The following is a 57671-nucleotide window of genomic DNA, read 5'->3' on the forward strand; positions in this document are numbered from 1 at the left end:
GTTTGACAGTCCGGAACACCGGCGAAAGGAGTTGTGCCGCTTTGTTAATTTCTATAACACTGTGAAGCCGCACCGCAGTTTGAACGGCGATACGCCGTTTGAGGTCTTGCAGGCTTATTTTTCTCAATCTGTGGTGTAAACAACGCAACGTTTTCCTACATCTCAATCTTGCCTGTTTTCACCACGATGCAGCTCCCAGTCTGCCCGAAAAGCTATCCGCCTCTGTGGACAGCAATTTGGATTTTATTCCCTTAGTTACCCGAGAAATGCTTGAACGATGAGACAAGCGGATCAGGATTGGCAATAGCTTTGATTCGCCTCATTCAAAAAGGTCGTCTGAAACCACAAGTTTCAGACGACCTTTTACATTTCCAACCTATTTCACAAACTTCAGCACCTTGCCGGATTTTGCCGGCGCATCGGTTTCTTGTTTGCTTTCAGTTTCCTGTTCCAGTTGTTCTTTATCGGAAGGCTCATAGGGTTCGACTTCAAATCCCATGCCTTCGCCGCTTTCTCGGGCAAACAGGCTGACAACGTGTCCGACCGGAATCCAAATATCGTGCGCCACGCCGCCAAAGCGGGCTGAAAAGCTGATCCAATCGTTGTCGATGTTCAGATTATGGCTGGCAGTCGGTCCGATATTGAGGACAATCTCGTTTTCGCGAACATACTGCATGGGGACGCGGGTATGTTCGTTTACCCATGCGACAATATGCGGCGTTTGATTGTTGTCCGTACACCATTCGTACAAAGCGCGAATCAGATAAGGCTTGGTAGATGTCGTCATGATCAATCCTTTCGGCCTTTAACGGCGCATGGCCTTCTCAGCGGGAGTCATTGCCTCAATGAAGGCTTCGCGTTGGAAGATACGTTCGGCGTATTTCAGCAATGGCGCGGCAGATTTGCCGAGTTTGATGTCGTAATGGTCGAGGCGCCACAACAACGGAGACAGCGCCACGTCAATCATTGAGAAATCATCGCCGAGAATGTATTTGTTTTTGGTGAACGCAGGCGCAAGCATGGTCAGACCGTTGCCGATGGCTTCGCGCGCTTTCGCCATTTCTTTATTGGTGGAATTCGGGTTTTCCAATACATGCACCAAGCTGAACAGCTCTTTCTCCATGCGGAACAAAACCAATCGTCCACGGCCGCGCATGACGGGGTCGCCGGGCATCAGTTGCGGATGGGGGAAGCGTTCGTCTATGTATTCATTGATGATATTGGATTCATAGAGGATCAAATCACGTTCAACCAAAACGGGGACTTGGTTATACGGATTCATTACGGCAAGATCTTCGGGCTTATTGAAAATATCAACGTCTTTGATTTCAAAATCCATGCCTTTTTCGTACAGGACGAAGCGACAGCGTTGGCTGAACGGGCATGTAATGCCTGAATATAATATCATCATGGTATTGGGCTCCTATAAGCATCCCAGACAATCCACTGCCTGAAATTGCAGAATAAAACAATCGCAAAATTATACGCGATTGCATCCAACAATTCCACAAAAAGCAGATATCCTTTTGTTTATCAAGCTATTTTCAATAAAATTCAAATTTCTAAAAAACGATATCCAAACTCAAATTTTTTGCTTTTCCGAGGCGTTTCGATTTTTACAGCAAATTTAAACCGCAGCGGGACATTACCGACGTCTTTACTGCACAAACGAAAAAATCGGCGGTTTGTTTCCGACAAGCCGCCAAAAAGGTCGTCTGAAAACCGTTTTTTTTTTCAGTTTTCAGACGATCTCTTGAGCCGACCGCCCTACTTCGGCGTATAACGACCCGCCATCGCTTTATACACCATATTTTCGTATTTCAACGTTTCGTACCGCTGGTTCAATACGTTTTGGGCGGAGCCGTATTCTGTACTCAACGCTTCCAGCCAGTATTTCAGCTCGTTTTTGCCGTGTTGGTAGCGCACTTGGTAGTAGCGGCTGTTTTTCTTGTCCAAGGCATAACGCTGCTCTTGGTTGTTGAGCGCGGCTTGGGCGTTTTGGTAGGCGAGGTAGTTGGTGTTGACTTCGTTCAGCGCAGTGGTCAGGGCTTTTTCAAAATCGAGTTTGGCGCTGTCGAAATTGGCTTGGGCGGTTTTGTCTTTCCACTTCATGGTCTGCCAGTTGAGGAACGGCAGGTTGATGGTGGCGGAGCCGCCCAAGAGCGGGATATTGAACGCGCTTTTGGCTTTTTCAGACGACGTGCTCAAGCTCGCGCCCAATGTAATCGAGGGATACCAACTGCGTTTTTGCGCTTCGACGGATTGGAGCGAGGATTGCAGGCGGTATTCGGCGGCGCGCAGGTCGGGGCGGTTCACCAACACGGTAATCGGTACGTCGAGGTTCACGCCTTTGACGGACGGCAGTCGGTATTGCGCGGGGTCGGCGGCGATGGCTTCGTTCGGCTTGAGGTTGAGCAGGTTGCGTAAAACCTGTTTTTGCGTGTCGAGGCTGCTTTTCAGGGAAATCAGGTTGTTTTGCGCACTCAACAGCGATTGTTTCGCCTGCGTCGGCTGGCTGGAATCGGCTCTGCCGTAGCGGAACTTGGCTTCGGCAATGCGGTTGATTTCCTGATATTGCTTGAGTGATTTTTGCGCCAATTCAATGGCTTCGTTGAGATAGGCGATGTTGAAATAGGCGTCGGCGACATTGTTGATCAAAGTCAGGCGCGTGTTCGCCATATCCTGCCGCGTGGCTTGGTATTCCCACACTTGCGCGTTGGCGGTGGCACTGAGTTTGCGCCACAAATCCAATTCATAGCTCAAGCCGAGCTGGCTGCTGAAGGTGTTGCCGTGGCTGCCGGTTTTCAGATTTTTGGATGTGGACGCGCCCACAGAACCGCTGAACGACGGCACCAAATCCGCGCCCAAAATATTTGCCTGATACAGGGCTTTATTGACGCTGATGGCAGCCTGTTTCAAATCGATATTGTTTTCCAAAGCCTGCGCCATCAGGGCGTTGAGCTGCGGGCTTTGGTAGATTTCCCACCAGTTGCCGTTCACGTCGTAGCGTTCGGCGGCCTCCGCCGCGCTCATCACCTGTCCCGTCGATTCAAGCGTGAGGTTTTGGTCGGCGCTGTGGACGGCGCACGCGCTTAAGGCAAGGGCGAGCGACAGGGATAATGCCGTCTGAAAAAAAGGTTTTGTCTGCATGTTGTGTCTTTCGGTTTAAGGTTTCAGACGACCTAAATGTTTGGGAGGTCGTCTGAACAATCTCATCGGCTGCGTTTATTTATCGGCTAAAAACGCTTTTCGCTGTTCCGTAAAATGCCACCACGGCTTCGGTTCGTTCCCCTGCATAAAATCAACCAGCGACAGAAAAATATCGATCATGCAGGGATCGTGTCGGGTTGCGGTCAGACTGCACAGGCGGTCGTACATTTCGTAAGCGTCCTGCCCCGCCAAATCCTGCGGCTGCGTGATGCCGAGCAAAGCCAAATCCTCCGCCACGGCTTTGCCGACATTGGGCAGGTCGGTCAATGTATTCAGCTTGCTTCGTCGTACTTTGTCGGGACTCATGTTTTAGCCTTTGGTTTGGAGGTCGTCTGAAAACCTGCAACCGGATGTATGAACTGGTTTTCGCGGGCGAAGCCCACGCTACTTCACGCTCTTCCGCCTTAAATGCGCCATTGCCGTCGAACGTATTTCATACAAAGCCGAAGTGGTCTTTTCAAATTCATCAGACAAGCCGTGTTCGTGGGCGGAGAACGGCGGGGAATCATTCCAAGAACCCATGCCGCCGAAAACGTGGCTTTGTTCGCAGGCAAGCCGCAACCGTTCTTCAAAAGGCATGGATTCGTTTTCGAGCGTTCGCGCCGCCTTGTCGAAAAAAGTCCTTTTCCAATGCAGTTCGCCAATGGCTTCCGCAAGGGAGGAAATATCGGTTAAAGCCTGATGAAAACGGCACACCAGTTCTTGCTCGGTCATTTGACTTGTTCTAAGTTCTTCAAACAATTTTTCAGAAGACGTTTTAACTGCTTGGCAGTTTGCGGATGCATCGGCTCTTGCAGTTTACGCTCCAACCGATCGGCTTCGTGTTCGAGTTCATGCTTATATCTGACTCTGGAGCGTTGCTGCATCTCCAATATTTGTAACTGTTGTCGCCACAAATCCTGCTGCAATTTCTGCCATTCTTTGGTTTTATGTTTCGACGGAAGCGGAATTCTATCCGACAGCTCCACACATGGTTTGGAACACTGCGAACAACGGGGCGAACTGCTGTCTTGGGGGCGGAAATAACGTTTCGGACGGCGCACGGCGGTGCGGCAGGAAAAACAAACGTAATTCGTATTACTCATTTCAATAAAATTCAATTAAATCCATTATTCATGTGACTTTCGCCGTTGAATCCGTTTTTCAGACGACCCCTTCCCATTCAAAAAGGTCGTCTGAAATCATGAAATCTTGACCACGACGCCGCAATGCTGTTCGGCGGCGGCTTGGTAGAACGCGACGAGTTCTTTAAACCGCTGCGCCAATTCTGCGCGGGTTTCGGCGAAGGCTTTTTCGTCGCCCCAAATATCGGGGTAGATTTGGTTGTTTTGAAAATCTGCTGCGGTTTTGCCGTCGAGCAGCGCGGCGAAGTCGGTTTGCTTCAGGACTTGGGCTATTTCGGCGGTTTCGGTATCGCCAATCCAGCCGATGTGTTCGCCCGCTTCTTCGTCCTGCCGCAGGATGTTACCAATTATGGCTTTGCTCAACGGGTTTGCCGCGTCGGCATCGTCCGAGCCTTTGCCGGTTAGGACGAAATGCAGCGCGTCCCAGAGTTTGCCTGCGCTGCATTCGGATACGGCGGCAGGCGTGCCGGCGGAGGCTTTGATTTGTTCGATGCCGCTTTGCGGGTAGGCTGTGTATGTTGCGTAAACGTCCATAGGTTTCCTTGCATTGAAGGCTTGAGATGCCTGTTTCGGGAGGGGTCGTCTGAAATATAGTGGATTAACTTTAAACCAGTACGGCGTTGCCTCGCCTTAGCTCAAAGAGAACAATTCTCTAAGGTGCTGAAGCACCAAGTGAATCGGTTCCGTACTATCTGTACTGTCTATGGCTTCGTCGCCTTGTCCTGATTTAGTTAATCCATTATATGTTGTGGATTCGGACGACCTTCGGGCTGTTTTCGCAATGTATTGTGTGAACTGTGTGTTCGGTATCTCGTCGGACTGCCGGACCCGACTTTTGCTTTTTCAGACGACCTTTATTTATCCAAACGCAACAGCGGGCCGCCTGCTTTCTGTACCGCCGTTTGATAGGCGGGGTCGTTTTCGATGCGCTGCAAATAGGCGCGGATGTTGGGATAGTCCGCCAATCCGAAGCGGTCGGCGGCGGCTTGCAGCGGGTAACTCATCATGATGTCCGCGCCGCTGAGCCGGTTGTTGACCAGCCAGTCTTTGCCGTTTAATTCATTTTCGACATAGGCTAGATGCAGGGCGGCTTGCGGCTCGATAAAGCTGTTTTTGACGTTGCCGCTGATTTTGCGTGCGACGGGTTTGATGAAAAACGGCATGGGGGCGTTTTCTATTTTGCGGAACACCAGCCCGAGCAAAAGCAAGGGCATCAGCGAACCTTCGGCATAGTGCAGCCAGCGTTGGTAATGCCAGTAATCTTGGCTGCTGCGTTCGGGCATGAAGCGTCCGCCGCCGTAAGTTTGAATCAGGTAGTCGGTAATCGCGCCGCTTTCGTTGAGTACGAATCCGTCGTCGTCGATAACGGGGGACTTGCCCAGCGGGTGTACGGCTTTGAGTTCGTCGGGCGCGAGCAGGGTTTCGGGATGGCGCGCGTAGGTTTTAATTTGATACGGCGCGCCGATGAGTTCGAGCAGCCAGACGATGCGCAGGGCGCGGGACTGTGCCAATACATGCAGGGTAATCATTCGGTTTTCCTCGGTGTGTGTATAGTGGATTAACTTTAAACCGGTACGGTGTTGCCTCGCCCTAGCTCAAAGAGAACGATTCTCTAAGGTGCTGAAGCACCAAGTGAATCGGTTCCGTACTATCTGTACTGTCTGCGGCTTCGTCGCCTTGTCCTGATTTAAAGTTAATCCACTATATATTCATTGTGATGACAATAGCCAAACGGGGTTTTCAGACGACCTTTTGGGTTTGGAGGTCGTCTGAAACTTTAATCCTTAGACAAGGCGTCAATCGGGTTGAGTTTGGAGGCTTTGTTGGCGGGCATAAAACCGAACGCCACGCCGATAGCCGTCGAGCAGACAACCGCGCCGATGACGGAGCCGATGGAAATTTCCATCGGAAATTCGGTGACGAAATGGTTGAACACAAGGCTGATGAGCGTGGACAGCCCTACTCCGACCAAGCCGCCGATGATACAGATTAAGACCGCTTCAATCAGGAATTGTTGCAGAATGTTGTTGCGCCGCGCGCCGATCGCCATGCGCACGCCGATTTCTTTGGTGCGCTCGGTTACGGACACCAGCATGATGTTCATCACGCCGATACCTCCGACCACCAACGAAATCAAGGCGATGGAGGAAATCAGCAGCTTCATCGTGCCGGTGGTGCTTTCAACCATTTGCTTGATGCTGTCGCTGTTGTTCATGAAAAAGTCTTCCGTGCCGTGCCGCGTTTTCAGCAGCTCGGTCAGTCCTTTTTCGGCGACTTGGGTGTTGGCGTCGTCTTTGATTTTGACGGTAATCGAGTTGGTGTGGCTCTCGCCGGTAATTTGGTGCATCACGGTCGTATAGGGCGACCAGAGCATCAATACGTCGGCGTTACCGAAGGAGTTTTCTTCTTTTTGCATCACGCCGATGACGGTCAGCGGGCGTTTGTTGAAGAGAACGGTTTTACCCAACGGATTGACGTCCGCGCCGAAGAGTTTTTCTTTGGTGTTTTGGTCGATCACGACGACTTGCGCGTCTTCTTTCACATCGCTCTCGTCAAACAAACGGCCTGATTCCAGCTTCAGCCCGCGCACGTCGAAATATTGTTCGCCCACGCCATACAGCGAGGCGGTCAGGTCGGTGTTGCGGTAGGTCAGCGTGCCGCCGGAGGTCGTTTGCGGCGTGGCGGAAGCGACGTAGCTTTGTTTGGCGATGACTTTGGCGTCGTCAATGGTCAGGGTTTTAATCCTGCCGCTGCGCCTGTCGCCGAAGCCGCGTCCGGGGAAGATGCTGATGGTGTTCGTCCCCATCGCGCTGATGTCTGCGAGAATTTTTTTCTCAGAGCCGTTGCCCAAAGCGACGACGGACACGACCGAGGCGATGCCGATGATGATGCCGAGCATGGTCAGGAGCGAACGCATTTTGTGCGCCATAATCGCCTGCACCGACATTTTGAAGGCTTCGATAAATTGGTCGTAATAAAACAGCCACGAAGATTTTTCTTTGATGCGTTCTATTTTGCTTTCTGGGATTTCGGGATTTTTTGAACTGTCGGAGATGATTTCGCCGTCGCGGATTTCGATGATGCGGTTGGCGATGGCGGCGATACCGGGATCGTGTGTCACCATAATCACGGTATGTCCTTCTTTATGCAGCTTTTGGATGATTTCAATCACATTTTTGCCGCTGGCTGTATCGAGCGCGCCGGTCGGTTCGTCGGCGAAGATGATTTCGCCTCCGTTCATCAGGGCGCGGGCGATGGAGACGCGCTGCTGCTGACCGCCGGAAAGCTCGCTGGGTTTATTGCCCTCTTTGCCTTCCAAACCCAAATCCTGCAACAGTTTTTCCGCACGCGTGGAACGCTCTTTGCCGCCCATGCCCATATACACGGCAGGCAGGGCAACGTTGTCCCGCGCCGTCAGCGAGCCCAACAAGTTGTAGCGTTGGAAAATAAAGCCGAAGCGTTCGCGCCGCAATGCCGCCAATTCGTCCGGCTCCATTTTGGCGGTTTCGATGCCGTCGATTTGATACGAACCCGAAGTCGCGCTATCCAAACAGCCGAGGATGTTCATCAGCGTGGATTTGCCCGAACCGGACTGCCCGATGATGGCGACGAAATCGCCCTTCTCTATCGACAGGCTGACATCTTTCAAAACATGAACGCGGTTCGCGCCGCTGCCGAAGTAGCGGTTGATGTTTTTACATTCGATTAAGCTCATAAGTGTTTCCGACCGATAATGATGTATGGAGTGAAAAGGTCGTCTGAAAGCGGGATTTTGCCAAGAAACAAAACTTTCAGACGACCTATTGCCTATTTATCTCGGCGGACCGCCCTGCATGGCGCGTTGCGCCGCTTCAGCCTGCTCCGCCGCGCTCATTTCCGACATCACTACCTTGTCGCCTTCTTTCAAACCGCTTTTCACTTCGGTATTCATGCTGTCTTTCAGACCGACCGTAATCTCGCGTTCCGAAGCTTTACCGTCCGCGCCCAAAACGCTGACAAACGATTTGCCGTCGTGTTTTTTAATCGTCAGCGTCGGCACGAGCAAAACGTTTTTCACGCCGTTGATTTCAATCGTATTCTGCGTCGTCATACCGATAGAAAGTTTGCCGTCGGGATTAGGCACCAAAGCGCGGGCGTAGTAGTAAATCGCATTGGAAGTCGTGTCCGTGCTGGTGGTGTAGCTGCCCAGCGACATCGTGGTCAAGCCCGGATCGACGCTGTCGAGCTTCGCCTTAATCGGCGTATCCGGTTCGGACAAAATCGTAAACGAAATATCCTGCCCCGCTTTCACCTTCGTAATATCGCCTTCGGCAATCTGCATTTTGTTCAACATCGTATCCAGATTCGCCAACTGGATAATCGTCGGCGTGGACTGCACCGCGTTCACGGTCTGCCCTTCTTCCACCGGAATCGCCACCACCGTACCGTCCATCGTCGCAACGATGCGGGTATAGCCCAATTCCGACTCGGCAGTATTGATGGAAATTTTGGTTTGCTTGATGGAAGCCTTCAGCTCGGCAACATTCGCCTTAGCCGCTGCCAACGCGTCCTGCGCACTTTCCAAATCCTCTTTGGAAGTCGCGTTTTCCTTCCACAAAGCCGCCTCGCGCTTATATTTCTTCTCCGCGCTGTTCATCGCGATTTCGGCAGAAACCAACTTAGCCTGATACGTTTCCAGCTTGGATTTTTCCGTATTCAGCGTGTTCACCTGAGTAGTCGAATTGATTTCCGCAATCAAATCGCCCTTTTTAACCTGCTGTCCGAGCTTGACGTACAACTTCTTAATCTGCCCCGAAGCCTGCGCGCCCACCGACACCAAGTTCGACGGCGAAATCTCGCCCGTAGCGGATACCGTCTGGCTGATGTCGCCGCGTTTGACCGTTTCCGTGATGTAAGAGGTTTGAGGTTCGGGCTGGAAATAAGACCACGCGGCAAACCCGAGCACCGCCGCAACCGTTATTCCGACCGTCCATTTATTAATAATTTTTGCCATAACTGACTTTCTGATTCATCCATTTCATCTGTTCAATCCGGCACCCGATTCATGTCGCATAATCCCAACACTTATCCACCGAAAACACTGAAAACGGACAAATTTTACTGTAAACATCCACTCCAGCCAAGACAATAACCAAGCAAACTAAAATTTAACTTATTGTTTTACATAAAGATAATCAAAACCCTTTTCCAGAATATTTCAACGTATTTACATATTTTCCCAATCTCAATATTTATCCAAACATTCAAAACAAGAGAAAAGAACTATAATTCAACATGTATCGAATACCACAACAGCCGCTTCCCTGAACCTTTCAGACGACCCGGCATGATAAATATAACAACACAATGACACTTACTATGAAAAACAAATCACAAGGTTTTACTCTCCCCGAGCTACTCGTTGTCGTCCTGATCATCGCGATTTTAGCGACGATCGGCTATCCCTCTTACCAACGCTACGTCCGCAAAACACGCTTGGAAAGCGTCCGTTCCGAGCTGCTGATCAACGCCCAAAACCTCGAGCGTTACTACGCCCAGCATGCGACCGTAAAAGCCGAAGCAGGCAATCCCGCGTTGCCCCCCTTGGTTCAAAACCAATATTTCAATATCTCCATCTTCAACTTCGAAGGCCCGGACGACAACGATAAAAAAATCGTAAACTCCGCCTCCTCAAGATACATCCTCGAAGCCAAACCCACAGACGAATACAAGTCCACCGAGACCTGCTCCGTTTACCTCAACAGCGACGGCATCTTCTGGGCAAGCAATTCAAAAAACAATGAAGACTGCCCGGGCTTTGACCCCATCAGCCAAGAATAATTTGAACCTGTCGCCGCGATTCATCATAAAGGTCGTCTGAAAATTTTCAGACGACCTTTTGTCTTATAATGACCCACCTTCATCTTTACTACGGCATTGTTGTTTCCAAATTCATCAGAAATTAACTGAAGCCAGATAGAAATAACACAAGGAAAAATCATGGACAAAGGGAATAAACCCAATCGCTTATTATGGATATTAGGCGGAGCCGCCGTCGCTGCATTTCTTATCATTTTGGGATTGTATATCGCCTATTTCAAAAACTTATCCGTAACCAACGATTCCGCTACATGGGGGACATTCGGCGACTATCTGGGCGGCACGCTGAACCCCATCATCAGCTTTCTAGCCCTTATCGGCCTGCTCTACACCATTCATCAACAAGCGCAGGAAATGCAAGCAACGCGCGAAGAATTAAAACAGGCGGCGGAACAGCAACGCAAACAGGTAGAACAACAAAGCCGCCAATCAGAGATTTTTAATCTTCAACAATTTGAATCGACATTTTTTTCTTTGCTGGAGCAGCATAATAAGATTATTGAAAACCTTATTGAAGCAAAAATATCTGATCTAACAAATATTACCATTGATGAGAAATTTAATATTGATTGTTATGTAAAAGATAATATTCGCCAAAACCCCTTACCAAAACAATATTTTATCATATTATTTCAAATACTTAAATTTATATCGTTAAGTTTATCCAAAGATATAGAAGGAAAAACAGATAATAAGATCACTATAAATGATTTTTCTCACGATAATCAACAATCAAGGGAAAAACTTAGTAATCATTATATTAATCCACAAGAGAAAATATATAGCAACATTCTTCGCTCTTTTATTCCCAATGATATTTTGAAATTGCTTATTTTAAACTGCCTCAGTTTAGATAAAGACTCTAAAGAACATAATCTTAAAACGTTTTATAACTTCCAAGGGCTGCTAAACAGATACCAATTTTTAGAACATCTACATTTAACCATACCTACAATAAACAATTATTACGACAACTATGATTTTATATATTTTTATTTAATATTAACAAAGACTACCAATTGCATTAGAGAATCTTTAGGCAAAAGTAACCTATCTAATGAAATAACATCCTTTAACATATCAAAAGATAATTTTATTAAAGCAATAAACGAGGAAAAAAAACGTCTAGAAAGTGATATTCAGCATGAAAATGGATTTGATTCTCATCGAGCGCAGTTTAATCCTAACAGTTCTTCCTACACAAGCAATAATATTTTATATGAAAAATTAAAGATATTAGAGAAACATATACGTCTTTTACAGAATTAAAAAAACAATTCATTAAATTCTTTGCTTCATTCTTGATAAAGGTCGTCTGAAAATTTTCAGACGACCTTTATTCCATTATCACTACCAACCCATCTGTTCAATGCCATTATGAACTGATACCAACTGCACCACTCTTATCAATATCCCCATCTTTACCCACAACGGTCAATATCATGCTGACTTATACCCACAGCGTCTGGCTGGATGCGCCGCTCGAACCGATATTCCGCTACTGCACTTCCCGACACGGATTTGCCTGTCAATTTCCGTTTGACGTGCAATGGTTATCGGAAAAGGAATACTGGGAGCGTGGAGATATTTTGGATTTCAGATACAGAGTTTGCGGGATTTGGTTGCGGCATCGTGCCGAAATCATTTCGCTTGAGCCGAACCAATCGTTTACCGACCTGATGTTGAAAGGGATTTACCGCTCCTTCCGCCATACGCATGAATTCAATTTTTCTGGAGGGCGTACCTGTGTGACGGATACGGTGGAATTTACTATCGGGTTGGGGAAAACGATTGACCGGCTAATCGGATTGCCGACCTTGCGTCGGACATTTGAAAAACGCTACCGTTTATTGAAAAAATGGGCTGCTCAATGGACTGACTGAAGATGCTACAAGTTAGAGGCGTAAAAAAGGTCGTCTGAAAACCCGTATCTCCGTTTTCAGACGACCTTCCTCATTCACACTACATCACAAAACGGCTGCCGGATAAGACCCGATGACTTTGACAAACGATGCGCGTTCGCTCAAAAGCCTCAGGGCGTTTTGGACTTTTTCGTCGTTTTGATGTCCTTCGATGTCGATGAAGAACAGGTATTCCCACAGCGCGGATTTGCTCGGGCGGCTTTCGAACTTGGTCATTGAAATGCCCGATTCGGTAAACGGCTGCAACAGCGCGGCGACGGCGCCGGCGCGGTTGGGCGCGGAGACTGCCAGCGAGGTTTTGTCTTTGCCGCTGCTGCCGGTATCTTGATGCCCCATAACCAAGAAACGCGTGGTGTTGTTCGGTTCGTCTTCGATACATTCGGCGACATAGTTCAAATGATAAATATCCGCTGCGGTACGCCCCGCGATGGCGGCGATACTGGGGTCGTCTGATTCTGCCACCAGCCTTGCCGCCTCTCCGTTGCTGGAAACGGCGATGCGTTCGGCGTTGGGCAGGTTGCGTCCGAGCCAGTCGTTGCATTGCGCCAGCGCTTGGGCGTGGGCGAAGACTTTTGTGATGCCGCCCAATTCGTGCGTGCCTTTACGCAAAAGGTTGTGATGGATGCGAACAATGACTTCGCCGCAGGCTTTCAATGCGGTTACCGCCAGCAAGTCCAAAGTGCGTCCGACAGAGCCTTCGGTCGAGTTTTCAACCGGTGCGACCAAATAATCCGCCTGCCGCGTTTCGACTTGGCGGAAACATTGGTCTATGGTTTGAAATGCGGCGGTATGGGCGGCATGGCCGAAATGCTTGATGGCTGCCTGCTGGGTAAACGTTCCCTGCGGACCGAGGTAGGCAATCGTCAGTGGACGCTCCAACGCCAAGCATTCGCTCATTACTTCGCGAAACAGTCTTGCGATGGACTCGTCAGGCAGCGGGCCTTGGTTCAAACTTTGAATCCGCCTTAATACGGCTACTTCGCGCTCGGGACGGTACACCGCGCCCGTTCCTTTCAATTCGCCGATGGCGTGCGCATGACCTGCGCGCTCGTTCAACAGGCGCAAAATCTCGGCATCGATTTCATCGATGGCATTGCGGTGCGGCAAAAGCTGTTCGTCAATGGATAAGGACATATCGACAAGCCCCTTGTGATTCATTCATAAATACAAGCAATCATTCTAACATCAAACAGGTCGTCTGAAAGCGCAATCAGACTTTCAGACGACCTGTTTGGATACACCCCGCCCCATTCTTACCTAAACTGTTTTACCGTATGTTTAGCGTGAATCCGAGGTACATTTTGGGGATTTGGTACAGGGGTCGTCTGGAAATGTAAAGACAGCGTCCCTGCAATGCAAAAAAGCGCAAAAGCATAGGAAAACAAGCTATCAAAAAACTCAAAATGCGTGTTAAGATTAGTCATCACTATCCGCCGCACCCGTTTATTTCGGGTTTGCGTAGCGCATACAATCACGAAAAGGAAATCCCATGAGTCGCGTATTACTCGTAGATGACGACGCTTTGCTGACCGAATTGCTCACCGAATACCTTACCGCCGAAGGATTGAACGTCCACAGCGTTCCGGACGGCGAAGCCGGTGTACACGAAATCCTGACCGGCCAGTACGATGTCGTGGTATTAGACTCCATGATGCCGAAAATGAACGGCTTGGACGTATTGAAAAACGTCCGCTCGCAAAGCACCGTTCCCATCATCATGCTGACCGCCAAAGGCGACGATATCGACCGCATCATCGGATTGGAAATGGGTGCGGACGACTATGTTCCGAAACCTTGCACCCCGCGCGAACTGTTGGCACGCATCAACGCCATCCTGCGCCGTGCGCAACAAAGCGGCGAGCCGAACAACGCGCCAAACAGCATTTCCGTCAGCGACGTCGTCCTCTACCCCGCCAAACGTCAGGCGACCATCAAAGACACTCCGCTTGAGCTGACCAGCACCGAGTTCAACCTGCTTGAAGTCCTGATGCGCCATGCCGGACAAGTTGTCAGCAAAGAAACTTTGTCCATCGAAGCGCTTGACCGCAAACTGGCAAAATTCGACCGCAGCATCGACGTCCACATCTCCAGCATCCGCCACAAACTGGGCGATGCCTCGCTGATTCAGACCGTACGGGGCTTGGGCTACCTGTTTGTTAAAAACTAAAGATAAAACAGATCAATGAAACTGTTTCAACGCATCTTCGCCACATTTTGCGCAGTCATCGTCTGCGCAATCTTTGTGGCGAGTTTTTCTTTTTGGCTGGTGCAAAATACCCTCGCCGAAAACCAATTCAACCAACGCCGCACCATCGAAACCACTTTGATGAACAGCATCCTCTCCGCCTTTAGGGCGCGCGGGGACAGCGGTGCGCGCGAAATTTTGGCGGAATGGGAAGACAGCCCCGTTTCCAATTCCGTTTACGTCATTTTGGGCGACGAGAAAAAAGACATCCTCGACCGCAACATCGACAACCACACCATCGAACGCGCCCGCGTGTTTGCCATCAATAATCCCAATTCCGATTTGGCGCACATCGAATACGACCGTTTCGGCGAAGAATACCTCTTCTTTATCAAAGGCTGGGACAGCCATCAGGCGCAACGCCTGCCCAGCCCGCTCTTTATCCCTGGTCTGCCGCTCGCCCCGATTTGGCACGAATTCATCATCCTCTCCTTCATCATCGTCGTCGGTCTGCTGATGGCGTATATCCTCGCCAGCAACATTACCAAGCCCATCAAAATCTTGGGCAGCGGTATGGACAGGGTGGCAAACGGCGAACTTGAAACCCGTATTTCGCAGCAAGTGGACGACCGCGACGACGAATTGTCCCACCTTGCCATCCAGTTCGACAAAATGGCGGAAAAACTGGAAAAACTCGTTGCCAAAGAACGCCACCTGCTGCACCACGTCTCCCACGAAATGCGCTCGCCTTTGGCGCGCATGCAGGCAATCGTCGGACTGATTCAGGCGCAGCCGCAAAAGCAGGAACAATATCTGAAAAGGCTGGAAGGCGAATTGACCCGCATGGATACCTTGGTTGGCGAATTGCTGACGCTTTCCCGTTTGGAAACGTCCAACATCCCGCTGGAAAAAGAAAGCCTGAAGCTCGTCCCCTTCCTTAAAAACATCGTGGAAGACAACCAAAGCATCGCCCAGCAGAACAAACAAACCGTTACCCTTTCGGTCGAACCCAGAATCCCCGAAAATGCCACGGTCTGCGCCAACGAAGGCTATTTGTACCGCGCGTTTGACAACGTTATCCGCAACGCCATCAATTACAGTCCCGAAGGCAGCACCATCCGCGTCAACATCGGACAAGACAGCAAGCATTGGATTGTGGACGTTACCGACAACGGCCCCGGCGTGGACGAAATGCAACTGCCGCACATTTTCACTGCCTTTTACCGTGCCGATTCCAGTGCCAGCAAACCAGGCACAGGCTTAGGCCTTGCCCTAACCCAGCACATCATGGAGCAGCACAACGGCAAAATCATGGCTGAAAACATCAAGCCGAATGGTTTGAAAATGCACTTTATCCTGCCCAAAAAGAAAGTGAACGGCAAAGCGGAAAAGCCGCATCCTAAAACCACTTGACCATGAATGTTGCCCATCGGGGTTTGTAAACAAATTGCCACACCCCAAGCCTATAAAAGGTCGTCTGAAAAGAACAAACCCTTACGTTCCCGCCTTTCAGACGACCTTTTATGCCATTTGTCATATATAATGCAAGTGAATAATTAAATCATTTAAAGTCCGTATGTTCCGCTATGCCGAGAGCAGCGAAACAGACTATCCATTGATAACAAAACCAACCACGAACGCCCAATCCCGTTCACTCATCACACACCCCTTCCAACCCAAACCGTCCGAAAGGTCGTCTGAAACGCAGCGTCCACACACCGAAAAGGAGGCACCATGTCCGCCCAATCCATGTCCGGCTACTTCTTCATGCCCAACCACATCATCCTCGTGGGCGCGAGCGAACGCCCATACAGCTTGGGCGAACGCATCCTGAGCAACCTCCTGAGCGCACCGTTTCAAGGTCAAATCACACCCGTCAACCTTCGCCACCGCACGGTTGCCGGACTCACCTCCTACACCAATCTCAACAAAATCCCCGGCAGCGCCGACCTCGTCATCGCCGTAACGCCGCCTGACAGCTACGACGCCCTGTTCAAATCCTGCCGCAAAAAACAGTTCGGCCACATCATCCTCATCCAAGACTGGGAAAGCCTGTCCGACGACGAATGGCACACCGCCGAAGCCGCCATCAAAAAACACCACTGCGACGAGCTCAACATCAGCGTGTGCAGCCCCGCCGGCGTACAGCTTCCATCGCAAAGCCTCAACATCAGTTCCCAACCCGACCATCCGGCAGGCTACACCGCCCTTCTGACCGGACACGCCTCCGTCAGCAGCGAAATCAACCTCATGCTGCAAAAAATGGGACAGGGCATTTCGCGCCACATCAGTCTCAACTATCCGCTCAGCCCCACCACTTCCGCCGACTGGCTCAATCGTTTCGGCCACAACCGCCACACTAAAGTTGCCGTCATCGAGCATAACCCAGCCGAAAACCAACGCAACCTGTTCAGCGCCATCCGCCATTTCGCCCGCCACACCCCGCTCATCCTCCACGTTACCCACCGTTCAGACGACACTGAAAAAGCCGTGTTACGCTGCCTTGCACGTCATTGCAACTTCCTCGCCACATTCAGCAGCAGCGAACTCGAAGCCGCCCTGCATGCACGTTTATCCGACCTCCCACCTCTGAACAGCATCGACATCCTGTCCAATACCCCTGCCGAGTGGCTGGAAACCTGCGCGCCCCAAAACCTAAAACTCCAATTTCCTACCGAACAACCTCACATCCGCCAAGGTTACATCGGCAGCACACCCACGCCCGCGCATTACCACAGCATCGCCAGCCAACAACTTCAAAAAGCAAATACCGAAGCCCTGCTCGCCATCGTTGCCCCGACCGACAGTCCTGACGAGAAAAATCTGACCCGCACTCTGAGCATGCTGGCGAAACACACTGCCAAACCCTTACTTGTCAGCAGCCGCTTTTCAGACGACCTCCTACATTTCGACCGTCCTGAACAAGCCCTGCAAGCCTTATCGTTCCGAAACATTGCCGACCAACTGCAAAAAGAGCAGTTACGCATCGCCACGCCTAAAAAAGGTCGTCTTAAAACCCCGCAAGCAAGAAACATTACCAAAGCCCTCACTTCAAAAGACCTACCCTTGCTTGCCGAAGCCCTGTGCCTGCCCACTTATCAGCACACTACACATAACGCGGTGCAATTCCGTTTTCAACGCCATACCGTCTATGGCGACATCCTGACCGTATGCCATCAAGGCAAAACCACCGCCGCGCTCCCGCCGTTTTCTACGCTGGACATTGAACACATCGCCCATTTCGCCCAACTTGAAAACACGCATATCCTCAACCAACTCCTGCACACCTTAAACACACTCAGCCAACGGCAGCAATACATCGGTGAAATCCTGCTCAACCTCAACGGCGACCAATACAGTAGTGACTTTGTATTGCAGGCTGACGAACGTCCCTCCCCGAAAAACAAACCAACCAATATCGCCACCCTCAAGCTCGAACAAGCTGCCGCCAAAGTACAGACCGCGGCAGAATACCTGCGCAGCAAAAATCCTGCTGCCGCCGAGTTTCTCCGCAATACCGGCGAAGCTGCCGCCGAACTTTTGGGCGCAAAAACCGAAAGCGAAGCCCCCATCCAAAACGTACTCGCCCCCTACCCGACCGAGCATCCTGCTACGCTTACCCTCAAAAACGGCGAAACCGTAACCATCCGCCCCTTCACCCCCGAAGACGCGGAAGCCAAGCAGCAATTCGTCCGCAGCCTTTCTCCGCAAGCGCGCTACACCCGCTTCATGACCCACACCAACGAATTGCCCATCCCCACCCTCGCACGCTTCAGCAAACTCGACTACCACAGCGAAGCCGCATGGACGGCACGCAATTCAGACGACCTCATCGTCGCCGTCAGCCGCTTCAGCCGTATCAACCGCAATGAATGCGAATTCGGCATCACGCTTGCTGAAAACGTACGCGGCAAAGGGTTGGCAGTGGAAATGATGAAGCTGATTATCCAATCGGCAACACAACAAGGCTACCGCGTCATGAGCGCCCAAATACTCAAATCCAACACCCCTATGCTTAAACTTGCTGAAAAATCAGGCTTTACCATCACACCTTCCGAAGAAGACAACACTTTGTGCCAAGCACGCCTCAGCCTGACCACTCCGCAAAACAGCAACAAAAACAAATAAAAACTTGCATGAACAACGCAAAATATCCTAAAATTAGCGGTTTCTTATCTATCCGATTTTCTCAAAAGGACTCAAAATGGTAGTTATCCGTTTGGCTCGCGGTGGTTCTAAACACCGTCCCTTCTTCCACGTAGTCGTTGCCGACTCCCACAACCGTCGCGACGGCCGCTTCATCGAGCGCGTTGGCTTCTACAACCCTGTTGCCAATGAAAAACAAGAGCGCGTACGCCTCCAAGCCGACCGCCTGAACCACTGGATCGCTCAAGGCGCACAAGTCAGCGACGCAGTTGCAAAACTGATCAAAGAACAAAAAGCTGCTGCTTAATCACCGGCTAATCTTGCTATGACCGACACTCGACAACGGGTAGCCATGGGCTACATCAAAGGCGTATTCGGCATCAAAGGCTGGCTCAAAATAGCCGCCAATACAGAATACGCCGACAGCCTCCTGGACTACCCTGAGTGGCAGTTAAGCAAAGACGGTAAAACACTGAATGTGACACTCGAAGCCGGCAAAATCGTCAGCGGAGAGCTTCAGGTCAAATTCGAAGGCATAGACGATCGCGATCAGGCTTTTGCCCTGCGCAGCTATACCATCGAAATCCCCCGAGAAGAATTCGCCCCTACCGAGGAAGGCGAATACTATTGGGCAGATTTAGTCGGCATGACTGTTGTCAACAAAGACGATATCGTGCTCGGCAAAGTCACAAACCTGATGGAAACCGGTGCCAACGATGTTTTGATGATTAATGGAGAACATGGTCAAATCCTGATCCCGTTCGTATCCAACTACATCGAAGCCGTCGATACCGAAAGCAAAACCATTACCGCCGACTGGGGCTTAGACTACTGATGTTGATACAAGCCATCACCATCTTCCCCGAAATGTTCGACAGCATCACCGAATACGGCGTAACCGGTCGCGCAAAAAAACAAAACCTTTGGCAATTCCAAGCCATCAATCCCCGCAAATTCGCCGACAACAAACTCGGCTATATTGACGACCGCCCCTTTGGCGGAGGTCCGGGAATGATTATGATGGCACCGCCGCTGCAAGCAGCGATAGAAGAAGCCAAACAAACATCTTCAGTTCCTGCAAAAGTCATCTATCTTAGCCCGCAAGGTCAACCGCTGACCCACAAAAAAGCCGTAGAACTTGCGAAATCTCCGCATCTCATACTGCTTTGCGGACGATACGAAGGAATTGACGAACGCCTGTTGCAAAGCAGCGTAGATGAAGAAATCAGCATAGGCGATTTTGTTGTCTCCGGCGGAGAGCTGCCCGCCATGATACTGATGGATGCCGTACTCAGACTGATACCCGGCGTATTGGGCGATATACAGTCAGCCGAGCAGGACTCATTTTCAGACGACCTGCTAGACTGCCCCCATTACACCAAACCCTTAGAATTCCAAGGCATGACTGTTCCCGACGTATTGCGTTCGGGCAATCATGGCTTGATAGCCGAATGGCGGTTGAAACAATCGCTGCGGCGCACCCTGGAGCGCAGACCAGACCTACTGGAAAAGCGCAGTTTAATCCCAAAGGAATCCCGCCTCTTAAAAGAAATCTTGCAAGAGCAACAGGAAATCCAATCATAATTTAGGAAAAACAATGAACCTGATTCAACAATTAGAGCAAGAAGAAATTGCTCGCCTGAACAAAGACATCCCCGAATTCGCACCGGGCGACACCGTAGTCGTTTCCGTACGCGTAGTAGAGGGTTCACGCAGCCGTCTGCAAGCTTACGAAGGCGTTGTTATCGCCCGTCGTAACCGCGGCTTGAACAGCAACTTCATCGTTCGCAAAATTTCCAGCGGCGAAGGCGTTGAGCGTACTTTCCAACTCTACTCCCCTACCGTAGAAAAAATTGAAGTAAAACGCCGCGGTGACGTTCGTCGCGCCAAACTGTACTACCTGCGCGGTCTGACCGGTAAAGCGGCCCGCATTAAAGAAAAATTACCTGCCCGTAAAGGTTAAGCAAAAGAATTGCAAAACAAAATCCCCACTTTTCAGTGGGGATTTTTTTACATCATCTTTCTATCATTCTGCAACAAATTCAATCACAGATAAGATTTCGGTTACCACCCTACAACCAAAACCTTAGAATAACTTCTGTAAACCGCCAGCCTCTTAAAGTACATAAAAATAGATGCAGATAAATTGAGCCAAGCTTCCACCAAGAACAAACAAATGCCAAATACCATGACCATGTTTAATCTTTTTATCATTCACAAACCAATAGATACCGACGCTATACAATACACCGCCCAACGCAAGCCAAAACAGTCCGGCAGATGAAAGCGATTGAACCAATGGAAATAAAGCAACCAAAATCAACCATCCCATTACCACATAAATAATCATGGACAACAGCCGTTTTTCACTCTTTCTCCCTATCGTAAGCTCTTGAATAATCCCTAAAAATGCTAAGCCCCACGACACACCGAAAAGCGACCAACCCCATTCTCCCTTAAGAGGAATCAAGGTAAACGGGGTATAGCTGCCTGCAATCAACAGATAAATCATGCAATGATCCACTTTTTGCAAGACAGCCTTAATTTTAGGTTGAGGAATACTGTGGTACAACGTTGAGCCCAGATACAGCAAAGACAGGCAAACACCATAAGTAATCGCACTGGCAAGCCGATATGAATCATCCGCCTTAATAATCATCAGCACCAATGCCGCAACAGCCAGCATGGCGCCGATCAAATGAGTATACGCATTAAAGCGTTCACCGTGATACATAAGAATCATTCTTAGTTTGAAGAGACCGGCAAAGTGTACGCCAAACACCATACCGTAAGCGCAAGAAAATGATAAAGATAAGTTAAAACCAACACCGTTATCATTCCAAGACGCCTAATCCAGGCCTTACCTTACATTCAACATCATCCCTCTTTTCGCAGACGTTCCAAATGTTCGCGCACCTCCTGTACCTTTTCTTCGGTAAACAAATTCTCAATATTTTTCCAGATACTATGATAACCATAAGGACCATGTTGCATTTCCAACCTAGCCTCTTCCACCGACCAACCCTGATAAATAATACGGTACATTCCGGAAATCAAACCTGTACGGTCAGCCCCATGATAGCAATGAACCAATACAGGACCGTATTTTTGCTGCTTTTCAATTAAGAAAAGCGTTTGCGCGACATCTTTAGGCTTAATTTTCCACGTCAACAAAGGACGGTTCAGCAGCATCAAATTGCGCCCTTTTAAATGTGTTTCATTGTCGTTCCGATCAAAAAATCGCAAATTAATCACACTACGGATACCGAGTTGCTCAATCAGCTCCCCATCTTCCGCAACCGGCTGCTCACTGCGGTAAAGCTTATCGTCAATACGGTACAAATTAGCATCTTGCTTTACCAAACTCGCCCAACGGGCGGAAGCGGTAGAAATATCTTGAGGAGCCATAGGAGTGGAGCACGCAGCGAGGAAACATGAACACAAAATCACAAACACAAAATGACGCATAAATTCTTCTCTAAAATAAAACGTGATTGTAATGGCAGGTCGTCTGAAAACGAAGCCCGATTAAAGCAGACAACCGCAACCGGCAGCTTCAAGCATTTTCAGACGACCTTTATGTCGTACAAATCAAACACAAACTGTATATCGATGGACAATTATCCCAACAAATGTAAAAAACAGTTTATTTTTGTCATAATTATATCTATGATAATACTTTATGCCATTTGATAAAAAGCACCATTCCAATCAACAAAAAAGGGAACAATATGTCTGCAATCAACACTAAAATCAAAACCATCATCTTAACCGCCATCAGCGCGGCAATCCTGTCTGCCTGTGGAGGCGGCGGTGGCAGCGGTGGCGCATCCACTCTTTCCACTGGATCAACCAGCACAGGCGGCAACGGCAGCCCTGCTAAAAACAGCAGCCCAAGCAATGCCACCCCCAGCGCTACCAACGACAATAACGCCGTAGCAATCCCTGCACCTCACAACAATCGTGCTGACAACCTTGCTGGTCTGATTGATGAATCCCCTCTTGACGCTTTGAACCTTGCCACACCGCTGCACACAAGCTTTATTTCTTCAACCAGTGCACAGCAAGGTAATCCGAATGTTCAGTTGCGCCGTAGTAATGAAAACGACAAACTGTTCCAAACAGACAATCAAATAAATAATCAAAACGGTTTAGTTAGCTCCTTAGATTTTAAAGCTAATGACGAAGTTAAGTTAGATGAAATCATACTGTATAACAAAACAGAAGAAGGTAATGCTACACAGGTTAAATTCACAACTACAGATTCCATCATTGCCAAAGCATTTTCAGGAGGAAAAACCAAAAGTGATGTTAGCCAACAAACAGGGCAAGAACCAAATAATGAATTCAAAGTTGGACAGTCCACGCTAGATCAAAAAATTATCAGCCTATATAAAAAGCTTGAAAATGCAAAAAATGCTTTAACGGCTGCCGAACAAAAACTGGTCAATGATACAAATGCTTTTGCTGAAGCGCTGCAAAAAAAAGATCAAGCAGAACGACAGAATGCTAAAACCTATAATCTGATGATTGAGACACTTAGCAAAACCGCCAGCTCTTCAAAGGAAGAACTTGAATCTTTTGAAAAAGCAAAAAAAGAACTAGAAGAAGCTAAAGCCAAATTTGAAGCCGAAAAAGGCGAAAGAAATGACGATATTGTAGCTAGATTAGAAGAAGCAAATAAAGCTGTTAGCGCAGCACAAGATCAGTTAGATAAACAAATTACAGCTTTAACACAAAATTTGAATGATAAAGATTTAGCCAAATTTGAAGCAGCTAAAAATGTTTGGGAAAGTGCTGAGAAAGATTTGCAAACAGCAAACCAAAATTTAGCATCCGCAAAAGCAACACGTTCAGCCAGCAAAGATGCAAAAGATGCAGCCGAAAAAGCTAAAGATGCTGCTGCCGAAATTTATGATTCAACAAGACAAATACGCCAACATTTAACTGAATTGGCGGAAAATCATACCAACCAACTTGCGTATATTGCTAAAGATAAGGATGGCACCGTATTTGACAAACGATTCGACGGCATCTACGTCATCCGCTTTGTTGATGGTACGCAGATCGTTATGCACGATCCTGCCGCTGCCGGTTGGACTTACCAAACTTTCGCCCACTATATTGATCCGAAATCCGGTGTGATTTACGGCTATCAAAGCTTAGGCGATGAGACCAAGTTCACCGACCTGCCTGAAAAAGGTACGGCAACTTACAACGGCTTGACTACTGCCTATGTTGTGAAAGGTGATCAAAGCCGTCAGTTGACGGCGGATGTTAAAGCCATCGTCGATTTTGGTTTGAAAGGCGTACGCTTTGAAACTGCCAATTCCCAATTCCACTCCCTCGACGCCAACGGCCGCCGTGTAAGCGAAGCTGATGCGAAATACGACATGAAAGGTACGGCGAAATGGGAAAACGGCAACCTCTTCCTTGGCTCGGTTGAAGCAGCCGCAGCAGGTCTGAAAGGTAATTTGAGCGGTAAATTCTACGGTGCAAAAGCTGCTGAAATCGGCGGTACTTATGGTCTGAAAAACCAAGACGGCAGCGAACACCTCATCGGTGGTTACGGCGCGAAACGTCAATAATCCTAATGACCGTCTCCTTTAAATAAAAAAGGTCGTCTGAAAGACTGTTTGCAGTTTCAGACGACCTTTTTCTTTTTACCTGCCAAACATACCCGCACCAATATGAAAGCGCATAACATGATCACCTAATGCAGCGACAAATTGATTTGAAATCAGCGAAAAACAAGGAAGTTATCCTTATCCGGCAGCTTTGCCTCTTATCTTCATCACCCTCTACCCGCTTCTATTACCAACTTCTCTAATAATCACACCGCAGAGAAGGCGCAATTGTGGCATAATCTGCACCAAATCAAACAGACATCGGCAATGCACGCCATAACGGCGCGCGGATCCGATGGCTTTATCACCAAACTTTCAGACAAATCAAATCAAGACGGGGTTTCCAGCCAGAGGTCGTCTGAAAGTATCCGCTTCAACGAAATTAAAACCGACAAATGTAAAGAGCAGAAAGTCTCACATGACAACCCAAACCCTTTTAATCGAACTCCTTACCGAAGAGCTCCCCCCCAAAGCCCTAAATAATTTAGGCAACCACTTCGCCGCTTCCGTTGCCGAAGGCTTGGAAAAAGCGCAACTGATTGACGGCGCAGCCGAATTTACCGCCTACGCCTCGCCGCGCCGTTTGGCCGTTCAAATCAAAAACGTCAAATCCGTTCAAGCCGATCAGAAAATTGTGAAAAAAGGTCCTGCTGTGGCGAATGCCATGAAAGACGGCGCGCCGACCAAGGCTTTGGAAGGTTTTGCACGCGGTGCGGGGGCGAAAATCGAAGACTTGACCATCGTCCACGACGGCAAGCAGGATGTGTACGCTTACGAATACGTCCAAACCGGCAAACCGTTGGGCGAACTTTTGGAAGACATTATCAATCAAGCCGTTAAGAAACTGCCGATTCCGAAAGTGATGCGTTGGGGCAGCAGCACGTTCACCTTCGTGCGCCCCGTTCACGGGCTAGTTGTACTGCACGGCGGCGACATCGTGGACGTCAGCGTCTTGGGCCTGCAAAGCGGCAATCAAACCTTAGGACACCGCTTCCTGTCCAGCGGCGAAATCACCATTGAAAACGCTGACAGCTACGCCGCACAAATGCGCGAACAAGGTAAAGTCGTCGCTTCGTTTGCCGAGCGCAAAGCCGCGATTCAGACTGCCTTGAACGAGCAGGCAGGTCGTCTGAAAGCCACCGTTGCCGCCGATGAAGCGCTGTTGGACGAAGTCACCGCGCTGGTCGAATGGCCTGTCGTTTTGGAAGCCGGTTTTGAAGAGCATTTCCTCGCCGTGCCGCAGGAATGTCTGATTCTGACCATGCAGCAAAACCAAAAATACTTCCCGCTGCTCGACCAAAACGGCAAGCTGATGAACCGCTTCCTGCTGGTCTCCAACCTGCAAACCGAAGACCCGTCGCACATCATCCAAGGCAACGAACGCGTTTTGCGCGCGCGCCTGTCTGATGCCGAGTTCTTCTACAAGCAAGACCAAAAAGCGACTTTGGAAAGCCGCCTGCCCAAGCTGGAGAACGTGGTTTATCACAACAAAATCGGTTCGCAAGCCGAGCGTATCGAACGCCTGCAAAGCATCGCCGCCCACATCGCCAAGGCTTTGGGTGCGGATGCCGCCGCAGCCGAACGTGCCGCGCGTTTGGCGAAAGCCGACTTGGTGACCGAAATGGTCGGCGAGTTCCCCGAACTGCAAGGCACGATGGGCAAATACTACGCCCGCTTGGACGGCGAAACCGAAGAAATCGCCGAAGCCGTCGAGCAACACTACCAACCGCGTTTCGCCGGCGACAACCTGCCGAACGGCAAAGTCGCTACTGCCGTTGCGCTGGCCGACAAACTAGAAACTTTGGTCGGCATTTGGGGCATCGGTCTGATTCCGACCGGCGACAAAGACCCCTACGCCCTGCGCCGCGCCGCCTTGGGTATTTTGCGGATGCTGATGCAGTATGGTTTGGATGTGAACGAGCTGATTCAGACGACCTTCGACAGCTTCCCCAAAGGTTTGCTCAACGAGAAAACGCCGTCTGAAACTGCCGACTTCATGCAGGCGCGCCTTGCCGTATTGCTACAAAACGACTATCCGCAAGACATCGTTGCCGCCGTACTCGCCAAACAGCCGCGCCGTTTGGACGATTTGACCGCCAAACTGCAAGCCGTTGCCACGTTCAAACAACTGCCTGAAGCCGCCGCGCTCGCCGCCGCCAACAAACGCGTGCAAAACCTGTTGAAAAAAGCCGATGCTGCTCTGGGCGAAGTCGATGAAAGCCTGCAGCAACAAGATGAAGAAAAAGCCCTGTATGCCGCCGCACAAGGCTTGCAACCGAAAATTGCCGCCGCCGTTGCCGAAGGCAATTTCCAGACCGCCTTGTCCGAACTGGCTTCCGTCAAACCGCAAGTCGATGCCTTCTTCGATGGCGTGATGGTAATGGCTGAAGATCCCGCAGTGAAACAAAACCGCCTGAACCTGCTGAACCGCTTGGCAGAGCAGATGAACGCGGTAGCGGATATTGCACTCTTGGGCGAATAATATCGAGCCATAAACAAAGGTCGTCTGAAAACGGACAAGCAGCTTTGTCCAACGTTTTCAGACGACCTTTTTGATTCTATGAATCTAACGCCATCCGCCCACGCACGAAGCCAATTCCCGCCCACATCCTTGTCTCAGCACCATACCATTCCGTGTGGGCACAGCCTATTTACTATATAATTTCGACTTTCAGCATTTTCCGCGCTTAATCATGAAACGGCTCAAACGCATCAAAACCATCCTCCGCACGCTTTACCTCTACCATCTCGCCGAGCTGTTTGCCGCGCTTGTCCGTCCGGGCTGGGCGCGAACGCTGTTGAAAATGCTGCCGCAGTCGTCTGAATTTGAAAACGAACCGCCGGCCGTGCGCCTGCGTTTGGCATTGGAAAGCTTAGGGCCGATTTTCATCAAATTCGGACAGGTTCTGTCCACGCGCCCCGATTTGATTCCGCATGATTACGCGGTCGAATTGGCAAAGCTGCAAGACAAAGTCCCGCCGTTTGATGCGCAGCTTTCACGCTCGCAAATCGAAAAATCGCTGGGGCAATCCATCGAAACGCTGTACGCAGAATTTGAAACCGAGCCCGTCGCCAGCGCCTCCATCGCCCAAGTACACAAAGCCTGCCTGCATTCGGGCGAACAAGTGGCGGTCAAAGTCTTGCGCCCCAACCTTCTGCCCGTGATTGAACAAGATTTGTCGCTGATGCGCTTCGGCGCGGCTTGGGTCGAGCGTCTGTTTGCCGACGGCAAGCGTTTGAAACCGCGCGAAGTAGTGGCGGAATTTGACAAATATCTGCATGACGAGTTGGACTTGATGCGCGAAGCCGCCAATGCCAGCCAACTCGGACGCAACTTCCAAAACAGCAATATGCTGATTGTGCCTAAAGTATTTTACGACTACTGCACCAGCGACGTGCTGACCATCGAATGGATGGACGGCACGCCCGTATCGGAAATCGCCAAACTCAAAGCCGACGGCATCGATTTGCACAAACTCGCCGATTACGGCGTGGAAATCTTCTTCACGCAAGTCTTCCGCGACGGCTTTTTCCATGCCGATATGCACCCCGGCAACATTCTGGTCGCCGCCGACAACCGCTACATCGCCCTCGATTTCGGCATCGTCGGCACGCTGACCGACTACGACAAGCGCTATCTCGCCATCAACTTCCTCGCCTTTTTCAACCGCGACTACCACCGCGTCGCCACCGCCCACATCGAATCGGGCTGGGTGCCTGCCGACACGCGCGCGGAAGAATTGGAAGCCGCCGTCCGCGCCGTGTGCGAGCCAGTGTTCAACAAACCGATTTCGCAAATTTCCTTCGGCTTGGTGCTGATGCGCCTGTTTGAAGTCAGTCGCCGCTTCAATGTCGAAATCCAGCCGCAGCTTGTGCTGCTGCAAAAAACGCTGCTCAACATCGAAGGCTTGGGACGACAGCTTGATCCCGATTTGGACTTGTGGAAAACCGCCAAACCGTTTTTGGTAAAATGGATGAACGAACAGGTCGGCCCCAAAGCCCTTTGGCGCAACCTCAAAAACGAAGCCCCCGACTGGGCGCAAATCATCCCTTCCCTGCCGCGCAAAATCAGCGCGCTGGTTGACGAAAACCGCCAGCAGGAAATGCGCGATGCCTATATCCATTTGGTCAAAGTACAGCAACGGCAAAGCATGTGGCTGGGCGTGATTGCAGTTATTTTGTTTCTGATTTTGCTGTTTGATTAAAAATCTATATACACAAAAGGTCGTCTGAAAACGCAATGGTGATTTTAGAAAAACCCGCTACCTTTGTTTTCAGACGACCTTTTTATTATGGATTTAAATAAAACACCCGCCACAACCGTCGTAACGTGAGCTTCGCTCGCGAAAATCGGAATATTTTGCCCATCACCCAAAACAGAATAGACCAACATATTTCTCGTGGGCAAAGCCTACGCTACTTTTCCAGCTATTATCGAGGTCGTCTGAAAACACGAGTTGCGGCTAGACAAAACCGATATGACCGTTTTCAGACGACCTTTGATTATGGATTAAAATAAAACACCCGCCACAACCGTAGCGTAGGCTTTACCCACGAAAATCAGGATATTTTATCCATCGCCCGAAAACAGAATAGACCGATATATTTCTCGCAGGCAACGCCCACGCTACCTTGTCCCATCTTCGTCGAGGTCGTCTGAAAACGCCAACCGTTCCCATCGCATGGAAAACGCGCTTTTCAGACGACCTTTACAGTTTTTGAGTCATTCCCCGATATGCTATAATCCGCCGTTAAACTTTTATCTTTTCAGGAAAAACCATGAGCTTGAAATGCGGCATCGTCGGCCTGCCCAACGTCGGCAAATCCACCCTCTTTAACGCGCTGACCCAATCGGGCATCGAAGCGGCGAACTATCCCTTCTGCACCATCGAACCCAACGTCGGCATCGTCGAAGTGCCCGACCCGCGCATGGCGGAACTGGCGAAAATCGTCAATCCGCAAAAAATGCAGCCCGCCATCGTCGAATTCGTCGATATTGCCGGTTTGGTTGCAGGCGCGAGCAAAGGCGAAGGCTTGGGCAACCAGTTCCTCGCCAACATCCGCGAAACCGACGCCATCGTCAACGTCGTGCGCTGCTTTGACGACGACAACATCGTCCACGTTTCCGGCAAAGTCGATCCGATTGCCGACATCGAAACCATCGGCACCGAACTAGCACTTGCCGATCTCGCCAGCGTCGAAAAAGCCATCGTCCGCGAAGAGAAACGCGCCCGCTCAGGCGACAAAGACGCGCAAAAACTGGTCGAACTGTGCAAAAAACTGCTGCCGCATCTGGACGAAGGCAAACCCGTCCGCTCTTTCGGCTTAGACGCGGAAGAACTCGCCATGCTCAAGCCGCTGTTCCTGCTGACCGCCAAGCCTGCCATGTACGTCGGCAACGTTGCCGAAGACGGTTTTGAAAACAATCCGCACCTCGACCGCCTGAAAGAATTGGCTGAAAAAGAAAACGCCCCCGTCGTTGCCGTTTGCGCCGCGATGGAGAGCGAAATCGCCGAATTGGAAGACGACGAAAAAGCCGAATTCCTCGCCGAAATGGGCTTGGAAGAACCCGGTCTGAACCGCCTGATCCGCGCGGGCTACGACCTCTTGGGCCTGCAAACCTACTTCACCGCCGGCGTCAAAGAAGTCCGCGCCTGGACCATCCACAAAGGCGACACCGCCCCGCAAGCTGCCGGCGTCATCCACACCGACTTCGAACGCGGCTTCATCCGCGCCCAAGTCATTTCCTACGACGACTTTGTCTCGCTCGGCGGCGAAGCCAAAGCCAAAGAAGCCGGCAAAATGCGCGTGGAAGGCAAGGAATATGTCGTACAGGACGGGGATGTGATGCACTTTTTGTTTAATGTGTAAGTAAGGTCGTCTGAAAACATAAAGAATGCAAATCAAATTTGGTAGGCTAGGCTTTTATTGGCCTACCTTTCTTCAAAGCTTAGGAAAATGTCTAATATCAACTATATAGATATTATAAAAAATATATTTTATTTTATTGGTTCATCAGCAGGATTATTTGCGGTTCTTCGCCCAGTATTTGAAAGCAAACTCCAACAAGATATTCAAAATGCTAGAAAAATAATTGAACGAATCGGAGAAGATAGGCTTTTATACTTAGATTCAAGTATTTATTTACACCGTTGTGTTTCTAGTGAATTTTTTGTAGATATAGATATTTTAAGTAATGATATTAGCGAGAAAAAACAATGCACACGTTTTTCCAGTCATATTTCATACTATTTCAATATTGAACTAAAAGAAATTATGAATGAATATAGCAACCTAAGAAAATACATACAAGTTCCGGAATGGAAGCCTAGCGGCAATGACGATAATGGAAAATCAGCGTGGTATTTTAATAAGAAAGCTAAAAGTTTTTATCCACCAGGAGAGTATTTTCCCGCTAACTATCCAAAACATTTAGAAGAAGCTGCTGAAATAGCCGATAAAATAAAAATAAGATTTTTAAGATTCCAAGCATTAACTGAGCTTCATTACATAGAAACAATTTTTCACAAATGGACTGTAGCTAAATTATACAAAAAACATAACTTGACCGTATAAATAATGTTCAAAAGATCAAAAATTTAGAAATAATTAAATTCATGAAATTGCTAAATCAATATCTAGCCTATTTTAATCAACGGAAGTTTCAATGAAATCAGTCATCCAAGACCTACAATCGCGCGGCTTAATCGCGCAAACTACCGACATCGAAGCCTTAGACGCTTTGTTGAACGAACAAAAAATCTCCCTCTACTGCGGTTTCGACCCGACCGCCGACAGCCTGCATATCGGCCATTTGCTGCCCGTATTGGCATTGCGCCGTTTCCAACAGGCAGGACATACGCCGATTGCTTTGGTGGGCGGCGCGACCGGTATGATCGGCGACCCCAGCTTCAAAGCGGTGGAGCGCAGCTTGAATTCCGCCGAAACCGTTGCCGGCTGGGTAGAAAGCATCCGCAACCAACTGAAACCGTTTTTGAGCTTTGAAGGCGAAAACGCCGCCATTATGGCGAACAATGCCGACTGGTTCGGCAGCATGAACTGCCTCGACTTCCTACGCGACATCGGCAAGCATTTTTCCGTCAACGCCATGTTGAACAAGGAATCCGTCAAACAGCGTATCGAACGCGACGATGTGGGCATTTCCTTCACCGAGTTCGCCTATTCCTTGCTGCAAGGCTACGACTTTGCCGAATTGAACAAGCGTCACGGTGCGGTTTTGGAAATCGGCGGCTCCGACCAATGGGGCAACATCACCGCCGGTATCGACCTGACACGTCGTCTGAACCAAAAACAAGTATTCGGCCTAACCCTGCCGCTGGTTACCAAATCCGACGGCACCAAATTCGGTAAAACCGAAGGCGGCGCGGTATGGCTGAACGCGAAGAAAACCTCGCCGTATCAGTTTTACCAGTTCTGGCTGAAAGTTGCCGATGCCGATGTGTATAAATTCTTGAAATACTTCACCTTCCTGTCTATCGAAGAAATCGACGCCATCGAAGCGAAAGACAAAGCCAGCGGCACCAAACCCGAAGCGCAACGCATCCTTGCCGAAGAAATGACCCGCCTGATTCACGGCGAAGCCGCCCTGCAAGCCGCGCAGCGCATTTCCGAAAGCCTGTTTGCCGAAGACCAAAGCAGCCTGACGGAAAGCGACTTCGAACAGCTCGCACTCGACGGCCTGCCCGCATTTGAAGTTTCAGACGACCTCAACGTCGTCGAAGCCTTGGTCAAAACCGGCTTGGCCTCGTCCAACAAAGAAGCGCGCGGTTTTGTGAACAGCAAAGCGGTATTGCTCAACGGACAAGCCGCCGAATCGAACAACCCGAACCACGCCGCCGAACGCCCCGACGATGCCTATCTGCTGACCGACGCGCACAAACGCTTCGGCAAATACACCATCGTACGGCGCGGCAAACGCAACCACGCGCTCTTGGTTTGGAAATAAGCCTTAAATAACAGAGGTCGTCTGAAAACTTATTTCAGACGACCTTTTTTCTACCGTCAACAGTATGATAGCGAATATATTCCCATCTATAGTGGATTAACTTTAAACCAGTACGGCGTTGCCTCGCCTTGCCATACTATCTGTACTGTCTGCAGCTTCGTCGCCTTGTCCTGATCTAAATTTAATCCACTACATATCTTCCGAAATACAGTGGATTAACTACAGATCGGCACGGTATTTCTCATTCATCCCGTCTGAGGTTTCGTCTTGCCCTAATTCACAGTCAATCTACCACACCTCTGCGCATCATAAATCTTAAATCCGGTAACGCCCTATCCGTTTGAATTTAATGCACAATAAGAAAGAAACACCATGACTGCCCCTACACTCTTGCCGACCTGAAGACCGCCTACCAGCGCAAAGAAAAACTGAAATATCTATACTTCTGGGGACACACGCCAAAACATATAGTGGATTAAATTTAAATCAGGACAAGGCGACGAAGCCGCAGACAGTACAGATAGTACGGCAAGGCGAGGCAATGCCGTACTGGTTTAAAGTTAATCCACTATAAAAATGAGATAGATAAAGCCGTCTTCAGCCAATGGTATCCTGCGCCCTTTGGAATCGACGGCATCCGCTATGCGACTGCCGAACACTATATGATGGCAGAAAAGGCGAGGCTGTTCGGCGCAGACGATATCCGCCGCCAAATCATCGCTTCTGCCCACCCCAAACAAGCCAAGTACTTGGGGAGACAAGTCCTTGGATTCAAAGACGACATTTGGAATGCCCGCCGCTTCGATATCGTTTGCGAAGGCAACCGTGCCAAATTCATCCAACACCCCGATTTGAAACGCTTTTTGCTTGGCACCGGCAGCCGTATCTTAGTAGAAGCCAGCCCGGTTGACGCAATCTGGGGAATCGGACTTGCCCAAGATGATCCACGCGCCCAAAATCCATTGCAATGGCGGGGTTTGAACCTGCTTGGTTTCGCGCTAATGAAAGTACGGGATGAACTTCAGGTCGTCTGAAAGCAACTTCAAAAGCAACTTCAGACGACCCCATAAAAAAACGCACCTTATGAAAGGTGCGTTTTATAGTGGATTAACTTTAAACCAGGACGGAGTTACCTCGCCTTGCCGTACTATCTGTACTGTCTGCGGCTTCGTCGCCTTGTCCTGATTTAAATTTAATCCACTATAATTTCTACAGTTTAGAATTTAGCGCCGGATTGGTTGGCCATATAGTCAACCGCTGCTTTGACTTCGTCATCACTCAGGCTTGTGTTACCGCCTTTGGCAGGCATGGAGTTAAAGCCTTCGAGCGCGTGTTTGTGCAGGGTATCTTTACCTTGCTTGATGCGCGGGGCCCACTCGTCTTTCTTGCCTATGCCTGGAGCACCGGGGATGGTACCACCGTGACACATTTTACAGTTGGCTTCAAAAACGGCTTTACCGTCCACTTTGGCAGAAGAAGCATCTACTTTTTCCACCGGCTTGGCTTCGGCAGGAGCGGCCGCTTTTGCATCAGCTGCTGAAGCTGCTTTTTCAGCTTGTGCAGGTGCGGACGCAGATGAAGCGTCAGCGGATGATGCGGCAGCAGAAGCAGGTGCCGGTGCGGGAGCAGGTTCGGCTTTTTTCACGGGCGCTTTGCCGTCTTTGTTGGACAGACCCCATACATACGCAGTCATAATGTGGAGTTTGTCTTTATCCAAGAAACGACCCCAAGCCGGCATTTGACTGTGTCGGCCGTTGGTGATGGTTTCGATAATCGATTTTTGAGTACCGCCCCACAGCCATACGTTGTCGGTCAGGTTCGGACCCAGTCCTTGGATACCTTGACCTTTGTCGCCGTGACAGGTAAAGCAGTTTGCCGGTGGACCACTGAACAATACTTTACCGCGTGCGGCACGTTCTTCATCGTATTGGTCTTTGGATTTGGATAAGGACATGACATAGTTTGCCACATCTTTTACCCGCTCTTCACCCAACGCAGGACCCCATGCCGCCATCGTCGCCGTACGGCCTTTTTCAATGGTCTCATGGATTTTCTCAGGTTCGCCGCCCCACAACCAATCGTTGTCGGTCAAATTCGGGAAGCCTTTGGAACCTTTGGCATCAGAACCGTGACATTGGATACAGTAGGTATTGAAGAGGTTTTGACCGATGGCGCGTGCTTCAGGATTTTTTGCCACTTGCTCAATCGGCATATTGGCAAACTTGGCATAAACTTTGCCGTACTTCTGATCTGCTTTAGCCATTTCTTGATCATATTGTCCATGGCTGCTCCATTTCCACTGGCCTTCATAATCGCCCAAACCCGGGTACATGACCAGATAGCCGATACCGAACAGCCAGACAAAGACATACAGCCAAAACCACCAGCGTGGCAACGGGTTGTTGTATTCTTCGATACCGTCCCATTGATGGCCTGTCGTTTTGACTTCTTCGCCCTTTTTAGGACGCTTCACAACGTTTTGGGAAAGCAGCAACCATGCCAAGCCGATAAAGCTGAGCACGACGATGACTGCAATGTATATATTCCAGAAATTACTGGTAAATTGGGGTGCTGTGTTCATTATTTTGCTCCGTGATCACGGACTAAACTGTTATCGCCCGTCTTTTTCAGACGACTCTTTATCCTCATCATTTTCGAAAATACTGTTGGCGGCGTCATCATAGTTCTTTTTATTTCGTCGATTGAAAACGATATAAAGCACTAAGATAAAGCTGATAAAAACCCAAACAGTAAAGAGCGAGCGGGCCCAGTTTACGTCCATGATGTTACCTTACGTTTTTCAATGCCAAGCCTAAGCCTTGCAGGTATGCAATCACCGCATCCAGCTCCGATTTGTTTTCCAAGGCTTCAGGCGCTTTGGCAATTTCTTCGTCGCTGTAAGGCGTACCGACTTTACGCAGGGCTTTCATATGCGCCACGGTTGCTTCGGCATCGACTTTGTTGCGGGCAAGCCATGGGAAAGCGGGCATATTGGACTCCGGCACAACGTCGCGCGGATTCAGCAGGTGGATGCGGTGCCATTCGTCGGAATAGCGGCCGCCGACACGTGCCAAGTCCGGACCGGTACGTTTGGAACCCCATTGGAACGGATGGTCATAAACAGACTCGCCGGCAACGGAGTAGTGGCCGTAACGTTCGGTTTCCGCACGGAACGGACGGATCATTTGAGAGTGACAGTTGTAACAACCCTCTCGGATATAGATATCGCGACCAGCCACTTGCAAAGCGTTATAAGGTTTCACACCTTCAATAGGCTTGGTAACAGCTTTAGTAAAGAACAGCGGCACGGCTTCAATCAACAGGCCTACGCTGACTACAAGCAGGGTAAATACAATCAGGACGCCGACTTTTTCTTCAGCTAATTGTTGTAATTTCATTTTGGTAGCCTTTTCTTATGTTTTTAGTGGTGCTGGGTTTGAGACACCGCGGGAATCTCGGCATCAACCGCTTTGCCACTGATGGCCGTACGGTAAACGTTGTATGCCATGATACACATACCGCTCAGGTACAGCAGGCCGCCGGTGAAACGAATCATGTAGAAAGGCATGGTGCGTTTAACTGACTCTACAAACGAGTAGGTCAAAGTACCGTCCGCATTCAGAGAACCCCACATCATACCTTGCAATACCCCTGCAATCCACATGGAGGCGATATACAGAACCACGCCGATGGTCGCAATCCAGAAATGCGCTTCCACCAATTTGGTGCTGTACATTTCATTTTTACCGAACAGGCGGGGAATCATGTAGTACACGGAACCAATGGTCACGAAGCCCACCCAGCCCAATGCGCCGGCATGAACGTGTGCAACGGTCCAGTCAGTGTAGTGGCTCAAAGCGTTGACGGATTTGATAGACATCATCGGACCTTCGAAGGTGGACATACCGTAGAAGGACAGAGAAACGATCAAGAATTTCAAGATAGGGTCGGTACGCAGTTTGTCCCATGCGCCGGACAAGGTCATGATACCGTTGATCATACCGCCCCAAGAAGGTGCGAACAGAATCAGGGACAACACCATACCCAAGGACTGAGTCCAGTCAGGCAGCGCGGTATAGTGCAAGTGGTGGGAACCTGCCCACATATAGGTGAAAATCAAAGCCCAGAAGTGGACGACGGACAGGCGGTAAGAGTAAACCGGACGCCCTGCCTGTTTCGGCACGAAGTAGTACATCATGCCCAAGAAACCTGCGGTCAGGAAGAAACCTACGGCATTGTGGCCATACCACCATTGAACCATAGCATCGATTGCACCCGCATAAACCGGATAGGATTTCATGAAGCCCGCAGGAATGCTCAGGTTATTGACGATGTGCAACAGAGCAACGGCCAAAATGAAACCGCCGTAGAACCAGTTGGCAACGTAGATATGTTTGATTTTACGTTTGGCAATCGTACCGAAGAATACGATGGCGTAAGCAATCCAAACCAAAGCGATCAGGATGTCGATAGGCCATTCCAATTCGGCATACTCTTTAGCTTGGGTATAACCCAAAGGCAGGCTGACGATTGCCGCAACGATAACTGCCTGCCAACCCCAGAAGGTAAATGCCGGCAGCCAACCGCCGAACAGGCGTGCATTACAGGTACGTTGAACAACGTAGTATGATGTACCCATCAGACCGCAACCGCCGAATGCAAAAATCACCGCATTGGTGTGCAACGGACGCAGGCGGCCGAAGTGGAACCAAGGGCCGACATCTGATAAATCAAGGGCCGGGGCGAACAATTGGGCGGCAACGATGACACCGACCAACATGCCCACAATACCCCAAACTACGGTCATGATGGCGAACTGGCGCACCACTTTGTAGTTATAAGTTTGTGTGTCCATGAGAGTCTCCATGAATTATGGGAATAAAAATTTTTTATCTCACTTTGCCGTATGCGTTTTGAACAAACGCAATAAGGGCTAGGTTTAAATTTTTCTAAATTTAACATATAAGACAAGCCTAGCCAAGCGGAATTACATTTCACTCCATCTAGCGGCTTTATCGATTTTTTATATTTTTTACTTTATAATCATATTATTATTTAACAACCTCCCCTACAACGCCACTTTATTTTTTCAAGCCTCCCTTTTGAAGGGGACTTTATCGATATAAATCAAACCGCATAATTCGACCTTTTTATTCATAAAATTTAACAAATGCATTAATAGTCATGATTAATTACAAAATCACCCCCAACCCGCTCGCCCACGAGTGGCACATCCGCCTAACCTTCCGACAAGAACATGATTTGGAAACAGAAATCAACCTGCCGAACTGGGTTCCCGGCAGCTATCTGATACGCGATTTTTCCCGCCACATCACCACCATCCGCGCTTTTTGCAACGGAGAATATGCCCATCTGACCCAAGTCAAAAAAAACCGGTGGCGCACTGCCCCGCAGTCCGGCGAGTGGGAAATTTACTACACCGTTTACGCCTACGACCTGTCCGTCCGCGGCTCGTTTCTGACTGCCGAACGCGGGTTCTTTGACGGCGCGTGTCTGTTTTTACAGGTAAACGGGCAAGAAAACAGCGCGCACCAAATCGAATTCCCCATCCTGCCGAAAACATGGCGGATTGCCACCACCCTGCCCCAAACCAGCATCCACAGCTTTCAGACGACCTCCTACCACGACTTAATCGACCACCCTGTCGAACTGGGCAACATTGAATTTCTCGATTTCGAAGCCGGCGGCATCCCTCACCGTATCGCCTTGAGCGGCCACTACCCCGATTTCGACCGCGACCGCCTCGTGTCAGACATCCGCACAATCTGCGAAACCGAACTGGCCATGTTCCCCTCCCCTGCCCCGTTCACGCATTACCTCTTCCTGCTCCACGTCGGCGACAACATCTACGGCGGGCTTGAACACATCAGCAGCACCGCCCTGCTCGCCGACCGCCACAGCCTGCCGCCGCACGGCATGACCGACGCCAACGACGCCTACACCCAACTGCTCGGACTGTTCTCACACGAATACTTCCACGCCTGGAACGTCAAATCCATCAAACCCGCCGCCTTCGCCCCCTACGACCTCGACCGTGAAAACTACACCGAGCAGCTCTGGGCATTTGAAGGCATCACCTCATACTACGATGACCTCTTCCTCGCCCGAAGCCGCACCATCGCCCCCGAAGCCTACCTGCGCCTGCTCGCCCAAAGCATCACCCGCGTGCAGCAAACCAAAGGTCGTCTGAAACAAAGCCTTGCCGAATCCAGCTTCACCGCTTGGAACAAATTCTACAAACAAGACGAAAACAGCCCCAACGCCATCGTCAGCTACTACCAAAAAGGCGCACTCGCCGCCCTCTGCCTCGACCTCGCCATCCGCAGCAAAAGCAGCGGACGACACACCCTCGACAGCGTCATGCAGCAACACTACCGCGATTGGCTGGACACCCAGCAAGGCATCCCCGAAAAACAGTGGCAAGCCCGTTGCCAAGCGTTTACCGGCCTAGACCTCGAAGACTTTTTTCAGACGACCCTCTACTCCACCGCCGACCTGCCCCTTGCCGAACTCCTCGCCACCATAGGCATCGGACTGCAATGGCAGGCACAGCCGCGCAGCCACGGCGGCGCATTCCTGTCCGAACCGCCAACCGAAACGCCCGCTCCCGCGTCCGACTTCGGCGCAAGGTTCAAACAAAACAGCGACCACGCCACCCTGACCCACGTCTTCAACGGCGGCAGCGCAGAAAACGCCGCCCTCTGCCCGCAGGACAAAATCATCGCCGTCGACGGCTACGCCTGTACCGACCTTGCCGCACAGTGGGCGCAACTCCCCATCGGCGCCACCGCCCGCCTCCACTACTTCCGCACCGGCATCCTGTACGTCGCCGACATCACCGTCCAAGCCACCGAAGCCGACACCGCCGTCCTCTACATTACCGACCGCGAATTATTTGAAAACTGGCTTTATAATGACCGAACCTGATTTTCAGACGACCTCAAGTGCCGGATCGAGGTCGTCTGAAACATCAACTCTGAAAGAAACAACCATGAAAAAAATTCTTGTCAGCATGACCGCCCTGTTACTCAGTTTGCACGCCGCAGCCGCCCCCAAATCAGATTCGGCAGATAAACTAGGAAAGGATATCGCCGTCTTCTACAAAAATCCCTCTGCCGAACGCGCTGCTTCTTTGATGGACCAGCTTGTCAAAGCCGATCTCATGCGCGAAACCACCCTTGCATGGGGGACGCAAGCGCTACAAAAATACCCCCAAGGCAGCACCATTTGGTGTGACAACATCCGAACCTACCAAGGCGACGCCCTAACCTTTGCCGCCTACACCCTTACCCTGACCGGAACGAATCAAGCCAAAACCTGCCTTAACAGCCTGACATTAGATACCGAGCTTAAAAACAACCTCAAAAAAAACAAAAGCTTCCATCCGCTTCAAGAACCCATCATTTCCCCTGCATCACTGGATTTTCATTGGGTAACTTATTTTGCCACCGGCAACCCGAAAGCAGTCGAGCGTATCGTCGACTACATCATCAAAGCCCAAACGGCTGCCGCCCAACGCCCCAACCATGTAGACCTCACACTTGCCTCTGCCATTTGGTCAACCCGATCCAATATGGAACAAGATACAGCGATTGACAGCATTGTCCGCCAATACATACAAAAACAGCCTGAAGCCAATAAAAAACGATTGGAACAAGCCCTGTTGGCCCCTCAAGAAGACTAAAATCAATCCATCATCAAACGTAGAAAAGGAAAACCCATGTCTATCCAAAAACTTGCCGACAACCTCTACATCGCCCCGCAACTGACCGAAGCAGACGTACAAGAAGCCGCCAAACTCGGCATCCAAACCGTCATCTGCAACCGTCCCGACGGCGAAGAAGAAAACCAAGTTACGTTCAAACAAATCGAAAGCTGGCTTGAAGCCGCGGGCATCCGCGAGCACCATCATCAGCCCGTCGTCGCGCCCGCCATCAACGCCGCCGATGTCGCCGCCTTCCAAAACCTGCTCAAAAGCGTTTCCCAACCCGTTCTCGCCTACTGCCGCACCGGCACCCGCTGCTCCCTGCTCTGGGGCTATCATCAGGTGCAAAACGGTGCAAGCGTCGCCGAAGTCGTCGCTGCGGCACAACAAGCAGGCGTCAATCTAAGCAACTTCGAAGCCCGCCTGCAAGACGCGCAACAAAACGGTCTGGCGTAACACGCTATCCGTTTAGCCAAACGCAAAGGTCGTCTGAAAATACCGTTTCAAAAAATGGAAACCGTTTTCAGACGACCTTTTTACGTTATGCCGTTTGGCGAACCGAATGAACGCATCCGATATTTTAAACATTGTGGCAATCCGTTACATCCAGATGAAACTCAATATCCAGACCTGCCGTTTTCATTTACAATCCCCCCGTTCCATCTCATCAATCTATTATGCAAATCCTGCTCACTTTTTTGTTTAAATGCTTTGCGGCGCTGCCTTTGCCGCTTCTACACGCGCTGGGGAATGCGGCGGGCGGCTTGGGCTATTATCTGCTCAAAAGCGACCGGCAGCGTGTGTTCGACAATATGCGGCTTGCCGGATTGAATCCCGAGCCTTCGTCGGTCAAAGCCGTTTTCCGTGAAACGGCGAAAGGCGGGCTGGAATTGCCCGTAGCCTTTTTCAGACGACCTGAAAGCATTGAAACGCTGTTTAAAGAAGTGCATGGTTGGGAACATGTCCAATCGGCTTTGGACACCGGAGAAGGACTGTTGTTTATTACCCCGCACATCGGCAGCTACGACCTCGCCGGACGCTATATCAGCCAACAGCTTCCGTTCCCGCTGACTGCCATGTACAAACCACCCAAAATCAAAGCCTTGGATTCCGTCATGCAGGCGGGGCGCGTTCGCGGCAAAGGGAAAACCGCCCCCACCAATATTCAAGGGGTCAAACAAGTCATTAAGGCTTTGCGTTCCGGTGAAGCCACGATTGTCTTGCCCGACCACGCCCCCTCTCCCGAAGAAGGCGGCGACGGCGTCTGGGTGCCGTTTTTCGGGAAATACGCCTACACCATGACGCTGGTGGGCAAACTGGCGCAAGTCAAGGGCGTGAAGGCGCTGTTTTTCTGCGGCGAGCGTTTGCCGAAGGGCAAAGGATTTGTGCTGCACATCGAGCCTATGCGCGGCGAACTGAACGGCGACAAACAGCACGACGCGCAGATTATCAATGAAAACACCGAATACTGGATACGCCGCTTCCCGACCCAATATCTGTTTATGTACAACCGCTACAAACAGCCCGCAGGCGCACCGCTCTCGCCCGACTGGAAACCGGAACCCGGTTGGAAACCTGAGGACGTACAGGATTGAACATTCCTTGCGGGTCGTCTGAAAAGGCGGCTGATGCCCAGTTTCTCAAAACATCGCCATACCAACACAAAAAAGCACCTCAATCGAGGTGCTTTTTCTATTTTCAGACGACCTTTTGCCGGGCATCAGCCTTTTTTATTGTTCAATGCGGCTTTGACAAACGCGGTAAACAAAGGATGGCCTCTGCGCGGGTTGGACGTGAACTCGGGGTGGAACTGGCAGGCGAAGAACCAAGGATGGTTCGGCAGTTCAATGGTTTCGACCAAGCGTTCACGTCCGGCGGATACGCCGCCGATGACCAAGCCTGCTTGTTCCAGCGTAGGAACGTAGTTGTTGTTGACTTCGTAGCGGTGACGGTGGCGCTCGCGGATGTGTTCGCTGCCGTAGATTTTGGCGGCGAGGCTGCCTGCTTTCAATTCAACCTCTTGCGCACCCAAACGCATGGTGCCGCCCAAATCGGCGGATTCGTCGCGTGTTTCGACGCTGCCGTCGGCGGTTTGCCATTCGTCAATCAGGGCGACGACGGGCGCGGCGCATTTGAGGTCGAACTCGGTGGAGTTCGCGCCTTTCAAGCCTGCCACGTCGCGGGCGTATTCAATCAGCGCAATCTGCATACCAAGGCAGATGCCCAAGTATGGCACGTTGTTTTCACGGGCGTAGCGCACGGCGGCAATTTTACCTTCCACGCCGCGCGAACCGAAGCCACCGGGAACGAGGATGGCGTCCATGTCTTTGAGCATGGAAACGTCGCCGTTGTTTTTCTCGATGTTTTCGCTGTCAACGAAGGTAATCTGCACATCGGTTTCGGTGTGGATACCCGCGTGTTTCAAGGCTTCGATCAGCGATTTGTAGGATTCGGTCAAATCGACGTATTTGCCGACCATGGCGATTTTGACGGTGTGTTTCGGATTTTTGATGGCATGGACGATTTTTTTCCACGCGGTCAAATCCGCCTGTTGTACGTTCAGCTGCAACTGCTCGGTAATGATGTTGTCGATGCCTTGGTCATGCAGCATTTCGGGGCATTCGTAGATGCTGTCCACGTCGTAGCTGCCGACAATCGCGCGTTCTTCCACGTTGCAGAACAAGGCGATTTTGCGGCGTTCGTCCGCCGGCATTTTTCGGTCCATACGGCAAATCAGGATGTCGGGCTGCAAACCGATGCTCAACATTTCTTTAACGGTATGCTGGGTCGGCTTAGTTTTGATTTCGCCTGCGGCGGCGATGTAGGGGACGTAGCTCAAGTGGGCGAACAAGGTGTTGTTGCGTCCCAACTGGCTGCGCATCTGACGGATGGCTTCCAAAAACGGCAGCGATTCAATGTCGCCGACCGTACCGCCGATTTCGACGATGGCAACATCGTAACCCGCCGCACCTTCGTGGATGCGGCGTTTGATTTCGTCGGTAATGTGTGGGATGACTTGAACCGTACCGCCGAGGTAGTCGCCGCGGCGTTCTTTGGCGATGACGTTTTCGTACACCTGCCCCGTGCTGAAGCTGTTGCGGCGGGTCATGGTGGCGTTGATGAAACGTTCGTAGTGTCCCAAGTCGAGGTCGGTTTCCGCGCCGTCGTCGGTGACGAACACTTCGCCGTGCTGGAACGGACTCATCGTGCCGGGGTCGACGTTGATATAAGGGTCGAGCTTGAGCATGGTCACGTTCAAACCGCGCGATTCGAGGATGGTGGCAATAGAAGCGGCGGCGATACCTTTTCCGAGTGAAGATACGACGCCGCCGGTTACGAAAATAAATTTAGTCATGATGCAGTACCCATGTTGGAATACGGGATTTTACCTTTAAGCGGGTTTTCTGGCAAACGCGGGAAGCCGACGCCGCCCGAAAGAAACCGCCCGAATATAACGAAATCATCTTTTTTTAAAACCAAGCATTCTTTCCCATTTTCAGACGACCTCATTAAAGTAACGTGCAATCCGAGAATTAAGGAAAGAACCATGACCGCAACCACCGCCCCGCTTTTGCGCTTCATCACCGCCGGCAGCGTCGACGACGGCAAATCCACCCTCATCGGCCGCCTGCTCTACGACAGCAAAACCCTGCTGACCGACCAGCTCGACAAACTCAACCGCGCCGCCGAAAACGGCGAAACGCCCGACTTCGCCAGTCTCACCGACGGCCTTGCCGCCGAGCGCGAACAAGGCATCACCATCGACGTCGCCTACCGCTATTTCGCCACGCCCAAGCGCAAATTCATCATCGCCGACACGCCCGGACACGAACAATACACCCGCAACATGGTAACGGGTGCATCGACCGCCGACGCCGCCATCGTCCTGATAGACGCAACGCGCGTCGATTTTTCCGGCGGCGAACCCGTCCTCCTGCCGCAAACCAAACGCCACAGCGCGATTCTGAAACTCTTGGGCTGCCCCAACATCATCGTCGCCGTCAACAAACTCGACCTGCTCGACTTCGACGAAACCAAATATCAGGCCATTACCGCAGCCTACCGCAAGCTGACGGAACAAATCGGCCTCCAAGCCCAAATCCACTTCCTGCCCATCAGCGCATTAAAAGGCGACAACATCGTCAACGCCAGCAGCCAAACCCCGTGGTATCAAGGTTTGCCGCTGTTACCCCTGCTCGAAAACCTGCCCGTCAACCGCCAAAACGCCGCCGACCAAGCCGCCCATTTCCCCGTGCAGCGCGTCGCACGGCAAGACGGCAGCAGCAGCGACGACTTCCGCGGCTATCAAGGCAGACTGGAAGCAGGTCGTCTGAAAACCGGCGACGAAATCAAAATCCTGCCCAGCGGACACACTGCCAAAATCGCCGAAATCTATAATCCCAACGGCAAAACCGAATCCGCCGAAGCAGGCGAAGTGCTGACCGTCGCGCTCGACACCGACCTCGACATCTCGCGCGGCAACAGCATCGCCGCCGCCGACAGCCCCGTCTCGCCCGAACAGCAGTTCCAAGCCGCGCTGTGCTGGTTCGACGACATCCCGCTCAACCTGCGCCGCAAATACCTGCTGAAACACACCACCCAAACCACGCCCGTCAAAATCAGCGCGATTTCCTACGTTTGGGACGTGAACACCCTCAGCCGCGTCGAATCCGCCGACACGCTCAAACTCAACGACATCGGCAGCGTCAGTCTCAAAACCCAGCAGCCGATCGCCGCCGCGCCCTACGAAGAAAACCATGCCCTCGGCGCGTTCATCCTGATAGACGAAGCCACCAACCACACCGTCGCCGCAGGCATGATACGCAAGGCTGACCAAGCGGACAGTTTTGAAATTTGAAACAAGGGCATCTTGAATTGAAGAGGTCGTCTGAAAAACCGAAACAAGGGTTTTCAGACGACCTCTTTATAGTGGATTAAATTTAAATCAGGACAAGGCGACGAAGCCGCAGACAGTACAGATAGTACGGAACCGATTCACTTGGTGCTTCAGCACCTTAGAGAATCGTTCTCTTTGAGCTAAGGCGAGGCAACGCCGTACTGGTTTAAAGTTAATCCACTATAGTTTGGCAGATTAAGGCAGGGAATATGGCAGGTCGGTTTTAAGCCATACGGCGTTGCCTCGTCCTTATCCAACGCGGTGGGAAATCACAGTGAATTAAAATAACGAAATCGCGGCATGGCATTTTTCATTTGTATACATGGCAAAAGGTCGTCTGAAAATCCAAAATCGGATTTTCAGACGACCTTTGCCTTACTTGAACCACCTTAGCAGGCGGACATCATGACCGCTAAGGTATGGCTTACCTTTTAGAAAATCAGGCTTTGGGTTTCAACGCTGCCGCTTCTTTAGCAAGGCGGGTGATGGTGTTCCAGTCTTTGTTTTTAACGGCTTCTTTCGGGGTCAGCCATGAGCCGCCGACGCACAAGACGTTGGGCAGTGCCAAGTAATCGGGCGCGGTGGCGAGGCTGATGCCGCCGGTCGGGCAGAAGCGCACGTCGGCATAAGGGCCGTAGAGGGCTTTGAGCATGGCTTTGCCGCCGACGACTTCGGCAGGGAAGAGTTTGAGGGTGTCGATGCCGTGTTCCAAAGCCAGTTGGACTTCGCCCGGAGTAGCAACGCCCGGAATCAGGGGGATGCCGCTGTTGTGGCTGGCTTTGGCGAGGGATTCGTGCAAACCCGGGCTGATGGCGAAAACCGCGCCTGCGTCTTCGACGGCTTTGAGCTGTTCAGGGTTGGTAACCGTACCCGCGCCGACGATGGCGTTGGGCACTTCTTTGGCAATCAGGCGGATGGCGTCGAGGCCGACGGGGGTGCGCAGGGTGATTTCGAGGGTGGGGATGCCGCCTTCGACAAGGGCGTGGGACAAATCGACGGCGGTGCTTAAGTCGTCAATCGCCATCACAGGCACAACTGCGCCGGCAGTCAGGATTTCGCGTGGGGTCAGTTTGGACATTTTGATTCTCCAGGTGAGATGGGGTTGTCGTTTTTGTTGAAGTCAAACGGGATGGGGGTTTAAGTTTTCAGACGACCTTTGGGCTGTAGGTCGGATTCTCGAATCCGACATCTTGGACGGCTGTGTCGAATTCGAGAATCCGACCTACGTCTGTTTTAAACGGCTTCAATAATTTTTCAGACGACCTTCCGTTTGAAAAGGTCGTCTGAAACGTACATCAGGCAAATTCACCGCCGAAGCTCATGGCACCGGTTTCTGCGCTGCTGGTCATGCTGCGGAAGTTGGCGAAGAGTTCGCGGCCACAGCCTTGTTGGTTCGCGCTCAAGTCGATATGTTCGACTTCGCGGGCGTTCCATTCGGCCTCGTCAATCAGGACGTTGAGTTCGCCGGTAACGGAGTCGAAGCGGATCAGGTCGCCAGTACGGATTTTGGCAATGTTGCCGCCCATCAGGGCTTCGGGCGTCATGTGGATGGACGCGGGCACTTTGCCGGACGCGCCGGACATACGACCGTCGGTCAGCAGCGCCACTTTGAAGCCGCGGTCTTGCAGGATGCCCAAAGGCGGGGTCAGTTTGTGCAACTCGGGCATACCGTTGGCGCGCGGGCCTTGGTAGCGGACGACGCAGACGAAATCGCGTTCCAACTCGCCGCGCTCAAACGCTGCCAACACTTCGCGTTGGTCGTTGAACACGATGGCGGGCGCTTCGATGATGCGGCAGCCTTCGCGCACGGCGGACACTTTAATCACGCCGCGTCCGATATTGCCTTTCATCAGGCGCAGGCCGCCGTCCGGGGAGAACGGGTTGTCGGCTTTGCGCAGGATGTCGTCGTTGCCGCTGGTTTCGGGGGCTTCGCGCCATTCGAGTTTGCCGTCGATGAGAAAAGGCTCTTTGGTGTAGTGGCGCATACCGTGTCCGACGACGGTATCGACATCGTCGTGCAACAAACCTGCGTCCAGTAATTCGCGGATGACGAAAGGCAGGCCGCCTGCTGCGGTGAAGTGGTTCACGTCGGCTTTACCGTTGGGGTACACGCGGATAAGCAGCGGGATGATGGAGGAAATTTCATCAAAGTCGTCCCAGTTCAAAATCACACCTGCGGCGCGCGCCATGGCGACGAGGTGCATGGTGTGGTTGGTCGAGCCACCGGTCGCCATCAGACCAATCAGGGCATTGATGAAGGATTTTTCGGTCAACATTTCGCCCAAGGGTTTGATGGTGCCGTTTTTGATGCCGCGCGCGAGGTGTCCGGCAGCGTAGCGGGTCAAGGCTTCGCGCAGGTCGGTATAAGGATGGACGAAGGCGGCGGCGGGCAGGTGTACGCCCATCATTTCCATCATCATTTGGTTGGAGTTTGCCGTGCCGTAGAAAGTGCAGGTGCCGGGGCTGTGGTAGGAACCCATTTCGCTTTCGAGCAATGCGTCGCGGCCGACTTTGCCTTCGGCGAAAAGCTGGCGGGTACGGGCTTTTTCTTTATTGCCGATACCGCTGGACATCGGGCCTGCGGGAACGAAGATGCCGGGAATATGACCGAACGAAAGCGCGCCAATCATCAAACCCGGCACGATTTTGTCGCACACGCCCATAAACAGGCTGCCGTCAAACATTTGGTGCGACAGGCCGACGGCGGTACTCATGGCGATGACGTCGCGGGAGAACAGCGACAATTCCATACCGGCGTAGCCTTGCGTGATGCCGTCGCACATGGCGGGCGTACCGCCGGCAACTTGCGCGGTTGCGCCGTTTTTCTGCGCTTCGTCTTTAATTTGGTCGGGGAAGTCTTTAAACGGCTGGTGTGCGGAAACCATGTCGTTGTAGGCGGTGATGATGCCTAAGTTGGGAACGGTGTCCTGAAGCATTTCGATTTTGATGCTTTTGGGCATGGAGGCGTAGCCGTGCGCCAAGTTGCTGCAACCGAGCTGGTTGCGTTCCAGCCGTCCCATTTGTTTGGCGCTGCGGATTTTTGCCAGATATTTTTCGCGGGTCGGACGGCTGCGCTCAATGATGCGCTCGGTGATTTCGGCGAGCTTGGGGTGGATAGGAGTGGGATTCATGTTCGGTCTCCTGTCGGAAGGGGTGGTATGGGATTTTTGTTTGCGCGTTTCTGATTTTTTGTATTGGGTGTGGGGCGTTCAGCGTTTCAGACGACCTTTCAAACCATGCAAGGGGTCGTCTGAAAGCCTCACTCTATCTATGCAGGCTATTATAATACAAAACCTGTAATTTAGTTACAAAATAATCTGCTAAATGTAAGAAATTTGATTTAAATCGTGATATGCGTCATTTGTGAAAATCTACCAGGCCAAACTCATCAAACTTTTAAACTAAGTCAAATAATTTGTAAAAATGAGAATAGACAAAATGTGTAGCCATGTGTAGTATTACTACTCATTAGCCCGCCTGTTTTGAAATTTTGATGCAGGCGATTGGTTTCCATTGCTTTTCTGCCGAAACCGCCCGTCTTTCACGGCATCCGGCGGCGCCGGCACAAGGCCTTCCTCAACGAGAGATAAAACGATGAGTACACAAACAAATTTTGATTTGGTGTTGTTCGGCGCGACCGGCGATTTGGCAATGCGTAAGCTGCTGCCTTGTCTGTATCAGGCGCACGTTGCAGGGTTGCTCAATCCTCAGGGCCGTATTTTGGGTGTCAGCCGCAGCGATTTGGATACGGCGGGCTTTTTGGCAAAAGTGGAAACCAACTCCAAAATCCATGTCAAACAAAACTTTTCAGACGACGCTTGGGCATCGTTCGTCAAACGCATCGAATATTTGAAAGTCGACGTTACCCAAGAAGCCGATTTTGCCGCTTTGGGCGAAAAAGTCAAAGCCCGCAAAGAGACCGACAACGTCATCATCTATCTTTCCACCGCGCCGAAATTCTTCGCGCAAGCCTGCGAAAACCTTGCCAAAGTCGGACTGAACGCCGACAACGCGCGCGTCGTTTTGGAAAAACCGCTGGGTACCGACCTCGCCTCTTCCCAACAAATCAATACCGATGTCGCCCGCTACTTCAAAGAAAGCCAAATCTACCGCATCGACCACTACTTAGGCAAAGAAAGCCTGCAAAACCTGCTGGCGCTGCGTTTTGCCAACGTGATGTTCGAGCCGTTGTGGAACAACAAATACATCGAAAGCGTACAACTGACCATCGCCGAACAGCTCGGTGTGGAAGAGCGCGGCGAGTTCTACGACATTACCGGCGCGCTGCGCGACATGGTGCAAAACCACCTGATGCAAATGCTGTGCATGACTGCGATGGAAGCACCCGCCAGCTTGGATGCCGACGCAGTGCGCGATGAAAAAGTCAAAGTCATCAAATCATTGAAACCGCTGACCATCGAATCCGTCAACGAAAACGTCGTGCGCGGACAATACACCGCCGCCAAAGGCATGAACGGCTATCTGCAAGAAATCAACGTTCCGCAAGACAGCTTCACCGAAACCTACGTCGCCATCAAAGCCGAAATCGAAAACGACCGTTGGAAAGGCGTTCCTTTCTACCTGCGTACCGGCAAACGCATGGCGGGCAAAGTGGCGGAAATCGTATTGAACTTCCGTCCGCTGCAAAACCATATTTTTGAAAACAGCCAAGCCGCGCCAAACCGTTTGGTTATCGAATTGCAGCCGACCGAATCCGTACGCCTCTATACGCAGATGAAAGCGCCGGGCGCAGGCAACAAAGTCGAAATCGTGCCGCTGGCAGCCGACTTGGAAAAAGTCCTCGAAGGCCGCCGCGCCGAAGCTTACGAACGCCTGCTGTTGGACGTCATCAACGGCAAGCTCGCCCTCTTCAACCGCCGCGACGAACTCGAAGCCGCTTGGGAATATGTGATGCCGATTCTGGAAAACTGGGCAAGCAACACCACCCCGCCGCACGGCTACGACGCGCATTCATGGGGCCCGGAAGCCGCCCGCGAACTGTTGGCGCGCGACGGACACAAGTGGCACGAAAACCAGTAAAGCCTTTTCAGACGACCTTTGTTTGAAGCGTTCACGGTTCAAAAAGGTCGTCTGAAAACCATAAGGCGGCAGATTAGGCGTTTCCGCCGACATTCGCGCTGCCATCGACAATACAGGCTCTCACTTACTTTCCCGCTCACAAACACTGCCTTTCAGACGACCTCCTACCCCCTTCTTAACAAAAGGGTCGTCTGAAAACAGAGAAAGGACACTTTTATGTTCGTTTGGCATGAATACGAAAACGCAGCAGCCGCTTCAGAGGCTTTGGCAGACGCAGTCGCCGTCGCGCTGCAAAACGCGCTGGATAACAAAGGCAGCGCAGTGTTGGCAGTTTCCGGCGGCCGCTCGCCGATTCCCTTCTTCCAAGCCTTGTCGCAAAAAGATTTGGACTGGCAAAAAGTCAGCATCACTTTGGTTGACGAGCGCATCGTGCCGACGACCCACGCCGACAGCAACACTGCCCTAGCACACGAATACCTGTTGCAAAACAAAGCCGCCGCAGCGACTTGGATTCCCGTTGTCGAAGCGGGTAAAACTGAAACTGAATTACAACCCGACAGCGTCGTTGCCTACGCGCTGAAACATTACAAACAACCTGACGTACTGATTTTGGGCATGGGCGGCGACGGACATACCGCCTCCCTTTTCCCGCAAGCGCCGCAACTGAAGGCAGCCATCAACGAATCAGACGACCCGACCCTTATCCACACCACGCCCGTTACCGCGCCGCACGAGCGCGTCAGCATGACCTTGGGCGCCATCGCCAAAACGGAAAACGTCTTTTTGGCGATTCAGGGTGCGGAGAAAAAAGCCGTGTTCGACAAAGCCGCCGCGCGCGCCGATTTGGAATATCCGACCAGCCTGGTATTGAACCATCAAGGAGTAAACTGCCATGTCTTCTACTCAAACTGATATTCAACAACCCGTCGGCAAAAACTATCCGCGCCTGGTTGCCGATATCGGCGGCACCAACGCCCGCTTCGCGCTCGAAACCGCCCCGCACCAGATTGAAAAAGCCCAAGTCTTGCCGTGCAAAGACTACGACACCATCGTCGATGCCGCCAAAGCCTATTTGGAACAGGCAGGCGGAGCCGAAGTCCGGCACGCCGCCTTCGCCATCGCCAACCCGATTTTGGGCGACTGGGTGCAAATGACCAACCACCATTGGGCGTTTTCCATCGAAACCACCCGTCAGGCATTGGAGCTGGACACCCTCATCCTCTTGAACGACTTTACCGCGCAGGCATTGGCGGTAACGCAGACTTCAAGCAAAGACCTGATGCAGGTAGGCGGGCATAAACCCATCGAATTTGCCCCCAAAGCCGTCATCGGGCCGGGAACCGGTTTGGGCGTGAGCGGACTGGTGCACAGCCCAGCAGGCTGGGTCGCGCTTGCCGGTGAAGGCGGCCATTCCAGCTTCCCGCCGTTTGACGACATGGAAGTTTTGATTTGGCAGTATGCGAAAAACAAATACGGCCATGTTTCCACCGAACGCTTCCTCAGCGGCGCAGGTTTGAGCCTGATTTACGAAGCACTCGCCAAACGCGACAAACTGAAAAACTACCGCCTCAAACCGTCCGAAATCACCGAAAAAGCCTTAAGCGGCACTTCCCCGCTCTGCCGTCAGACTTTGGACCTCTTCTGCGCCATGCTCGGCACGGTTGCCTCCAACCTCGCCCTGACGCTGGGCGCGCGCGGCGGCGTGTATTTGTGCGGCGGCATCATCCCCCGCGTTTTGGAATATTTTAAAACCTCACCTTTCCGCAGCCGCTTTGAAAACAAAGGCCGTTTCGAAGCCTATCTCGCCGCGATTCCCGTCTATGTCGTCTTAAGCGAATTTCCGGGCATCACCGGCGCAGCGGCGGCACTCGACAACCACTTGAAAAACGTTTAATCACACAAGCCGCCCCGACAAGGGGTGGCACACACCGAAGGGCATATTTATGTTAAGCAAAATCAGCGAATCACTGTCAAACCTGTCGGGCGCAGAACGCAAAGTCGCCGAATGCGCCTTGGCTGAACCCAAATGGTTTGTCCATGCCGCCGTCGCCGAAATCGCCGAGCGCGCATCCGTCAGCCAGCCGACCGTCATCCGTTTTTGCCGCAGCCTGGGCTACAAAGGACTGCCCGAGTTCAAACTCGCCCTGTCCGCCAGCATAGGCCACGAAGGTATGCCCTACGTCCATGAAGAGCTCAACGCCGACGACGACATGAGCATCGTTGTCGAAAAAGTATTGGGCAACGCCGCCGCCTCCATTTTGGGCGAACGCCGCTTCCTGAAAGAGTCTGAACTGGAAAACGCCATCGCCACCCTGATGCACGCGCGCCGTGTCGAGTTCTACGGCGTCGGCAACTCCGGCATCGTCGCCCAAGACGCGCAACACAAATTCTTCCGCTTCGGCATTTCCACCGTCGCCTACGTCGATACCCACACCCAACTGATGGCAGCCTCCGTCCTGTCCGACCAAGACGTCGTCGTCGCCATTTCCAACACCGGCTCGTCCATCGAGCTTTTAGACGCCGTCAGCATCGCCAAAGAAAACGGCGCGTCCGTCATCGCCCTGACCCGCAACGACTCCCCGCTGGCACAGCTTGCCGACTGCGTATTGAGCATCGCCACGCAGGAAAACGCCGAACTCTACACCCCCATGGTGTCCCGCCTGCTGCAACTCGCCGTCATCGACATCCTCGCCATCGGACTCGCCCTTCGCCTGGGCGATGCCGCCAGCCTGCAATTGCAAAAAAGCAAAAAAAGCATACACAACAAACACGTCGATTACGATAAAGACTAAACAATACCTTTTCAGACGACCTTCTATATCTCAAGGTCGTCTAAAAATACCGACCAACAAATCAGCGCTACCGTTATCCCTCAACACCAACACCAAATATAGTGGATTAACAAAAATCAGGACAAGGCGACGAAGCCGCAGACAGTACAAATAGTACGGAACCGATTCACTTGGTGCTTCAGCACCTTAGAGAATCGTTCTCTTTGAGCTAAGGCGAGGCAACGCCGTACTGGTTTAAATTTAATCCACTAGAAAAAATAACGGCAGACAACCCGCCTTTGCTACAAACTCTAAAAACGGAAACCCACCCGTTCCCGTTTCAGACGACCTCGCGGCCGTTTTCCCACAAAACCGTCCAACCTCAGGAGCATCCGATGAAACACCTTCACGACTTACCGGCTTGGTCAAAATTATGGATACATTTTGACGAAACCAAAGAACAACACATGCGCGAAATGTTCGAGCAAGACCCGCAGCGTGCGGAACGCTACTGGCTGCAAGTCGGCGGGCTGACGCTGGATTACTCCAAAAACCGCATCAACGACGAAACCATGGCACTATTGTTCGAGCTTGCCCGTGAAGCCGGCGTACCCGAACGCATGCAGCAGATGTTCCGCGGCGAAAAAATCAACACCACCGAAAACCGCGCCGTCCTCCACGTCGCCCTGCGCAACCGCACCAATTCCCCCATCATCGTTGACGGCGAAGACGTCATGCCCAAAGTCAACCGCGTCCTGCAACGCATGGGCGAATTCGCACACGAAGTCCGCAGTGGCAGCTGGTTAGGCTATACCAACCAAGTCATCACCGACATCGTCAACATCGGCATCGGCGGCTCCGACCTCGGCCCGCTGATGATGTGTACCGCGCTCAAACCCTTCGGACACCCCCGCCTCAACATGCACTTCGTCTCCAACGTGGACGGCTCCCAACTGCGCGACGTATTGTCCAAAGTCCACCCTGAGACCACCCTCTTCATCATCGCCTCCAAAACCTTCACCACCCAAGAAACCCTCACCAACGCCCTGACCGCGCGCAAATGGTTCCTTGACCATGCAGGCGATGAAGCCGCCGTCGCCAAACACTTCGTCGCCGTCTCCACCAACCAAAAAGCCGTTGCCGAGTTCGGCATCGACACCGCCAACATGTTCGAATTTTGGGACTGGGTCGGCGGACGATACAGCCTATGGTCAGCCATCGGCCTGCCCATCATGCTCTATTTGGGCGAAGAAAACTTCATCGAAATGCTCAACGGCGCGCACCTGATGGACCAACACTTCATCAACACCCCGCTCGAGCGCAACATGCCCGTCATCCTTGCCCTCATCGGCATCTGGTACATCAACTACTACGGCGGCGGCAGCCACGTCATCGCCCCCTACGACCAACACCTCCACCGCCTGCCCAAATTCATCCAGCAGCTCGACATGGAGAGCAACGGCAAACAAGTTACCCTCGACGGCAAAGCAGTCGGCTACGAAACCTCCCCGATTATTTGGGGCGAAACCGGCATCAACGGTCAGCACGCCTTCTTCCAACTGCTGCACCAAGGAACCCACATCACCCCGATCGACCTCATCGCCTCGCTTGAAAAACGCAGCAACCTGCGCGGCCACCATGAAATCCTGCTCGCCAACGTCTTCGCCCAAGCCGAAGCCTTCATGCGCGGCAAAACCCCCGACGAAGTCCGCGCCGAACTCAAAGCCCAAGGCATGGAAGCAGAGCGCATCGAAGAGCTGGTTCCGCACAAAACCTTCTCAGGCAACCGCCCGACCAACCTCATCCTCATGGACAAAATCAACCCCCGCAACATGGGCAGCCTGATCGCCATGTACGAACACAAAACCTTCGTCCAAGGCATCATTTGGGGCATCAACAGCTTCGACCAATGGGGCGTCGAACTCGGCAAACAGCTCGCCAAAACCATCCTCGCCGAGCTGACCGGAGAAACCGGCGTACAAAAACACGACAGCTCCACCACCCGCCTGATCAACCTTTATCTGAACGCCAACAAATAAAGACAGCCCCATCAGGACAAAAGGTCGTCTGAAAACCCAGATTTAAGGTTTTCAGACGACCTTTTTCATTCCATGTATAGCGTTTATCAACCGTTAGACAGCGAAACAACAAACAAAATAACCTGCACCAAAGGCAGAGCGGCTGCAACCGTTTTGACAAACAAACGATCAGGCTTTTCCATCCTCGGAAGCTGATATTGTTTCAGCCACCACAACCCCACCAGATAAGTAGAAACTGGTACGGACGCATAACCCGTCAAAAGACTGATGCCAATGGTAGCCTCACTGTTCCCGAAAAAATGGCGGACAATCGGTTCGGCAATCAGAGCAACCGCCACACCCCCGCACAATACCCCGATCATTTGAACTGCAAACAGACCCATACCGGCGATAATGCTTTGTTTCGTGTTTAATCCGAATCCTCGATTGACGGCAACGATATCAACTGCGCACCATAACAGACACAACAACAGGCCAAATAGCGAAAACATGGCTACCTCCGAACTTTAAATCTGTTTTCAGACGACCTTTTTGTCTGACAGAGTTGATAAATATGGCATGAATTCAAATAAGGAATAACGGCAACATGGCGGTTTTCCATTGAAGCTGCTATGTATTTATGGATAGCAACATTTCTTCCGTTTTATAAATTCTCAACAGGGTGTCCATAGAAATACTTCATACCCTCTATCCAGTTTTTTTCGGCTAACCGATTAATATAGCCAATCATCAAATCAAGCTCATTTCTCGAGATGACAGCATCAGTCTCAACCGGAATTTTTTCGCCCGTAAAGATAGATAAAAGGGAAGATTGGACATAGAGATTATATTTTTCCCTCTTTTGTGAGGCAATATATAGAGCAGTCATAATTTCTTGCGTCAATAAACCGGGAAAGGCGGGAGAGGCCTTATAGTAATAACAATCTGAATCTATGGTTTTTATCTTATCCAGATATAAATTTCCTACATCATCCAAGGTTGCGTTTTCCGATAATGTTGAACGATAGTTGAGGAAAATATCCAACGCATCTTTTATCGCTATTTCTAAATTACTGTCAAAGCCATCCCATTGCCCCCACAACGCTAAAAGGTATGGAATGACTTGGTATGACATTGTTGCCGTTGCGCCGACAACGAAGGTAAAGGCACCAAATGACGATGCGGAATCCAAAAAACGCAAATTCCCAATGTTTTGCAAATCATCGTGTGTACACACCGAACAAAACAGCCTAATACACAAATTTAATACCGTTTTATCTTTTGTTTGGTTCATCAGGTCGACTAAAAGGTTTTTGACGGAAAAATCTCCTTTTTTCATGATTTCGACAATGAGCAATATGCGTTCACGTTCCTCCTGAACCGAAAGCAAGCTGCTCTTTAGTTCATCCAAACTCATCTGATTGACTTTGCCATACCAAATTCCGGGCAGTAACACTTCAATCATGTACCAAGCTCCTATCTTAAACTTTGCTGTCAAAATGCAAAGGTCGTCTGAAAAAGCCCGTATCCGGGGTTTTCAGACGACCTTTCCCTTATTCTTCTTAGTTTGCCGCCTCAAGGCAGGGCGATGAATTTAATCAGCACTTCTTTGAAAATAAAGCCGAACACGCCCAAGCCCAATACCAGGAACAAAATCGCGATGCCGAATTTGCCTGCCTTGGATTCCTTACCCAAGTTCCAGACGATAAAGCCCAAGAAGATAACCAGTCCGGTCAGGCAGATTTTCATTGCCCAGTCGGAAAATTCTGCTTCACTCATAATCAATTTCCTTATTTGATGTTGTGTGTATTTTAATGTTTTCAGACGACCTTTGGAACGCTAAGAGGTCGTCTGAAATGTAATGGCTCAGGTAAATGCCGCCAGTCGGGCGTTTGGCTTAACGCGCCAACGCCTGTTTCAAATCGTCAATCAAATCATCGACGTATTCCAAACCGACGGACAGGCGCACCAGTCCGGGGCGGATATTGGCGGCGAGTTTTTCTTCGGGCTGCATCCTGCCGTGCGTGGTTGTCCACGGGTGGGTAATGGTCGAGCGCACGTCGCCGAGGTTGGCGGTACGGGAGAAGAGTTCGACGCTGTCGACGATTTTCCACGCGGCGTCAGTGTCGGCGACTTCAAAGCCGATGACGATGCCGCCGCCGTTTTGCTGTTTGCGGATAAGCGCCGCCTGAGGATGATCGGGCAATCCGGTGTAGTACACGGCTTGAACCTGCGGCTGCGCTTGCAGCCATTGGGCGATTTTCAGGGCGTTGTCGAACTGTTTTTCCATACGCAGCGACAGGGTTTCCACGCCGCTCAACAACTGCCATGCGTTAAACGGCGACATTGCCAGCCCGCAAGAGTTGCAGTAAACGGCGACCTGCGTCATCAATTCTTCCGAACCCGCCAACACGCCGCCCATCACGCGCCCGTGTCCGTCGATGGCTTTGGTTGCGGAAGAAACGGAAATATCCGCGCCGTGTTTCAAAGGCTGCGAACCGGCGGGTGACAGCAGGCTGTTGTCCACCACTAAAAGCGCGCCGATGCTGTGCGCCAATTCGGCTAAAGCTTCCAAGTCGGCCACTTCGCCCAAAGGGTTGGACGGCGTTTCCAAAAACAGCAGTTTGGTGTTGGCTTTGACGGCGGCTTTCCATTCGTCCAAATCGGTCGGCGACACATGGCTCACTTCGATGCCGAATTTGGTGACGATGTTATTGATAAAGCCGACGGTCGTGCCGAACAGGCTTCGGCTGGAAATCACATGGTCGCCCGCCTGCAAGAAGGTGAAAAACGATGCCTGAATCGCGGACATGCCGGTCGAAGTGGCGACCGCGCGTTCTGCACCTTCCAAAGCGGCGATGCGTTTTTCAAAAGCGGCGATGGTCGGGTTGGCGGTGCGAGTATAAGTGAACCCTTTGATTTTTTTGGAAAACAAATCGGCGGCGTGTTGGGCGTTGTCCCACATGAAGCTGCTGGTGAGGAACAATGCCTGATTGTGTTCGCGGTATTCGGTTTGCTCTTTGCCGCCGCGTATGGCGAGCGTCTGCGGGTGGAGTTTTTTACTCATTTGTTTTCCAATCTTGTTCAGCAGGTTTGTTTGATGTGGGAAAGGAGGGAAGCTGCGCGCTTCATAGGTTAACTTGTTAACATTTTGCGCTTATTTGCGCCGTCTTTCAAGTT

Annotated in this window: 52 protein-coding genes and 2 pseudogenes; 28 read left to right on the top strand and 26 right to left on the bottom strand. The window is 51.2% G+C overall.

Annotated features, from left to right (window positions below):
• Positions 1-139, top strand: a 139-nt coding sequence (locus AAG834_RS05820; protein WP_342031593.1) for an integrase core domain-containing protein, incomplete at its 5' end; no start/stop codon positions are given.
• A gap of 237 nt (positions 140-376) precedes the next feature.
• On the opposite strand, the gene AAG834_RS05825 is transcribed toward AAG834_RS05820, so the two are convergent.
• From AAG834_RS05825 to AAG834_RS05870, 11 genes and pseudogenes are all read right to left on the bottom strand, one after another.
• Positions 377-787 carry a ClpXP protease specificity-enhancing factor gene (locus AAG834_RS05825; protein ID WP_070514403.1) on the bottom strand — a complete coding sequence of 137 codons (411 nt, stop codon included), beginning with the start codon at positions 785-787 and terminating at the stop codon, positions 377-379.
• A gap of 18 nt (positions 788-805) precedes the next feature.
• On the bottom strand, positions 806-1411 hold the full coding sequence (locus AAG834_RS05830) for a glutathione S-transferase N-terminal domain-containing protein (RefSeq protein ID WP_003762636.1): 606 nt from the start codon (positions 1409-1411) through the stop codon (positions 806-808).
• A gap of 356 nt (positions 1412-1767) precedes the next feature.
• Entirely contained in the window at positions 1768-3150 is a 1383-nt protein-coding gene (locus AAG834_RS05835; RefSeq protein ID WP_342031552.1) for a TolC family protein, read from the bottom strand.
• Positions 3151-3225: 75 nt separating this feature from the next.
• Positions 3226-3516 carry a helix-hairpin-helix domain-containing protein gene (locus tag AAG834_RS05840; RefSeq protein WP_039410156.1) on the bottom strand — a complete coding sequence of 97 codons (291 nt, stop codon included), beginning with the start codon at positions 3514-3516 and terminating at the stop codon, positions 3226-3228.
• Between the two features lie 78 nt (positions 3517-3594).
• A complete protein-coding gene (locus tag AAG834_RS05845; RefSeq protein ID WP_342031553.1) occupies positions 3595-3924 on the bottom strand; it encodes a hypothetical protein in 330 nt (109 codons plus the stop codon).
• Positions 3921-4295, bottom strand: a complete 375-nt coding sequence (locus AAG834_RS05850; RefSeq protein WP_342031554.1) for a hypothetical protein — start codon at positions 4293-4295, stop codon at positions 3921-3923. The genes AAG834_RS05845 and AAG834_RS05850 overlap by 4 nt, the downstream gene beginning before the upstream one ends.
• Positions 4296-4391: 96 nt before the next feature.
• Entirely contained in the window at positions 4392-4868 is a 477-nt protein-coding gene (locus AAG834_RS05855) for a DUF1877 family protein (protein WP_342031555.1), read from the bottom strand.
• Between the two features lie 320 nt (positions 4869-5188).
• Positions 5189-5863: a glutathione S-transferase family protein gene (locus tag AAG834_RS05860; RefSeq protein ID WP_342031556.1), complete on the bottom strand. Its 675-nt coding sequence runs from the start codon at positions 5861-5863 to the stop codon at positions 5189-5191.
• A gap of 114 nt (positions 5864-5977) precedes the next feature.
• Positions 5978-6040 (bottom strand): annotated as a pseudogene (locus tag AAG834_RS13800) (transposase); the annotation flags it as partial.
• A 71-nt stretch (positions 6041-6111) separates the two neighbouring features.
• Positions 6112-8049: a MacB family efflux pump subunit gene (locus AAG834_RS05865; protein WP_342031557.1), complete on the bottom strand. Its 1938-nt coding sequence runs from the start codon at positions 8047-8049 to the stop codon at positions 6112-6114.
• A 96-nt stretch (positions 8050-8145) separates the two neighbouring features.
• Positions 8146-9327: an efflux RND transporter periplasmic adaptor subunit gene (locus AAG834_RS05870; protein WP_342031558.1), complete on the bottom strand. Its 1182-nt coding sequence runs from the start codon at positions 9325-9327 to the stop codon at positions 8146-8148.
• A 365-nt stretch (positions 9328-9692) separates the two neighbouring features.
• Here AAG834_RS05870 and AAG834_RS05875 point away from each other — a divergent pair, with 365 nt between their 5' ends.
• From AAG834_RS05875 to AAG834_RS05885, 3 genes are all read left to right on the top strand, one after another.
• Positions 9693-10154, top strand: coding sequence for a type IV pilin protein (locus tag AAG834_RS05875; RefSeq protein WP_342031559.1), 462 nt, complete (start codon positions 9693-9695; stop codon positions 10152-10154).
• 159 nt (positions 10155-10313) lie between these two features.
• A complete protein-coding gene (locus AAG834_RS05880) occupies positions 10314-11462 on the top strand; it encodes a putative phage abortive infection protein (RefSeq protein WP_342031560.1) in 1149 nt (382 codons plus the stop codon).
• Between the two features lie 173 nt (positions 11463-11635).
• The gene (locus tag AAG834_RS05885) at positions 11636-12076 is read left to right on the top strand and encodes an SRPBCC family protein (RefSeq protein ID WP_342031561.1); all 441 of its coding nucleotides are present in this window, start codon (positions 11636-11638) and stop codon (positions 12074-12076) included.
• A gap of 84 nt (positions 12077-12160) precedes the next feature.
• Here AAG834_RS05885 and pheA read toward each other — a convergent pair whose 3' ends face one another.
• On the bottom strand, positions 12161-13249 hold the full coding sequence (gene pheA, locus AAG834_RS05890; protein WP_342031562.1) for a prephenate dehydratase: 1089 nt from the start codon (positions 13247-13249) through the stop codon (positions 12161-12163).
• A gap of 355 nt (positions 13250-13604) precedes the next feature.
• On the opposite strand from pheA, the gene misR reads away from it, so the two are divergent.
• The 7 genes from misR to rplS all read left to right on the top strand — a co-directional run bounded on the left by misR (position 13605) and on the right by rplS (position 20409).
• Complete coding sequence (gene misR / locus AAG834_RS05895) at positions 13605-14282, top strand: two-component system response regulator MisR (RefSeq protein ID WP_003740839.1); 678 nt, start codon at positions 13605-13607, stop codon at positions 14280-14282.
• Between the two features lie 15 nt (positions 14283-14297).
• Complete coding sequence (locus tag AAG834_RS05900; RefSeq protein WP_342031563.1) at positions 14298-15713, top strand: HAMP domain-containing sensor histidine kinase; 1416 nt, start codon at positions 14298-14300, stop codon at positions 15711-15713.
• Between the two features lie 321 nt (positions 15714-16034).
• Positions 16035-18428: a bifunctional acetate--CoA ligase family protein/GNAT family N-acetyltransferase gene (locus AAG834_RS05905; RefSeq protein WP_342031564.1), complete on the top strand. Its 2394-nt coding sequence runs from the start codon at positions 16035-16037 to the stop codon at positions 18426-18428.
• A gap of 76 nt (positions 18429-18504) precedes the next feature.
• A complete protein-coding gene (gene rpsP / locus AAG834_RS05910) occupies positions 18505-18753 on the top strand; it encodes a 30S ribosomal protein S16 (protein WP_003740833.1) in 249 nt (82 codons plus the stop codon).
• Positions 18754-18771: 18 nt separating this feature from the next.
• On the top strand, positions 18772-19281 hold the full coding sequence (gene rimM / locus AAG834_RS05915; RefSeq protein ID WP_070514388.1) for a ribosome maturation factor RimM: 510 nt from the start codon (positions 18772-18774) through the stop codon (positions 19279-19281).
• Positions 19281-20030: a tRNA (guanosine(37)-N1)-methyltransferase TrmD gene (trmD, locus tag AAG834_RS05920; RefSeq protein WP_070514387.1), complete on the top strand. Its 750-nt coding sequence runs from the start codon at positions 19281-19283 to the stop codon at positions 20028-20030. The genes rimM and trmD overlap by 1 nt, the downstream gene beginning before the upstream one ends.
• Before the next feature lie 13 nt (positions 20031-20043).
• Positions 20044-20409, top strand: coding sequence for a 50S ribosomal protein L19 (rplS, locus tag AAG834_RS05925; RefSeq protein WP_003740828.1), 366 nt, complete (start codon positions 20044-20046; stop codon positions 20407-20409).
• A gap of 153 nt (positions 20410-20562) precedes the next feature.
• Here the strand turns inward: rplS and trhA are convergent, their stop codons facing one another.
• Both trhA and AAG834_RS05935 read right to left on the bottom strand, forming a co-directional pair.
• Positions 20563-21180 (bottom strand): PAQR family membrane homeostasis protein TrhA, encoded by a 618-nt coding sequence (trhA, locus tag AAG834_RS05930; protein ID WP_342031565.1) that lies wholly within the window; start codon positions 21178-21180, stop codon positions 20563-20565.
• A gap of 143 nt (positions 21181-21323) precedes the next feature.
• A complete protein-coding gene (locus AAG834_RS05935; RefSeq protein ID WP_342031566.1) occupies positions 21324-21914 on the bottom strand; it encodes a tyrosine-protein phosphatase in 591 nt (196 codons plus the stop codon).
• Positions 21915-22177: 263 nt separating this feature from the next.
• Between AAG834_RS05935 and AAG834_RS05940 the strand changes: the two genes are divergently transcribed.
• The 7 genes from AAG834_RS05940 (at position 22178) to AAG834_RS05970 (ending at position 33073) form a co-directional block, all read left to right on the top strand.
• Positions 22178-24034 carry a transferrin-binding protein-like solute binding protein gene (locus tag AAG834_RS05940; protein ID WP_342031567.1) on the top strand — a complete coding sequence of 619 codons (1857 nt, stop codon included), beginning with the start codon at positions 22178-22180 and terminating at the stop codon, positions 24032-24034.
• A 457-nt stretch (positions 24035-24491) separates the two neighbouring features.
• Positions 24492-26555, top strand: coding sequence for a glycine--tRNA ligase subunit beta (glyS, locus tag AAG834_RS05945; protein WP_342031568.1), 2064 nt, complete (start codon positions 24492-24494; stop codon positions 26553-26555).
• A 211-nt stretch (positions 26556-26766) separates the two neighbouring features.
• Positions 26767-28278: a ubiquinone biosynthesis regulatory protein kinase UbiB gene (gene ubiB / locus AAG834_RS05950; protein ID WP_342031569.1), complete on the top strand. Its 1512-nt coding sequence runs from the start codon at positions 26767-26769 to the stop codon at positions 28276-28278.
• A 574-nt stretch (positions 28279-28852) separates the two neighbouring features.
• The gene (ychF, locus tag AAG834_RS05955) at positions 28853-29944 is read left to right on the top strand and encodes a redox-regulated ATPase YchF (RefSeq protein WP_003777024.1); all 1092 of its coding nucleotides are present in this window, start codon (positions 28853-28855) and stop codon (positions 29942-29944) included.
• A gap of 87 nt (positions 29945-30031) precedes the next feature.
• Positions 30032-30649, top strand: coding sequence for a hypothetical protein (locus AAG834_RS05960; protein WP_342031570.1), 618 nt, complete (start codon positions 30032-30034; stop codon positions 30647-30649).
• A 91-nt stretch (positions 30650-30740) separates the two neighbouring features.
• A complete protein-coding gene (gene tyrS, locus AAG834_RS05965; RefSeq protein ID WP_342031571.1) occupies positions 30741-32039 on the top strand; it encodes a tyrosine--tRNA ligase in 1299 nt (432 codons plus the stop codon).
• 626 nt (positions 32040-32665) lie between these two features.
• Entirely contained in the window at positions 32666-33073 is a 408-nt protein-coding gene (locus tag AAG834_RS05970; RefSeq protein ID WP_342031594.1) for an NADAR family protein, read from the top strand.
• A 66-nt stretch (positions 33074-33139) separates the two neighbouring features.
• Here AAG834_RS05970 and AAG834_RS13805 read toward each other — a convergent pair.
• From AAG834_RS13805 to ccoN, 5 genes and pseudogenes are all read right to left on the bottom strand, one after another.
• Positions 33140-33259 (bottom strand): annotated as a pseudogene (locus AAG834_RS13805) (IS5/IS1182 family transposase); the annotation flags it as partial.
• Positions 33256-34620 (bottom strand): cytochrome-c oxidase, cbb3-type subunit III, encoded by a 1365-nt coding sequence (gene ccoP / locus AAG834_RS05975; RefSeq protein WP_342031572.1) that lies wholly within the window; start codon positions 34618-34620, stop codon positions 33256-33258. The pseudogene AAG834_RS13805 and the gene ccoP, both read right to left, overlap by 4 nt.
• A gap of 30 nt (positions 34621-34650) precedes the next feature.
• A complete protein-coding gene (locus AAG834_RS05980) occupies positions 34651-34821 on the bottom strand; it encodes a cbb3-type cytochrome oxidase subunit 3 (RefSeq protein ID WP_003757997.1) in 171 nt (56 codons plus the stop codon).
• A gap of 4 nt (positions 34822-34825) precedes the next feature.
• Positions 34826-35437: a cytochrome-c oxidase, cbb3-type subunit II gene (ccoO, locus tag AAG834_RS05985; RefSeq protein WP_003757996.1), complete on the bottom strand. Its 612-nt coding sequence runs from the start codon at positions 35435-35437 to the stop codon at positions 34826-34828.
• Between the two features lie 23 nt (positions 35438-35460).
• Positions 35461-36894, bottom strand: a complete 1434-nt coding sequence (ccoN, locus tag AAG834_RS05990) for a cytochrome-c oxidase, cbb3-type subunit I (RefSeq protein ID WP_003768548.1) — start codon at positions 36892-36894, stop codon at positions 35461-35463.
• A gap of 329 nt (positions 36895-37223) precedes the next feature.
• On the opposite strand from ccoN, the gene AAG834_RS05995 reads away from it, so the two are divergent.
• From AAG834_RS05995 to AAG834_RS06010, 4 genes are all read left to right on the top strand, one after another.
• Positions 37224-38987 (top strand): M61 family metallopeptidase, encoded by a 1764-nt coding sequence (locus tag AAG834_RS05995; protein WP_003768602.1) that lies wholly within the window; start codon positions 37224-37226, stop codon positions 38985-38987.
• Between the two features lie 64 nt (positions 38988-39051).
• A complete protein-coding gene (locus tag AAG834_RS06000) occupies positions 39052-39744 on the top strand; it encodes a hypothetical protein (RefSeq protein WP_036493049.1) in 693 nt (230 codons plus the stop codon).
• Between the two features lie 36 nt (positions 39745-39780).
• Complete coding sequence (locus tag AAG834_RS06005) at positions 39781-40221, top strand: TIGR01244 family sulfur transferase (protein WP_003768593.1); 441 nt, start codon at positions 39781-39783, stop codon at positions 40219-40221.
• Between the two features lie 221 nt (positions 40222-40442).
• Positions 40443-41360: a lysophospholipid acyltransferase family protein gene (locus tag AAG834_RS06010; protein ID WP_003768571.1), complete on the top strand. Its 918-nt coding sequence runs from the start codon at positions 40443-40445 to the stop codon at positions 41358-41360.
• Between the two features lie 125 nt (positions 41361-41485).
• On the opposite strand, the gene AAG834_RS06015 is transcribed toward AAG834_RS06010, so the two are convergent.
• Positions 41486-43120, bottom strand: coding sequence for a CTP synthase (locus tag AAG834_RS06015; RefSeq protein ID WP_003768576.1), 1635 nt, complete (start codon positions 43118-43120; stop codon positions 41486-41488).
• 192 nt (positions 43121-43312) lie between these two features.
• On the opposite strand from AAG834_RS06015, the gene AAG834_RS06020 reads away from it, so the two are divergent.
• Positions 43313-44623, top strand: a complete 1311-nt coding sequence (locus tag AAG834_RS06020) for a sulfate adenylyltransferase subunit 1 (protein ID WP_342031573.1) — start codon at positions 43313-43315, stop codon at positions 44621-44623.
• A gap of 478 nt (positions 44624-45101) precedes the next feature.
• On the opposite strand, the gene AAG834_RS06030 is transcribed toward AAG834_RS06020, so the two are convergent.
• The gene (locus AAG834_RS06030; protein ID WP_025458322.1) at positions 45102-45740 is read right to left on the bottom strand and encodes a bifunctional 4-hydroxy-2-oxoglutarate aldolase/2-dehydro-3-deoxy-phosphogluconate aldolase; all 639 of its coding nucleotides are present in this window, start codon (positions 45738-45740) and stop codon (positions 45102-45104) included.
• A gap of 217 nt (positions 45741-45957) precedes the next feature.
• Entirely contained in the window at positions 45958-47793 is a 1836-nt protein-coding gene (gene edd, locus AAG834_RS06035; protein WP_342031574.1) for a phosphogluconate dehydratase, read from the bottom strand.
• A 463-nt stretch (positions 47794-48256) separates the two neighbouring features.
• On the opposite strand from edd, the gene zwf reads away from it, so the two are divergent.
• The 5 genes from zwf (at position 48257) to pgi (ending at position 54512) form a co-directional block, all read left to right on the top strand.
• On the top strand, positions 48257-49702 hold the full coding sequence (gene zwf, locus AAG834_RS06040; RefSeq protein ID WP_342031575.1) for a glucose-6-phosphate dehydrogenase: 1446 nt from the start codon (positions 48257-48259) through the stop codon (positions 49700-49702).
• 216 nt (positions 49703-49918) lie between these two features.
• The gene (pgl, locus tag AAG834_RS06045; protein WP_342031576.1) at positions 49919-50614 is read left to right on the top strand and encodes a 6-phosphogluconolactonase; all 696 of its coding nucleotides are present in this window, start codon (positions 49919-49921) and stop codon (positions 50612-50614) included.
• On the top strand, positions 50595-51596 hold the full coding sequence (locus AAG834_RS06050) for a glucokinase (RefSeq protein WP_342031577.1): 1002 nt from the start codon (positions 50595-50597) through the stop codon (positions 51594-51596). Before pgl ends, AAG834_RS06050 begins: the two co-directional genes overlap by 20 nt.
• Positions 51597-51645: 49 nt before the next feature.
• The gene (gene hexR, locus AAG834_RS06055) at positions 51646-52494 is read left to right on the top strand and encodes a DNA-binding transcriptional regulator HexR (protein WP_003768591.1); all 849 of its coding nucleotides are present in this window, start codon (positions 51646-51648) and stop codon (positions 52492-52494) included.
• A gap of 374 nt (positions 52495-52868) precedes the next feature.
• On the top strand, positions 52869-54512 hold the full coding sequence (pgi, locus tag AAG834_RS06065) for a glucose-6-phosphate isomerase (protein WP_342031595.1): 1644 nt from the start codon (positions 52869-52871) through the stop codon (positions 54510-54512).
• An 86-nt stretch (positions 54513-54598) separates the two neighbouring features.
• Here the strand turns inward: pgi and AAG834_RS06070 are convergent, their stop codons facing one another.
• The 4 genes from AAG834_RS06070 to metZ form a co-directional block, all read right to left on the bottom strand.
• Positions 54599-55003, bottom strand: coding sequence for a hypothetical protein (locus AAG834_RS06070; RefSeq protein WP_342031578.1), 405 nt, complete (start codon positions 55001-55003; stop codon positions 54599-54601).
• Between the two features lie 152 nt (positions 55004-55155).
• Positions 55156-55956 (bottom strand): Imm47 family immunity protein, encoded by an 801-nt coding sequence (gene imm47 / locus AAG834_RS06075; RefSeq protein ID WP_342031579.1) that lies wholly within the window; start codon positions 55954-55956, stop codon positions 55156-55158.
• 110 nt (positions 55957-56066) lie between these two features.
• Complete coding sequence (locus AAG834_RS06080; RefSeq protein ID WP_003768561.1) at positions 56067-56270, bottom strand: DUF2788 domain-containing protein; 204 nt, start codon at positions 56268-56270, stop codon at positions 56067-56069.
• 118 nt (positions 56271-56388) lie between these two features.
• A complete protein-coding gene (gene metZ, locus AAG834_RS06085) occupies positions 56389-57558 on the bottom strand; it encodes an O-succinylhomoserine sulfhydrylase (RefSeq protein WP_342031580.1) in 1170 nt (389 codons plus the stop codon).
• Positions 57559-57671 lie beyond the last annotated feature (113 nt).

Origin of the sequence: Neisseria sp. Marseille-Q2251 (assembly GCF_940793045.1) — a bacterium.
In the GTDB taxonomy this organism is placed as follows: domain Bacteria; phylum Pseudomonadota; class Gammaproteobacteria; order Burkholderiales; family Neisseriaceae; genus Neisseria.

What these genes read in the sequence shown, in the direction of transcription:
- AAG834_RS05825 (WP_070514403.1), bottom strand. Translation starts at nt 787, where the DNA reads ATGACGACATCTACCAAGCCTTATCTGATTCGCGCTTTGTACGAATGG.
- AAG834_RS05830 (WP_003762636.1), bottom strand. Translation starts at nt 1,411, where the DNA reads ATGATGATATTATATTCAGGCATTACATGCCCGTTCAGCCAACGCTGT.
- AAG834_RS05835 (WP_342031552.1), bottom strand. Translation starts at nt 3,150, where the DNA reads ATGCAGACAAAACCTTTTTTTCAGACGGCATTATCCCTGTCGCTCGCC.
- AAG834_RS05840 (WP_039410156.1), bottom strand. Translation starts at nt 3,516, where the DNA reads ATGAGTCCCGACAAAGTACGACGAAGCAAGCTGAATACATTGACCGAC.
- AAG834_RS05845 (WP_342031553.1), bottom strand. Translation starts at nt 3,924, where the DNA reads ATGACCGAGCAAGAACTGGTGTGCCGTTTTCATCAGGCTTTAACCGAT.
- AAG834_RS05850 (WP_342031554.1), bottom strand. Translation starts at nt 4,295, where the DNA reads ATGAGTAATACGAATTACGTTTGTTTTTCCTGCCGCACCGCCGTGCGC.
- AAG834_RS05855 (WP_342031555.1), bottom strand. Translation starts at nt 4,868, where the DNA reads ATGGACGTTTACGCAACATACACAGCCTACCCGCAAAGCGGCATCGAA.
- AAG834_RS05860 (WP_342031556.1), bottom strand. Translation starts at nt 5,863, where the DNA reads ATGATTACCCTGCATGTATTGGCACAGTCCCGCGCCCTGCGCATCGTC.
- AAG834_RS05865 (WP_342031557.1), bottom strand. Translation starts at nt 8,049, where the DNA reads ATGAGCTTAATCGAATGTAAAAACATCAACCGCTACTTCGGCAGCGGC.
- AAG834_RS05870 (WP_342031558.1), bottom strand. Translation starts at nt 9,327, where the DNA reads ATGGCAAAAATTATTAATAAATGGACGGTCGGAATAACGGTTGCGGCG.
- AAG834_RS05875 (WP_342031559.1), top strand. Translation starts at nt 9,693, where the DNA reads ATGAAAAACAAATCACAAGGTTTTACTCTCCCCGAGCTACTCGTTGTC.
- AAG834_RS05880 (WP_342031560.1), top strand. Translation starts at nt 10,314, where the DNA reads ATGGACAAAGGGAATAAACCCAATCGCTTATTATGGATATTAGGCGGA.
- AAG834_RS05885 (WP_342031561.1), top strand. Translation starts at nt 11,636, where the DNA reads ATGCTGACTTATACCCACAGCGTCTGGCTGGATGCGCCGCTCGAACCG.
- pheA (WP_342031562.1), bottom strand. Translation starts at nt 13,249, where the DNA reads ATGTCCTTATCCATTGACGAACAGCTTTTGCCGCACCGCAATGCCATC.
- misR (WP_003740839.1), top strand. Translation starts at nt 13,605, where the DNA reads ATGAGTCGCGTATTACTCGTAGATGACGACGCTTTGCTGACCGAATTG.
- AAG834_RS05900 (WP_342031563.1), top strand. Translation starts at nt 14,298, where the DNA reads ATGAAACTGTTTCAACGCATCTTCGCCACATTTTGCGCAGTCATCGTC.
- AAG834_RS05905 (WP_342031564.1), top strand. Translation starts at nt 16,035, where the DNA reads ATGTCCGCCCAATCCATGTCCGGCTACTTCTTCATGCCCAACCACATC.
- rpsP (WP_003740833.1), top strand. Translation starts at nt 18,505, where the DNA reads ATGGTAGTTATCCGTTTGGCTCGCGGTGGTTCTAAACACCGTCCCTTC.
- rimM (WP_070514388.1), top strand. Translation starts at nt 18,772, where the DNA reads ATGACCGACACTCGACAACGGGTAGCCATGGGCTACATCAAAGGCGTA.
- trmD (WP_070514387.1), top strand. Translation starts at nt 19,281, where the DNA reads ATGTTGATACAAGCCATCACCATCTTCCCCGAAATGTTCGACAGCATC.
- rplS (WP_003740828.1), top strand. Translation starts at nt 20,044, where the DNA reads ATGAACCTGATTCAACAATTAGAGCAAGAAGAAATTGCTCGCCTGAAC.
- trhA (WP_342031565.1), bottom strand. Translation starts at nt 21,180, where the DNA reads ATGTATCACGGTGAACGCTTTAATGCGTATACTCATTTGATCGGCGCC.
- AAG834_RS05935 (WP_342031566.1), bottom strand. Translation starts at nt 21,914, where the DNA reads ATGCGTCATTTTGTGTTTGTGATTTTGTGTTCATGTTTCCTCGCTGCG.
- AAG834_RS05940 (WP_342031567.1), top strand. Translation starts at nt 22,178, where the DNA reads ATGTCTGCAATCAACACTAAAATCAAAACCATCATCTTAACCGCCATC.
- glyS (WP_342031568.1), top strand. Translation starts at nt 24,492, where the DNA reads ATGACAACCCAAACCCTTTTAATCGAACTCCTTACCGAAGAGCTCCCC.
- ubiB (WP_342031569.1), top strand. Translation starts at nt 26,767, where the DNA reads ATGAAACGGCTCAAACGCATCAAAACCATCCTCCGCACGCTTTACCTC.
- ychF (WP_003777024.1), top strand. Translation starts at nt 28,853, where the DNA reads ATGAGCTTGAAATGCGGCATCGTCGGCCTGCCCAACGTCGGCAAATCC.
- AAG834_RS05960 (WP_342031570.1), top strand. Translation starts at nt 30,032, where the DNA reads ATGTCTAATATCAACTATATAGATATTATAAAAAATATATTTTATTTT.
- tyrS (WP_342031571.1), top strand. Translation starts at nt 30,741, where the DNA reads ATGAAATCAGTCATCCAAGACCTACAATCGCGCGGCTTAATCGCGCAA.
- ccoP (WP_342031572.1), bottom strand. Translation starts at nt 34,620, where the DNA reads ATGAACACAGCACCCCAATTTACCAGTAATTTCTGGAATATATACATT.
- AAG834_RS05980 (WP_003757997.1), bottom strand. Translation starts at nt 34,821, where the DNA reads ATGGACGTAAACTGGGCCCGCTCGCTCTTTACTGTTTGGGTTTTTATC.
- ccoO (WP_003757996.1), bottom strand. Translation starts at nt 35,437, where the DNA reads ATGAAATTACAACAATTAGCTGAAGAAAAAGTCGGCGTCCTGATTGTA.
- ccoN (WP_003768548.1), bottom strand. Translation starts at nt 36,894, where the DNA reads ATGGACACACAAACTTATAACTACAAAGTGGTGCGCCAGTTCGCCATC.
- AAG834_RS05995 (WP_003768602.1), top strand. Translation starts at nt 37,224, where the DNA reads ATGATTAATTACAAAATCACCCCCAACCCGCTCGCCCACGAGTGGCAC.
- AAG834_RS06000 (WP_036493049.1), top strand. Translation starts at nt 39,052, where the DNA reads ATGAAAAAAATTCTTGTCAGCATGACCGCCCTGTTACTCAGTTTGCAC.
- AAG834_RS06005 (WP_003768593.1), top strand. Translation starts at nt 39,781, where the DNA reads ATGTCTATCCAAAAACTTGCCGACAACCTCTACATCGCCCCGCAACTG.
- AAG834_RS06010 (WP_003768571.1), top strand. Translation starts at nt 40,443, where the DNA reads ATGCAAATCCTGCTCACTTTTTTGTTTAAATGCTTTGCGGCGCTGCCT.
- AAG834_RS06015 (WP_003768576.1), bottom strand. Translation starts at nt 43,120, where the DNA reads ATGACTAAATTTATTTTCGTAACCGGCGGCGTCGTATCTTCACTCGGA.
- AAG834_RS06020 (WP_342031573.1), top strand. Translation starts at nt 43,313, where the DNA reads ATGACCGCAACCACCGCCCCGCTTTTGCGCTTCATCACCGCCGGCAGC.
- AAG834_RS06030 (WP_025458322.1), bottom strand. Translation starts at nt 45,740, where the DNA reads ATGTCCAAACTGACCCCACGCGAAATCCTGACTGCCGGCGCAGTTGTG.
- edd (WP_342031574.1), bottom strand. Translation starts at nt 47,793, where the DNA reads ATGAATCCCACTCCTATCCACCCCAAGCTCGCCGAAATCACCGAGCGC.
- zwf (WP_342031575.1), top strand. Translation starts at nt 48,257, where the DNA reads ATGAGTACACAAACAAATTTTGATTTGGTGTTGTTCGGCGCGACCGGC.
- pgl (WP_342031576.1), top strand. Translation starts at nt 49,919, where the DNA reads ATGTTCGTTTGGCATGAATACGAAAACGCAGCAGCCGCTTCAGAGGCT.
- AAG834_RS06050 (WP_342031577.1), top strand. Translation starts at nt 50,595, where the DNA reads ATGTCTTCTACTCAAACTGATATTCAACAACCCGTCGGCAAAAACTAT.
- hexR (WP_003768591.1), top strand. Translation starts at nt 51,646, where the DNA reads ATGTTAAGCAAAATCAGCGAATCACTGTCAAACCTGTCGGGCGCAGAA.
- pgi (WP_342031595.1), top strand. Translation starts at nt 52,869, where the DNA reads ATGAAACACCTTCACGACTTACCGGCTTGGTCAAAATTATGGATACAT.
- AAG834_RS06070 (WP_342031578.1), bottom strand. Translation starts at nt 55,003, where the DNA reads ATGTTTTCGCTATTTGGCCTGTTGTTGTGTCTGTTATGGTGCGCAGTT.
- imm47 (WP_342031579.1), bottom strand. Translation starts at nt 55,956, where the DNA reads ATGATTGAAGTGTTACTGCCCGGAATTTGGTATGGCAAAGTCAATCAG.
- AAG834_RS06080 (WP_003768561.1), bottom strand. Translation starts at nt 56,270, where the DNA reads ATGAGTGAAGCAGAATTTTCCGACTGGGCAATGAAAATCTGCCTGACC.
- metZ (WP_342031580.1), bottom strand. Translation starts at nt 57,558, where the DNA reads ATGAGTAAAAAACTCCACCCGCAGACGCTCGCCATACGCGGCGGCAAA.